The organism is Neolewinella agarilytica (assembly GCF_900110645.1).
Lineage (GTDB): Bacteria > Bacteroidota > Bacteroidia > Chitinophagales > Saprospiraceae > Neolewinella > Neolewinella agarilytica.
In genome coordinates this window covers 115,344-158,683 of sequence record NZ_FOFB01000016.1, presented here as the reverse complement: position 1 = coordinate 158,683, position 43,340 = coordinate 115,344, and the positions used below count along the sequence as shown (strand labels likewise).

The 43,340-nt window shown below is 53.4% G+C and carries 36 protein-coding genes (1 of these 36 only partly in view); 17 read left to right on the top strand and 19 right to left on the bottom strand.

Annotated elements, in window-relative coordinates:
- Nucleotides 1-477 precede the first annotated feature (477 nt).
- Nucleotides 478-2,343 (top strand): gliding motility-associated C-terminal domain-containing protein, encoded by a 1,866-nt coding sequence (locus BM123_RS15040; RefSeq protein ID WP_090169971.1) that lies wholly within the window; start codon nucleotides 478-480, stop codon nucleotides 2,341-2,343.
- 490 nt (nucleotides 2,344-2,833) lie between these two features.
- Here BM123_RS15040 and BM123_RS15035 read toward each other — a convergent pair whose 3' ends face one another.
- From BM123_RS15035 to BM123_RS15020, 4 genes are all read right to left on the bottom strand, one after another.
- On the bottom strand, nucleotides 2,834-4,714 hold the full coding sequence (locus BM123_RS15035) for a peptidoglycan-binding domain-containing protein (protein ID WP_090169970.1): 1,881 nt from the start codon (nucleotides 4,712-4,714) through the stop codon (nucleotides 2,834-2,836).
- A gap of 292 nt (nucleotides 4,715-5,006) precedes the next feature.
- Nucleotides 5,007-5,636: a DUF4294 domain-containing protein gene (locus tag BM123_RS15030; RefSeq protein WP_090169968.1), complete on the bottom strand. Its 630-nt coding sequence runs from the start codon at nucleotides 5,634-5,636 to the stop codon at nucleotides 5,007-5,009.
- A 114-nt stretch (nucleotides 5,637-5,750) separates the two neighbouring features.
- Nucleotides 5,751-6,875, bottom strand: a complete 1,125-nt coding sequence (locus BM123_RS15025; RefSeq protein WP_090169967.1) for a hypothetical protein — start codon at nucleotides 6,873-6,875, stop codon at nucleotides 5,751-5,753.
- An 86-nt stretch (nucleotides 6,876-6,961) separates the two neighbouring features.
- Complete coding sequence (locus BM123_RS15020) at nucleotides 6,962-7,873, bottom strand: glutaminase (RefSeq protein ID WP_090169965.1); 912 nt, start codon at nucleotides 7,871-7,873, stop codon at nucleotides 6,962-6,964.
- Nucleotides 7,874-7,982: 109 nt separating this feature from the next.
- Here BM123_RS15020 and BM123_RS15015 point away from each other — a divergent pair, with 109 nt between their 5' ends.
- The gene (locus BM123_RS15015) at nucleotides 7,983-8,945 is read left to right on the top strand and encodes a Fic family protein (protein ID WP_090169964.1); all 963 of its coding nucleotides are present in this window, start codon (nucleotides 7,983-7,985) and stop codon (nucleotides 8,943-8,945) included.
- A 119-nt stretch (nucleotides 8,946-9,064) separates the two neighbouring features.
- On the opposite strand, the gene aspS is transcribed toward BM123_RS15015, so the two are convergent.
- A complete protein-coding gene (aspS, locus tag BM123_RS15010; RefSeq protein WP_090169962.1) occupies nucleotides 9,065-10,834 on the bottom strand; it encodes an aspartate--tRNA ligase in 1,770 nt (589 codons plus the stop codon).
- A gap of 218 nt (nucleotides 10,835-11,052) precedes the next feature.
- Here aspS and BM123_RS15005 point away from each other — a divergent pair, with 218 nt between their 5' ends.
- A complete protein-coding gene (locus BM123_RS15005) occupies nucleotides 11,053-11,745 on the top strand; it encodes a transposase (RefSeq protein ID WP_090169961.1) in 693 nt (230 codons plus the stop codon).
- On the opposite strand, the gene BM123_RS15000 is transcribed toward BM123_RS15005, so the two are convergent.
- The 6 genes from BM123_RS15000 to BM123_RS14975 form a co-directional block, all read right to left on the bottom strand.
- Nucleotides 11,731-13,206 (bottom strand): ArnT family glycosyltransferase, encoded by a 1,476-nt coding sequence (locus BM123_RS15000; protein WP_090169959.1) that lies wholly within the window; start codon nucleotides 13,204-13,206, stop codon nucleotides 11,731-11,733. The genes BM123_RS15005 and BM123_RS15000 overlap by 15 nt on opposite strands.
- A 23-nt stretch (nucleotides 13,207-13,229) precedes the next feature.
- Nucleotides 13,230-13,613: a hypothetical protein gene (locus BM123_RS14995; protein WP_090169957.1), complete on the bottom strand. Its 384-nt coding sequence runs from the start codon at nucleotides 13,611-13,613 to the stop codon at nucleotides 13,230-13,232.
- A 10-nt stretch (nucleotides 13,614-13,623) separates the two neighbouring features.
- Nucleotides 13,624-13,848 (bottom strand): AtpZ/AtpI family protein, encoded by a 225-nt coding sequence (locus tag BM123_RS14990; protein ID WP_217642171.1) that lies wholly within the window; start codon nucleotides 13,846-13,848, stop codon nucleotides 13,624-13,626.
- Nucleotides 13,835-14,290 carry a bactofilin family protein gene (locus tag BM123_RS14985; protein ID WP_090169954.1) on the bottom strand — a complete coding sequence of 152 codons (456 nt, stop codon included), beginning with the start codon at nucleotides 14,288-14,290 and terminating at the stop codon, nucleotides 13,835-13,837. The genes BM123_RS14990 and BM123_RS14985 overlap by 14 nt, the downstream gene beginning before the upstream one ends.
- A gap of 113 nt (nucleotides 14,291-14,403) precedes the next feature.
- Entirely contained in the window at nucleotides 14,404-15,450 is a 1,047-nt protein-coding gene (locus BM123_RS14980; RefSeq protein ID WP_090169952.1) for a PorP/SprF family type IX secretion system membrane protein, read from the bottom strand.
- Between the two features lie 248 nt (nucleotides 15,451-15,698).
- Complete coding sequence (locus BM123_RS14975; RefSeq protein ID WP_090169950.1) at nucleotides 15,699-17,153, bottom strand: DASH family cryptochrome; 1,455 nt, start codon at nucleotides 17,151-17,153, stop codon at nucleotides 15,699-15,701.
- A 244-nt stretch (nucleotides 17,154-17,397) separates the two neighbouring features.
- On the opposite strand from BM123_RS14975, the gene BM123_RS14970 reads away from it, so the two are divergent.
- On the top strand, nucleotides 17,398-17,997 hold the full coding sequence (locus tag BM123_RS14970) for a hypothetical protein (protein ID WP_090169949.1): 600 nt from the start codon (nucleotides 17,398-17,400) through the stop codon (nucleotides 17,995-17,997).
- 11 nt (nucleotides 17,998-18,008) lie between these two features.
- On the opposite strand, the gene BM123_RS14965 is transcribed toward BM123_RS14970, so the two are convergent.
- The 3 genes from BM123_RS14965 to BM123_RS14955 form a co-directional block, all read right to left on the bottom strand.
- Nucleotides 18,009-20,114 carry a 3-hydroxyacyl-CoA dehydrogenase NAD-binding domain-containing protein gene (locus BM123_RS14965; RefSeq protein WP_090169946.1) on the bottom strand — a complete coding sequence of 702 codons (2,106 nt, stop codon included), beginning with the start codon at nucleotides 20,112-20,114 and terminating at the stop codon, nucleotides 18,009-18,011.
- An 80-nt stretch (nucleotides 20,115-20,194) separates the two neighbouring features.
- Entirely contained in the window at nucleotides 20,195-21,406 is a 1,212-nt protein-coding gene (locus BM123_RS14960) for an acetyl-CoA C-acyltransferase (RefSeq protein WP_090169943.1), read from the bottom strand.
- 132 nt (nucleotides 21,407-21,538) lie between these two features.
- Entirely contained in the window at nucleotides 21,539-22,342 is an 804-nt protein-coding gene (locus BM123_RS14955; RefSeq protein ID WP_090169942.1) for a 3'-5' exonuclease, read from the bottom strand.
- A gap of 249 nt (nucleotides 22,343-22,591) precedes the next feature.
- Between BM123_RS14955 and BM123_RS14950 the strand changes: the two genes are divergently transcribed.
- Entirely contained in the window at nucleotides 22,592-23,329 is a 738-nt protein-coding gene (locus BM123_RS14950; protein WP_090169940.1) for a SpoIIAA family protein, read from the top strand.
- 188 nt (nucleotides 23,330-23,517) lie between these two features.
- On the opposite strand, the gene BM123_RS14945 is transcribed toward BM123_RS14950, so the two are convergent.
- Nucleotides 23,518-24,813 carry an NAD(P)/FAD-dependent oxidoreductase gene (locus tag BM123_RS14945; protein WP_090169938.1) on the bottom strand — a complete coding sequence of 432 codons (1,296 nt, stop codon included), beginning with the start codon at nucleotides 24,811-24,813 and terminating at the stop codon, nucleotides 23,518-23,520.
- A gap of 213 nt (nucleotides 24,814-25,026) precedes the next feature.
- On the opposite strand from BM123_RS14945, the gene BM123_RS14940 reads away from it, so the two are divergent.
- Both BM123_RS14940 and BM123_RS24930 read left to right on the top strand, forming a co-directional pair.
- A complete protein-coding gene (locus BM123_RS14940; protein WP_090169936.1) occupies nucleotides 25,027-26,439 on the top strand; it encodes a Gfo/Idh/MocA family protein in 1,413 nt (470 codons plus the stop codon).
- Between the two features lie 37 nt (nucleotides 26,440-26,476).
- A complete protein-coding gene (locus tag BM123_RS24930) occupies nucleotides 26,477-26,746 on the top strand; it encodes a GxxExxY protein (RefSeq protein ID WP_090169935.1) in 270 nt (89 codons plus the stop codon).
- Nucleotides 26,747-26,869: 123 nt separating this feature from the next.
- Here BM123_RS24930 and BM123_RS14930 read toward each other — a convergent pair whose 3' ends face one another.
- Nucleotides 26,870-28,126: an arginine deiminase family protein gene (locus tag BM123_RS14930; RefSeq protein WP_090169933.1), complete on the bottom strand. Its 1,257-nt coding sequence runs from the start codon at nucleotides 28,124-28,126 to the stop codon at nucleotides 26,870-26,872.
- Between the two features lie 229 nt (nucleotides 28,127-28,355).
- Here BM123_RS14930 and BM123_RS14925 point away from each other — a divergent pair, with 229 nt between their 5' ends.
- The 3 genes from BM123_RS14925 to BM123_RS14915 all read left to right on the top strand — a co-directional run bounded on the left by BM123_RS14925 (nucleotide 28,356) and on the right by BM123_RS14915 (nucleotide 31,424).
- Nucleotides 28,356-29,729, top strand: coding sequence for a GEVED domain-containing protein (locus BM123_RS14925; RefSeq protein ID WP_090169931.1), 1,374 nt, complete (start codon nucleotides 28,356-28,358; stop codon nucleotides 29,727-29,729).
- Nucleotides 29,730-29,811: 82 nt separating this feature from the next.
- Nucleotides 29,812-30,624 (top strand): Cof-type HAD-IIB family hydrolase, encoded by an 813-nt coding sequence (locus BM123_RS14920; RefSeq protein ID WP_090169929.1) that lies wholly within the window; start codon nucleotides 29,812-29,814, stop codon nucleotides 30,622-30,624.
- Between the two features lie 113 nt (nucleotides 30,625-30,737).
- Nucleotides 30,738-31,424, top strand: a complete 687-nt coding sequence (locus tag BM123_RS14915) for a hypothetical protein (protein ID WP_090169927.1) — start codon at nucleotides 30,738-30,740, stop codon at nucleotides 31,422-31,424.
- Between the two features lie 164 nt (nucleotides 31,425-31,588).
- On the opposite strand, the gene BM123_RS14910 is transcribed toward BM123_RS14915, so the two are convergent.
- Together BM123_RS14910 and BM123_RS14905 are read right to left on the bottom strand one after the other, a co-directional pair.
- Nucleotides 31,589-32,398 carry an ABC transporter ATP-binding protein gene (locus BM123_RS14910; protein WP_090169925.1) on the bottom strand — a complete coding sequence of 270 codons (810 nt, stop codon included), beginning with the start codon at nucleotides 32,396-32,398 and terminating at the stop codon, nucleotides 31,589-31,591.
- 2 nt (nucleotides 32,399-32,400) lie between these two features.
- Nucleotides 32,401-33,537 (bottom strand): ABC transporter permease, encoded by a 1,137-nt coding sequence (locus tag BM123_RS14905; protein ID WP_090169923.1) that lies wholly within the window; start codon nucleotides 33,535-33,537, stop codon nucleotides 32,401-32,403.
- A gap of 200 nt (nucleotides 33,538-33,737) precedes the next feature.
- Between BM123_RS14905 and BM123_RS14900 the strand changes: the two genes are divergently transcribed.
- The 5 genes from BM123_RS14900 to BM123_RS14880 all read left to right on the top strand — a co-directional run bounded on the left by BM123_RS14900 (nucleotide 33,738) and on the right by BM123_RS14880 (nucleotide 40,875).
- Entirely contained in the window at nucleotides 33,738-34,595 is an 858-nt protein-coding gene (locus BM123_RS14900) for an O-methyltransferase (protein WP_090169920.1), read from the top strand.
- Nucleotides 34,596-35,136: 541 nt separating this feature from the next.
- A complete protein-coding gene (locus BM123_RS14895) occupies nucleotides 35,137-35,853 on the top strand; it encodes an NUDIX hydrolase (RefSeq protein ID WP_090169919.1) in 717 nt (238 codons plus the stop codon).
- 210 nt (nucleotides 35,854-36,063) lie between these two features.
- A complete protein-coding gene (locus BM123_RS14890; RefSeq protein ID WP_090169917.1) occupies nucleotides 36,064-36,810 on the top strand; it encodes a hypothetical protein in 747 nt (248 codons plus the stop codon).
- Between the two features lie 240 nt (nucleotides 36,811-37,050).
- Nucleotides 37,051-40,236, top strand: coding sequence for a WD40/YVTN/BNR-like repeat-containing protein (locus BM123_RS14885; protein WP_090169983.1), 3,186 nt, complete (start codon nucleotides 37,051-37,053; stop codon nucleotides 40,234-40,236).
- A gap of 141 nt (nucleotides 40,237-40,377) precedes the next feature.
- Nucleotides 40,378-40,875, top strand: coding sequence for a DUF4112 domain-containing protein (locus BM123_RS14880; protein ID WP_245748579.1), 498 nt, complete (start codon nucleotides 40,378-40,380; stop codon nucleotides 40,873-40,875).
- A 44-nt stretch (nucleotides 40,876-40,919) separates the two neighbouring features.
- On the opposite strand, the gene BM123_RS14875 is transcribed toward BM123_RS14880, so the two are convergent.
- Nucleotides 40,920-41,450, bottom strand: coding sequence for a helix-turn-helix domain-containing protein (locus tag BM123_RS14875; protein WP_090169913.1), 531 nt, complete (start codon nucleotides 41,448-41,450; stop codon nucleotides 40,920-40,922).
- A gap of 215 nt (nucleotides 41,451-41,665) precedes the next feature.
- On the opposite strand from BM123_RS14875, the gene BM123_RS14870 reads away from it, so the two are divergent.
- Both BM123_RS14870 and BM123_RS14865 read left to right on the top strand, forming a co-directional pair.
- A complete protein-coding gene (locus BM123_RS14870; RefSeq protein WP_090169911.1) occupies nucleotides 41,666-42,202 on the top strand; it encodes an RNA polymerase sigma factor in 537 nt (178 codons plus the stop codon).
- A gap of 160 nt (nucleotides 42,203-42,362) precedes the next feature.
- Nucleotides 42,363-43,340: the 5' portion of an OST-HTH/LOTUS domain-containing protein gene (locus BM123_RS14865; protein WP_139211901.1), read on the top strand. It continues 282 nt past the right edge of the window; the window shows 978 of its 1,260 coding nt (coding positions 1-978); the start codon lies at nucleotides 42,363-42,365; its stop codon lies off the right edge, out of view.

The window sequence follows — 43,340 nt, the reverse complement described above, 5'->3', positions numbered from 1 at the left end:
CTGACGCATCAAGGGTCTTGAGTCGTAAAGATAAAAAACATCGCTAAAGCCTAGGATTTAACCATAGCACCTTTTGCCCTTCAAAAGTAGGCCGCTGGCAGGCATGTAAGACGGGAAGCTTAACGGAGGGTAATGGATTAATCATGTTTATAATCCAAAATCGTAGCGGACCATTGAATAACAAATTGCACCGATTGATATTTTATCGCAAACCTTATGTTAGAGCAATGTTCTATTCATACTCTTCCTCCGCCAGGTAAAATGCAATCTTCTGGCGGGACACTCGGAGCGGTTACAGTTAATGATGGTAGCTGGCGTGTCCACGCATTGCTTTTTCAACATTTCCCTGCACCTGCGGGTCCCGCCCAAAAAGGCCACGCTCCATTCTGCTCCGGAAAACTGCCGCTAAAACTTGGTTTAGCACCACTAATCTCCCTACCATGTGTACCTTTAGCCTAACCCCTACGTTTTCAGATCATGCGCTTGAACCTATATCAAATCCTTGCGGGCGTTTGCCTGCTGTACTTCCCGTTATTCCTTACCGCCCAGGGCTGCACCGGGAATTTGGGAGAGAATATTTTTACCGAGGGAGATTTCGGTTCCGGCGCGGCCACTATTCTGACGGATGATCCACAAATCGCCCCGGGTTTCATTTACCAGCGCAACCCACCTCCTAACGATGGTTTTTATACTATCACCAACGATATGCGAAGTTGGGCCGGGACCTTTCCAACCTGGACCGCTTTTGCCGATAACAGCAGTGACCCAAACGGTTACATGATGGTGGTTAATGCGGCCTTTCAACCCGGGAAATTCTATGAACAGGAAGTGACGGGGCTTTGCGAGAACACGGAGTATCAGTTTACGGCTGATGTGCGAAACATCCTGCGGAGAGGGACGAACGGCCTGACGCCAAACGTGTCTTTTTCTATTGACGATGTGACCCAGTTTACGACCGGGCCGGTGCCGGAAAATGAAATTTGGAATACCTATGGCTTCTCCTTCGCTACGGCGCCGGGGCAAACGACGGTCACACTGGCGTTGAGTAACAATGCGCCGGGAGGCTTTGGTAATGATCTGGCCATCGATAACATCAGCTTCCGTGCCTGCGGCCCGGAGGCCCGCATTGCCGGTGCCGAAAACATCAGCATCTGCGAAGACGGGGCCCCGACGACCCTGACGGCCAGCGTTAACGGAGATGAATACGACAGCCCGGCCTTTCAGTGGCAACAAAGCTTTGATGAGGGGATGACCTGGGAGAACCTGCCCGGGGAAAACGGGATGACCTACGGGCTAAGCAGCCGGGCCAGCGGCTTTTATTATTACCGGTATCTGTTGGCTAACGGATCAGTAAATCTGGCCAACACTAAATGTCGTGTTGTGTCTAACGTGAAGGTGGTCTATGTGGTGCCGAAGCGGTATGAGATTGTTGATACCCTTTGCGCGGGGCTTTCTTTTTCCGTCGGGCCGAATGTCTACGATCGGACGGGAGTGTTTGTTGATACCCTGCTTTCTTCCCTTGGCTGTGACAGCATCGTGACGCTGCGCCTGGAGGTGGTGCCTGATCCTGGCCTGCTGGCGAACTTTCGAATCCAGCCGCCCAGCTGTAGTGATCGCTCCGATGGAGAGGCGGAGCTATTGGGCGTAGCCAATGGCGCTGGCCCCTTTACCCTGACGTTTTTGGATACTTTGCAGCCTGCTTCCCGGCTGTTCAGCGGTTTGCCTGAGGCTGATTACGCTTATCGGGTGGTGGATCGCTTTGGCTGCGCAGACGAGGGGAGCATTAGTCTGGTGAGCCCCTTCCCCTTTACGGTGGACCTGGGAGAGGACCAAACCGTTGAGTTAGGAGAGCCGGCCGAAATATTGGTGATGAGTCAGGATACGGTGGCCAGCTATCAATACCTCCCGGATCTGAGCTTTGATTGCAACCCGAACTGCGGGGATTTTTCCTTCATCCCCGAAAATACTTTCACGTTGCGGCTGGAGGCAGTGTCCGTTAACGGTTGCGAAGCGTCGGACTCGATCCGCATCCGGGTCATCAAAGAACGAAAGGTCTACCTGCCGACGGCCTTCTCGCCCGACGGAGACGGCGTAAATGATCAGTTTACCATTTTTGGGGCTGTGCCCAATGTGTCAGCGGTACTGCGGCTGGAAATTTTTGACCGCTGGGGAGGCAGTGTTTTTCTACAGGAAAATCAATTGCCAAATGACCCCGCTGGCGGCTGGGACGGTACGATAAACGGGGAGGATGCCCCCGCCGGCGCTTACTACTTCACCGCAGAACTGCTGTTCGTGGACGGAGAATCATTGCCTTATCAGGGAACTTTCGTCCTGGTCCGATAAATTTAGATCGGCAGCCCACCGTGTCCCTCTGTGGTTAGCCTTCCCCCTCCGCTGCGAAGCAGCCTCCCACTAATCCGTGCCCTAATCCGTGTAAATCTGTGCAAATCTGTGGTTCCCCTTCCGCTGCGCAGCAGCCTCCCACTAATCCGTGCCCTAATCTGTGTAAATCTGTGCAAATCTGTGGTTCCCCCTTCCGCTGCGCAGCAGCCCCTCGGTGCACCTCTGTGTATACCTCCGTGTCCCTCTGTGGTTAGTCTTCCCCCCTTCCGCTGCGCAGCAGCCTCCCACTAATCCGTGCCCTAATCTGTGTAAATCTGTGCAAATCTGTGGTTCCCCCTTCCGCTGCGCAGCAGCCCCTCTGTCTATACCTCCGTGTTTCTCTGTGGTTAGCCTTCCCCCCTCCGCTGCGCAGCAGCCCCTCCCTCCATAAAACACCAAGCCCCGACTTCCCATCAGGAAGCCGGGGCTCAACGTTAAAATTACCTGAGGCCTAGAAGCCAAGCTTACGGAGCGTAGGCTGGTTCAGTCCACCGATGGGCAGATCATTATCCGCCTGGTACTTAGCCAGCGCCGTCTTCGTACGGGCACCCATGATACCGTCAGCCGTGCCAACGTTGTATCCAAGGCTGTTGAGCTTACGCTGTACCTGACGAATGGTCGCACCAGCCGCCTTGTTGGGGCAAAGAACCTCTACCCATTCGCTGAAGTTACCCTGTCCGGTCAGTACCTGCTTAGTGTAGCTCGTGCTGCCGGCAGCGGTGTTCTCGGAAGTCTTACAGAGTCCGTCCAGTACGTCGTAGCGGAAACCATCCGGGCAGCCAGCGGTGTAGTAGTTAGCGGGCATTCCCTCAGGCGCATTCCCTGGGTTAGGGTTAACCGGCGCGTAGCCGGAAGCCGTGATGTTACCGGCACGGTCCGGGCCGTCACCCAGTGTGTAAGGCAGTACAGAACCAGGAAGCTTACCACCAGCGCCGGGGTTAATGGCGGTAGGGTAGTTGCCGGCTGCGGGTTGCGTTCCGGTAGTACCGCTGTAAGTCGTTGGCGTCATCAATACACCACCGGGAGCGAGGTATTCTGCACCTGCCAGACCACGGCGTACGCGGCGGGTAATCGTTTTGTACTCAGCAGGAACCAGCTCATAGCGAGTGTAAGCTTCGCGGGTTACGACCCGCTTGGTAACGGTTTCGTAACGAGCGGGAACTTCACGCTCAACTACCCGGGCGGGGCTGACGAGGCGCTGTACCGTAACGTCACGGTAGCGGGCTTCTTTCTGTTGCATGCTGATGTCAGGCGTTCCTACCAGAATCTGACGAGGGCCGTAGACAGCAGGCTCGTAAGAAAGGCGAACACAGTATTCGTCACCGCCTTGCTCCGTAGAGGCAACGGTGTAGCCGGTGGCACAGGCTTCCGCAATGCGCTTGGTAATCGTCTGGTACTGGGCGGGAACTTCCTGGATACAGAAAGAAACACAGTCACCCGTTTCACATTCTACCGGCAGCTGCTGGTAGGTGAGGTAAGCGGGGGAGACTTCCACTTTTTCGGTTTCGGTGCGGAAAGTCCGGGGGATGCGGTCCAGTTTTACCCGGGCTTCCTGGGTAATGTAAGGAGCAATCGTTCCTACCTGAACCTCCTGCAGGAGGCGGTTAGCTTCCCGCTGGGCGGCCTCTACTCCGTTGGCGCTGATGTAAGCGCTGCTGAAGGGGCTGTTGGGGTTAGCGGGGTCGAACAGCTTAGCCGTTGCGGAGTTGCTGTAAAGGCTGGGCGTAGCGTTCAGCGGGCTGTTGGGGCTGCCGATGAAACCATTAGGGTTGTTCGGGTTGAAGGGGTCCGTACCACCGTTGAAGCCACGGCGGGCGTTGGGGTCCAGTACGTTGCCGTAATCAGTGGATACAACACCTGGCTTAGTGCCATCTCCCGCACCGTAGTACAGATTGGCATTCGTTACGGTGGTGTAGGTAGGCTGACCAACTTTGTAAGAGGTCGCGCCCTCCTCCACGAGAACGCGCTCGGTAGCCGTTTCGAACTTAGCTGCCTCTACAACCATCTCTTTGTAGGCAGGAGCAACCATGACGCGTTCTTCGGCAGTGCCATATTCCGCAGGAACTTCTACCAGACGGTAGCCAGCGGCTTTAACCATCACTCGTTCCGTGTAGGTCTCATACTGAGGTTCCGTCACCACCAGGTGGCTGCCGGCTCCGTAAGTCTGTACATTTTCGGTGACATTCTCAAACTTAGCAGGAATGTAGCAAACGGCGTAGCACTTACCGGGCTCTTCAGGAGGATTGCCGGAAGGCAATGGAAGCGCATTTTGTGCAAAAATAAGGGAGGAAGCGAGCGCCAGTACTAGCGTCGCCAGGAAATGCTTGGTCATTTTAATGGATGTTTCTGAAAGGAAGTATAAAAACACTATGTGGCGCAATAGCCACGCAATCACGGAGGCGAAGATAAACCATTCGTTCTAGAATTGCCTCCGGAAGCTAACTTAAATTAAGGCAGGTTTTCCACAATGGATCAATAAACAAAGGTCTCCCGGGCTAAATCCCGGCAAAAAAATAGTCAAAAGACCATTTCACTCCCTAAGCCTGAAATTGCTGCAGAAGGTTGATATTCGTATATTTCAAAAGGACTTTTCACCCGGCACCCCGCACCCCGCACCCCGCGCCCTACCTCTTCACATCACTACTATCCTGGACTGCTTCGGGCAGTTCATAGCTTACGTTGAAATCATCCAGCACGGCATCGAGGATCCAATCGTCCCCGACGGTGTATTTGTGTTTTAGTTTATGGCCGTAAAAACCAGCCATAGTGGCCCAGTAACGGGCGGTCAGGCCGCCCCGCAGCTCCTTGATCAGGTCGTAGATCGGGACGTCCAGCTCGCGTTCGATCATGGCAATAAGCACCTTGCCCTGCGTCTTGGACATCTTTTTTAACGGAGCTTCAAACTTCTCCTCCAGCTCTTTTTGCAGGTTCTTATTGTAGCGTTTGCGCTCGCGGCGACTCATGTTCTGGGTCATGTATTCCGTCTCGCGGAAAATACGGATAGCATCAACGGCGTAGGGGTAAGCCCGCTGGGCGTAGATGCGGTAGCGGCGATACTGCTTAAAGTCATCCTCGTTCTCAAACACCTCCGGAGAACTGATGGAAACATTCTCCAGTTGGGCAACGATCAGCGTGTCACCGCAGTCGTCAACAACGTAGGGGTAATACTTTCCATTCACCTTCGTGTAGCCATTTTGGGCGCTGACGCAGGTGCAAAGCAAAGTTAGAAGAAGCAATGTGAGGAGGCTACGCATAGTATTGTAAGCTTACTATAAAGGTAAATGCTTTTGTTGGGTGCTTAGGTGTAAAAGAGGATGTTAAAGTTGCTATTGGTAGGGAGGCGGACGCTGTTAGCAGTAAATGGTAGCCTATTCATACAAGCCTCTCTTTTTTAATTCTGTCAGGTATTCCTGTACGGCCATCAGCAGCTCTTTCTCCTGAAAACTCTTCCCCGAGCGGATAGTGATGCTTTTGCCCCGGGTAAACCCCTTTTGCCGGGCTATGTCGTAAAGGCACATGCGGAGGTAACCCTTGTCTCCCGATACCTGGCGGATGTCGCAGAGCAGTAAATACTTTGCCCGGGAGGATTTTAGCCGGGCATCACCGCCAATGGCCCGGAGAACGATTTTCTCCCGCATGTCCGATACATGGAAAGCTTTCGTGAGTACCTCCATACTCGCCTCCCGCTGGATGCGGGCGCGAATGAAGGATCCCAGGGTCTTGGTCAGCTCTTCATTATAGGCCGTCGGCGCTTTTTCGTTGTAGTAAACGGCTATGGCCATCGGGATGTAACTGCCTTCCGTCATTAAGGGCGCATTGGCTTTAATGGCGTCCAGGATTCTTGGGTTCCTCAGAATGTTGGGGTCAACCTGTAGCTCCTTAACCCGGCTGAGGTCTTCAATTTTGAGGTCCGTCGCGGGCCGCAGGGTAGGGCGCTCCGTTGAAGAAGGTGGCGCATCATCCGATGCCGGAGGGGATTCCGGAGTGTCGGTTGAAGAAGGAGGAGCTTCCCGGTCGGCGGAACTTTCCGTTACCGGGGGCGTACTACCTGCCAGTTCCCCGGTAGCCGGGTCCGGGCCTTGCATAGACTTAACTAACCAGACTCCCCCGAAAAGGAGTAAGGCCAAACCGCCGGCATACAGAAGCCAGCGGGGAATTCCTCCACTGCTTTTATTAACTCCGCCTGCACCTGCGGTAGCGCCCGCCTCTCTTTCTGTATACGTCACTTTTACCTCCCGCTGCCGGACGGTTCCTTTCGAATCTTCCGCCCGGTTGAGCAGGGTGATCATGTCATCAACGATCTGATTCTCCTCGATGCGGAGCAGGCGCTCCTCCTCCAGGTTGCTCATGGCCCGGTTTTCATAAATCCGCCAGCGCCGGTGCAGCGTCAGTAATTTCCCCTTCAGCTCCGCTGAAAGGGGAAGCTTATCCATGGCATTCAGTGCTTCGGGTATTTCATTTTCCCGGATGTGTTCGCGTATTTGCTCGTACATGGCTGAAAGTTACGGAAATCATTTTATCACCTCTTTAATGCACCTTGGTCAGTCTTTGTAACGCAGGAGAGGATAAAGGTGTTAAACTAATAAATACTTTCTCCTACTTCAGACGTAAAAGCCTCCAGGTAAGCCATCCCGTAGAAAGAGTTTCCTTTTGGGTTTAAGGGCGGACTCCAGACGGCCACACAGTAATCACCGGGATGAAGCGCCACGATGCCCCCACCTACACCGCTTTTGCCCGGTAAACCGACACGAAAGGCAAACTCGCCGGCCTCGTCGTACAAACCACAGAGTTGCATGATGGCATTCAGGCGTTTGGTCATGGTGGAAGAGACGATACGCTTGCCCGTGCAGGGGCTGATGCCCTGATTAGCCAGAAAGAGGAAACTCTCCGCCAATTGCCGGCAATTCATCTCCAGGGAACAGAGCGTACAGTAAAAATCGAGTAGCCGTTCGGTGTCGTTATTGATATTCCCGAAGGAGCGGATGAACTCGATCAGGGCGCGATTGCGCGCGCTGGTTTCCCGCTCCGAAGCGGCGACGCGTTCGTTGAAATTAATGGTCTCATCGCCGGTCAGAGAATGAACAAAGGCCAGGAGATCTTTTTTTGGCTCCGCCAGATAATTCAGCAGAATGTCGCAGACCACCAGCGCGCCGGAGTTGTTCATCGGGTTTCGGGGAATTCCTTTGTCGGCCTCCAGTTGAACGAGGGAGTTAAAGGGGGTGCCCGATGGCTCTACGTCCACCCGTTCCCATAGTTGATTCCCTTCCCGCTGGTAGGCCATCGTCAATGTGAACATCTTAGCGATGGACTGAATACTGAAGCACTCTTCAGAGTCACCGTAAGCATAAGCACGTTGATCACAGGTTACGGCATGAACCCCGAATTTAGTGGGGTCTACTTTGGCCAGCTCCGGTATGTAGGTGGCCACCTCCCCCGTGTTTTCGGCGGGGAGTTGCTGGTAGAGTTTGGCGAGGAGGGCGGTTACGTCCATAGGGGGCTAGTTTCAACAGCGAAGGTATTGTTTTAGCCTTGTAGCCGGGTATTAGAGCGATTGTTTCTGATATAAATAGTATCTTGTGATACTATCAAATGATACTATCATGGCTTATAAGCCTCCATACACCATTTCATCTTCGATGCTTGAAGCTGTTGGTCAGATTAATCTCCTGATTGGCCAAATCCAAGGCTATCAGCTATTGACGGGTAACTTGAAGCTAAGGCGGCAGAATAAAATTAAGACTGTAATGTCTAGCCTGGCCATTGAGGGTAATACCTTGTCGGAAGATCAAATTTCCGATATTATTGATGGTAAGATCGTAATGGGACCGCCGAAAGAAATTTTGGAGGTGAAAAATGCATTAGCTGTTTATGATGTCATCACGGAACTAGACCCAGAAAGCGAAGATGATTTGCTTCGTAGTCATGGAATTTTGATGAAAGGGTTGATTGACGATGCAGGGAAGTACCGTAGAAGAGGTGTAGGGGTTATTGATGGGCAAAAAGTAATTCATATCGGTCCGCCCTTCAACAGAGTTCCCCACTTAATGGGGGATATTTTTGATTATCTAGCTAACTATCCGGAAGAGACGATCATTAAAAGTTGTGTCTTCCACTATGAGTTTGAGTTTATTCACCCCTTTGCCGACGGGAATGGTCGGATGGGAAGACTGTGGCAAACGGTCATTCTAATGGCTAAATATTCGATTCTACAATTTGTTCCTTTTGAAACCATTGTGTATCAACGCCAACAAGAATATTATCAAGCCTTAGCTGATAGTCAATCGCTTGGCAATTCTGATCCATTTATTCATTTTATGCTGGATGCACTTAGAACGGCCCTAGAATATGAAGCTAGTCGGATGAACGTTCGCCAAAATTTTGAAAGCAGGCTATTGGCTTTCCGGGAACAACTCCGGCAAAAAGAATTTGGTCGTAAAGACTATCAATTATTCCATAAAACACTGTCAACAGCTACGGCTAGCCGGGATTTGAAACGTGGGGTAACGGAGAATATACTTGTGAAAAACGGAGAGCAACGTAATACCGTTTATAGATTTATTTAATATCTTATGATCAGATATTTTCAACTTTGATTACGAAGTATTAAATCAAAATCAAAGCGGGTGATTAGATCATATGATCTAATCACCCGCTCTTAAGTGCATCTGGGAAGCTATTCTTCTTAGCTTTTCTCTTCCACCGTCACCCGTAAATTCAACTCCTTACACTGCTCATCATCAATGCTGGCAGGTGCGTCAATCATCACGTCGCGGCCCTGATTGTTTTTCGGGAAGGCGATGAAGTCGCGGATAGAAGACTGGCCGTTCATCACCGCACAGAGGCGGTCAAAACCAAAGGCAATACCGGCGTGGGGTGGGGCGCCGTACTCGAAGGCGCCCATCAGGAAGCCGAACTGTTCCTCGGCTTCTGCCTCGGTGAAACCGAGGAGCTTAAAGTTGCGCTCCTGCAGCGCCCGGTCATAGATCCGGACGGAACCGCCGCCGATCTCGGCGCCATTGATGACGAGGTCATAGGCGTCGGCTTTGAGGCTTTTCATCGTTTCGTGGTCGCCGTTGAGCATCCGCTCCACTTCTTCCTGCTTGGGGCTGGTGAAGGGGTGGTGCATAGCGTGGAAACGCTCTGATTCCTCGTCCCACTCCAGCAGCGGGAAGTCAACGACCCACAGAGGAGCGAAGGCGCCTTCGGGAATCATATCGTATTCAGCGGCTGCGTGGAGGCGGAGGTTGCCGATCTGTCCACGGCTTTTCTCATCGTCTCCGGAGATGACGAGCAGCAGGTCACCGGGCTTCGCGTCACACTTGGCGGCCCAGGCGGCGAGAGCTTCCTGATCGAAGAACTTGTCTACGCTCGACTTGAAGCTACCGTCTTCGTTGCACTTCACGTACACGAGGCCTTTGGCGCCGATCTGCGGGCGCTTGACCCAGTTGGTAAGGGCATCGAGGTTCTTGCGGGTGAGGTTGGCTTTGCCGGGTACACAGATGCCAACGACGAGTTCGGCGCTGTCAAAGACCCCGAAGCCTTTGTTCTGGGCCACATCGTTGAGCTCCACCAGCGGCATGCCGAAGCGGAGGTCGGGCTTGTCGGAGCCGTAGAGACGCATGGCGTCATCGTACTGCATGCGGGGGAATTCCGGCAGGGCGATGCCCTTCATTTTATCGAAAAGGTGGCGCGTGAGGCCTTCGAAAGTATTGAGAACGTCCTCCTGGGTAACGAAGGCCATTTCGCAGTCAATCTGCGTAAACTCGGGCTGGCGGTCAGCGCGGAGGTCTTCGTCGCGGAAACACTTCACAATCTGGAAGTAGCGGTCGTAGCCAGCCACCATCAGTAGTTGCTTAAAGGTCTGCGGGCTCTGCGGCAGGGCGTAGAACTGCCCTTCGTTGAGGCGGCTGGGCACGACGAAGTCGCGCGCACCTTCGGGGGTGGACTTGATGAGGAAGGGGGTTTCCACCTCCACAAAATTTTTGTCGCCAAGGTAGGCCCGCACGGCCAGCGCCAGCTTACTGCGGAAGATGATGTTCTCCTGCAGCGGGCCACGGCGCAAGTCGAGGTAACGGTACTGCATGCGCAGGTCGTCGCCGCCGTCGCTGTCGTCTTCAATCGTGAAGGGCGGCGTTTTGGCGCTGTTGAGCACGGTCAGTTCTGTGGCCAGAATTTCGACATCACCCGTTGCCCGGTTGGGGTTCTTGTTGGTGCGCTCGCGGACGGCGCCCTTGACCTGAATCACGAATTCACGGCCGAGTTTCTTGGCCCGTTCGGCCAGCTCTGCATTATCATCCTGATCAAAAACGACCTGGGTAATACCGTAGCGGTCACGAAGGTCAACGAAGGTCAGGCCACCGAAGCCACGGCCGATCTGTACCCAGCCACTGAGGGTTACTTCTTTACCTGCGTCGGAGAGGCGGAGTTCACCGCAGTTATGAGAGCGAAACATGGACTATATTTTTTAGCAGCGCAAAAGTAAACAGCTTTGGGGGGATAACGATAGGTTTAGAGAGAAAGGTTTCACTTAGGGCGCGGACGCAGGTGCAATGGGAGGCACCCTCCGGCTGAAGCCGGGGGGTACTGTACCCCCGGCTTCAGCCGGAGGGTGGTTGAATTGTTTGTATTAAATATAAAAACTTGTTTTTGTATCTGTAACGCCTTTAATCTATGGACACTTTATCAACCTTCCACCGAAGTATTCTTCCTCACGTATCACTAATTGGTGCGATTTTTTTTATCACCTGGCGTTGTAAAGATGCCCTCCCCATCAAAATAGTCCGTCAGCTAAAAGCTAAATACGAGTCAGAGGTCCGTAGAATTTGCGAGAGGGAGTTTAATCCTGCTAAACGGCAAATCCTCATCCATCATGCACGCTATCGATTTTTCAAGAACTACGAACACCAGTTGGATGATCAACCTTTCGGAGCTTGTCATTTACGCAAACCTGAGATTGCGAAAATTGTCATGGATAAACTACACCAGTTTGATGAAGAGTTATACGACTTAATTACCTATACGATAATGCCTAACCATTGCCACCTTGTAATTGATATGAGCAGACAATTGGTTGATGCAGATGATATTTACCTGGACGAAAAATCACTCTCACTCAGCTATCAGCCTTTACATGAGGTGATGAGAAGAATCAAAGGAGGAAGTAGTCGTGAAATCAACAAACAGCTTGGGTTAACCGGTACGCCGTTCTGGCAAAAAGATAGCTACGATCACTACATCCGGGATCAACGTGCATTCAGAAATGTGGTTGGCTACACTTTAGGGAATGCGGTTGCTGCGGGTTTTGTGGAAGAATGGCAAGACTGGCCGTTTACCTGGCATCGGGGAATGCTACCCTCCGGCTGAAGCCGGAGGTACACGTTTCCAAACCCGAATATCTTCCCCGATCTCACCAAAGGGTTCGAAGACCTCCAGGAGTCGCTCCGTAAGCGGTGTATCAGCGTTTGAGTCCTGGGCCCGGCCAACGAGGTAAATTACCGTCGGGTCGTTAATGATGCGCTCCGCCTCTGCCAGTTCATCGATCTGAAAGGCCCGGACGTGATGGTCCAGGTACAGCAAAGACGAATGAACGTAGGGGGTGGGGACCGGCCGGTCCAGCAAGTGATGCGTTATCTGCCAGCCATTAATCCCAAAGAAGGTTTCTCCGGGTGCCAGCTTGTCTTCGAAGTAAGCGGCAATGCGGGCGGGCTTATCGTCTTTTTTGGTGTAGTGTTGCAAGTGGACAACGCCGAGCAGGAGGGCAAGACTTGCCACGATGGTGGGCGTCCACTTTCGTAGCCGTTCCCGGCGGAGCCGGGGGAATATCGTCAGCCCCGGTGCCCACCAGCAGGCTGCCAGCAAAGACAGCACCGGGTGCAACTGCACCTGATAATGGCCAAATCGCTTGCCCGTAATGAGCACTACTACTGATACCAGCAGAAACTGAAGCAGGAGGTAGTAGCCCCACTGCAGCCCTTCTTTGCTTTTGAAACGCTTCCATTGCACCAGCGCCCCGGCGCCCAGAATGACGAAAGGAGAGTAGCGCAGCAAATAATCACCCATATACTTGAGGCGTAAGTACCACGGCAGGTCAACGGGGTAAGCGCCCGCCACCTCGAAAGTGTAGAACTGAAAGGCTTCCAGCAAGCCCGCCTGCCGGTAATAGAGGTAGACTACGGCCAGCGGAACGAGAAAGCCCGCCACCAGCGCTAAACCGGAAAATACTGCCCGCGACCAGGCTCCTTGCCGGCCATAATACCAGAGCATAAACAGCCCGATGGCCAGGGCCTCCGCCGCCGCAAAGGGTTTGATGGCTACGGCACAACCCAGTAATAAGCCCGCCAGGGGCCAATGCCGGAAAGCATCAGCATGCCCCGGTCTGATTCTTGGAGCTACCGCGATGGTTACCGCGAAAATGGTGAATACATTGAAAAATATCTCCGTATTCGGAGACAAACCGTAGTAGGTGTAGATACTGCAAACAAAGGCGTAAATAACGCCCGCTGCGACCCCAACCCGTTCGCTTCCCGTAGCTCTCCTGCCGCTAAGAAACAGTCCCCAGCTACCGAGGCCCACCACAACCGCCGCCGCGGCCCGTAAGGCCACCAGGCTACCACCGGTAAGCTTGATGAGCAGCATGTATATCCAGAAAATGCCAATGGGCTTAGTGTCTACTACGTCCCGGAAGTAGAGCTCTCCGCGTAACATCTCCTCAGCAATGACGATGTAAGTGCTTTCGTCGTGATTGATGACGGAAATAAAAAAGGAGCCCCACCGTAAGGCGATGGCCAGCAGAAGGAAGAGGGCCAGCCAGTAGTATTTGCGCATAGAGCCACGGTTTTCGCTTGTTCTTACTTTCCGGTCGCCGCCAGCTTGACCAAAACCATTACCTCCAGAGAGGTATAGATCAGGTAGCTCAGAAAAAAGGGAACGACAAAGAGCTTGTTTTCCGGCTCCGCCAGCACAACATAAGCGACCATCGTCCCTCCGCAGAGAAATAGTTTTACCATGGTGATGCCCATGAAGGCATTACCAAAAAGGTGTTTGTTCTCCGCCGCAGCCGTCCGCTTACTGATCACGAAGATCACTACGGTAAGCAGCAACAAGCCCACGATCGTACCGATCGTCAGGGGGAGCGCATAGTCGAGGGGTAGCCAGTAATGACAGGCCGCAGCGGCCAGGATAGCAACAAGGCTGAAAATACCGAGCAGGGAGTAGAATCGGGAATTGGTCATGAACGGAGAGCTAGATAAAGTCCCGCAAAGAAACATACAATCCGGCAGTAACGCCCAATAAGCTAAGCACGACAGTAGCCCAGGGGCTAGACCCCAGCCACTCGTCGAGGTAAATGCCACCAAACACGAATGCGAGCATAACGCCAATCATCTGAAAGGCCATCCCGCTGTATTTCATCCAGTTGCGCGTGCCTTTACGGAGCTTCTTCTTTTCCTCTTCGTTAAGCGTTGGCACCCTGTTGCTTTTTCAGTGGATTTCCCGCAGACATTTTGCCGCCGCCACCGCTGTAAGGAACGGTGCAGGTGCCATTAATCTGAGAACCACCGAGAACGGCCATTTTCTTTGCTTTAACGTCGCCGGTAACTTTAGCCGTAGCCTGTAGCGTCAGTTCTTCCCGTACGATGAGGTTGCCCTTAAAGGTGCCTTCGATGGTCGCCTGGGCACATTCTACATCACCTTCGATGTTGCCTTTGGGGCCAATGATGAGTTTCGCTTCGCAGATGAGGTTACCAATTAAAGTGCCATCAATGCGGATGTCTCCACCGGCCTTGAGGTTGCCTTCAATCGTTGTTTTAGCGTCGATTGTATTGACGCCGCCACCACCAGCAGGCGTGCTGCTGCGACCGGAGTCTGAACTCTTTCCTTTAGTGTCTTTCCCGTTGTTGTTGCCGAACATTATTATCGTTTGTAAAAGGTGTGCTGTAAGATACCTAAGCAATAGCGCTTAGGCAATAGTGTGTGTTTGGCAAATGTAGATAAACCGTCCGGTAAGTGAAAACTTACCGACTCTTAGAACTGCGGACAATAAACACCGCGGCGCTGACCACCACAGATTTTGTATTGCAGAGATAGCTCGAAGCCACCATTTCCGTCAGTTGCTGTATTCAGTGAGCTCGTATTGATGTCGTAGCTGAATCCAAGCGCAAAGTTTTCGTAGTCGAAGCGAGAGCTCAGGATGAGAGCATCCGTCAGCACGCTGGAGTCGTAGCGGTTAGAGACGCGCGTCCAAAGACCCAACTGGAAAGACTGGGTGCTGCGGTTGCGGCCACCATCGAGGAGGAACTTGACGTTCGTACCCGCATTGACCTGGAAGCTGGGGCCCTGCGTCATCACAATCACTCCGGGAACCAGGCCGAAGCGGGAGCCCAGCATGAATTCACCACCACCGTGCATGGTGTAGCGGCTGTAGAGCAATTCATCCGCACTGCTGTCAAAGCTTTGATCGGCGCGGTTCAGGTGGTGAAAGGCACCTCCTACGTAGAGGCTGTTGTGCTCATCAAAGACCATGAACCAGAGCAGGCCGGCAGCCAGGTCAGCGAACAGAAACTGATCGCGGTCAAATCCATTCTCACCGCTTACGGCATTGATGTCAAAGCCACCGTCACCGTCGTGCTGGGTACCCCAGCGAAGCGCGAGGAAGTTGAGGCTGCGCTGAGCGGCACCACCTTCGGCACCAGCCACGAGGTAATTGCCGTACTTACGGCTACCGCCCATTTTCTTGGAGTAGCTCAGGGAAATTTTTCCCGTCGTTGTGGCGAAGTCCGCCTGGCCGGCCTTGTCGCCCCAGAAGGTACCACCAATACCGAAGAAGTCGTTGCGGCCAACGGATACCCGCTGGTCATAACTGACACTGTAAGTCTGAAAAGCAGAACTTCCAAGAATAGAAGCCCACTGGCTGCGGTAGTTGACCGCAATTCGGCTGTTACAGTTCATTACTCCCGTCATCGCTGGATTTAAATTGAGCGGAGACATGTAAAACTGGGAGAAGTGAATGTCCTGTGCTTGTAAGCCGAGCGCACAGAAAAAGACTAAGCAAAAGGTCTGGAGTAACTTCATAATTTGGCTACACTAAAGTATTTGGGATCGGGAAGACAGATAGCTCACCTGCCGTAGCTATGGACAAATGTAAACAAAACGCACGGAGGCACGGTAAGCCGGGGGCGTTAAAGTTGTCCGCCATTGGCTCTTAATGCAGGAATTGTCGAAAGCGTAACGCTCGAAGGAAGTTTTTTAGTTTGTAAGGGGTAAAGCTTCGCAGGGATTGCCGCTACTACCACACTATCACTACCAGGATACAACCACTACTACCGCCGCCCCTTCTTTCGCTGCCAATGCTCGCTGGGAATCAGTGGCGTGGGGTAATCAACGCCAAGCTTTACGCCCCTGGCGGACTGCTCCCCGTCCGTAAGCTGATCAGGTTGGTGAATTTCTTCACAGGGCAACGCAGATAGCTCCGGGCACCAGAGCTTGACGTAGTCTCCGTTATCGTCATAGCGTTGGGCCTGACTCAGAATATTAAAGTAGCGGTCTTCGCGCGGGTCAGAGCCTACGCCGGCGACGTAATTCCAGTTGCACCAGTTGCTGGTGACGTCGTAATCCGTCAGCTGGTGCTCAAAATATTCGGCACCGAGCCGCCAGTCCAGCTTCAGATCTTTGACCAGGTAGCTGGCTACGTTCTGCCGGCCGCGGTTGCTCATGAAGCCGGTCAGAGCAATTTCGCGCATGTTGGCATCGATGAAGGGCGTACCGGTCTGTCCGTCCATCCACCGCTGGAAGGCAGCGGGGTCTTTGCGCCAGGTTGAAGCTTCTCCCTTGGGCCCTCCTTTATGGAAAATGGCGTTGCCATGTTTTTTGCCCATCAGTCGGAAAAAGTCTCTCCAGAGGAGTTCAAAAATGACCCAGTAAGTGCTGTCGTTGGCGCCGTTTTTTTCTTCGTAAGCCTTGACCTCGGCATAGATTTTCTTTGGCGAAAGACAACCATGCGCCAGCCAGGCACTGAATTTGGTGCTGTAGTCGCTGCCGATCAGGCCATTTCGGGTTTCTTTATAGGTAGAGATCGCCTGGGAGTCAAAGAGATAATAGGCCAGGCGGTCGAGGCCGGCCGTTTCACCGCCCTGCCAGTGAATGGCGGCCCGCTTGTCTTCCGGTGGGGGCACGATACCAAAGTCGGAAAGGGTAGGGACTTCACCAAAATCAAGGCCCTCTTCCTGGGCCAGCGGTATGCGCATGGGGGTGGGCAGGGGCTCACGTACGGGCGTAATCCGCTCAGTTTCTTTGCGGAACTGGGTGAAAACATCCGGCGTATGGGTAATGGGGAAGGGTAAATCAGCAGTGTAGTAGAGTAGCTTTCCGCGGCTATAATAGACCTCGCGACCGATGGCCCAGAGGTTAGCCTCTACGGCATTCTGCACCACGAGCTCTTCCTGGGTGCGTTCCCGGTTGCAAAAGACCCAGCTGGCGTGCGTCTGATGGGTAAGCTCCACGAGCTCCTCTTCGGGTTTGCCGATCCGGATGAGAAGATCCGCACCGCGTTTACGCAGGTTTTTCTTCAGGTCCAGTACACTCTCCAATACAAATTTCGCCCGGTGGCTGCCTATTTTGGGCAAACCAGTGTGCGGCAGTGTACCACGCCACTCACGTGGGTCGAATATGAATACGGGGAGCACCTCGTCGGCGTGTTTCAGGGCGTCCGTCAGGGCTTCATTATCGTGTAGGCGTAAGTCGCGGCGAAACCAAACAATGGCGAGGCGTTTACTCATGTTTTCGGTCCTGATTATTGATTAGTAGTTTAACGGAGGCACGGACGTATGGTTGCGAATTACGGGCTTATTTCCGGTCGGTATGACATTAGGATGATGAGCCACATTTTTTGGGCGCTCACCGCAGGTGCAGGGAAGTGTTTTTGGGGCAAAGAGCGAAAGAATTAACCTCCACGGCTGTCTGCTTCTGCCTTGCACCTGCGGCGAGCGCCGCTGAAGCTGTTTGCTGATTAACTTTGGGACTATGGCTGATACAGAAAACAGGGCAGATGAAGGACTCATCAAGGATCGTTTTGAACTCCTGCTTGGCGAGCTGCAAACCATCATCTACGTCTTTTATGGCCTCCTTGTCGGCCTGGGAATGCTCTACAATTATTTTCGCTACCGGGAGTTTGGGATCAACATCTTTGAATACGCAGGTGTGCTGGATTTTCTCATCGCCCCCTTCAGCGATCTTCGGATTTTGCTGATGGCCGCCAGTGTGTCCTTATTCTGCTACCTGATGTACCGGCTTGACGTCTGGATGTCCCATAAATTTCCCCGCTTTTATAACCTTCTGGCCTTTGGACAGGCTAAACGAAAGGGCTATAAGAGCTTTAGAAATATTTCGCTGATTATTACCCTGATATGGTGCATCGGCGTATTTGCATTAGCCTACGGCAAAACGTCTGAAAGAGGCATCCGGAACAGTTCTCCCATCACACTTATTTATAATGATGGCAGCCAGGACTCCGGCCGAATGATCGGCAAAACCAGCGAGGTATATTTCCTGCTGAAGGCGGATGACAGCGTAGAGGTTATCCCCCTTTCCGGAGATCTGCGAAAGGTAAAACTGGAAAATTAAGGCACCGGCAGCTAGCTCCTCAGATACTTCGGTACCGAAAACCGCTGTCCGTAGCGTTCCTGCAGTTCCTGGCATCGTTTTAGAAAAGCCTCCTTGCCGTAGCTCTCAAAATAGCGCAGCGTTCCACCCGTGTAGGAGGGAAATCCCCAACCATAGACACTGGCCAGGTTAGCTGCCGCCGGCTCCGTGATGACCTTCTCCTGCAGGCACCAGCCCGACTCAATGACCTGGCTGAACAGAAAACGGTCTTTCATCCGCGTTCGGAAGTATTCTGTTTTAGTGACCGGGAAGTGCTCCCCAATTCCTTCCCACAGCAGGGCGGGGCCGTTCTCTCCATATTCGTAGAAGCCCGCCCGCTTTTTTTGTCCGCCACGGTTCAGGTCATTCAGCATTTTCTGCAGTGCCGGCACGGCGGGGTGCTGCTGATATTTGCTGCCATAATGGTTGGCGGCCTGCTGCTCGTAGCGAAGAACGAGGTCCAGGCCCAGCTCATCCGCCAGCGCCAGCGGGCCGGTGGTCATCCCGGCCTGCCGTCCCATATTTTCGATGAGGGCGGCGGGGTAGCCTTCGTTGAGCATCGTTACCCCCTCGAGAATGTAAGTATTAAGGACTCTGGCGGCGAAGAAGCCCCAGGTGTCTTTCACAATCACGGGGATTTTCCGGATGGTAGTGGCAAAGTCAAAAGCACGGGCAATGGTCTCTTCGCTGGTCTTTTCGCCTTTGATGATCTCTACCACATAAGTTTTCTCCGCCGGAGAGAAGAAATGAATGCCGACGTAATTCTCCGGCCGTAAAGCAGCATTGCCCAACTCCGTAATCGGGATGGAGATGGTATTGGTGGCGAAAACGGCGAAGTCGTCGAGCTTTTCCTCTGCTTCCCGGGTTACTTTTTGCTTGACGGACTTGTTTTCAAAGACCGCTTCCACCACGATGTCACAGTCGGCAAAGTCAGCGCTCTTGTCAGTAGTGGTGATGCGACTCAACAGTTCTTCCCGTTCCTCGGGCTGGAAGGTGCCCCGCTCGATGTACTCATCGATGCGTTCGATGACGTAGTCGCGGCCCCGGTCAGCAATGGGCTGGCTAACGTCCTTCAGCGTTACTTCCAGCCCGTTGCGGAGGCAGAGGAAAGCAATGCCGGAACCCATCCGCCCCGCCCCGATGATGCCCACCCGGCGGGGGCGGAACTTACCGTAGCCCTTTGGCCGGCCAAGCCCTTTCCGTCGAACGGCCTGCTTGTCAAACCAGAAAGTTGAAATCATATTCTTACTCACCTCGCCGGTAACCACTTTAGCGTAATAGCGGCTGTCGATCCGGTAGGCGGTCTTGAAGTCAACTTTCGAGCCCTCCGCCAGCAGGTCGATGATGGCCCGCTTGGCGGGGTATAGGTCATTCGTGTTAGCACTCTGCCGGGCGGTCAGTAGCCGGATGCGATGCCCCAGGTTGGGGTCGGCGGCGGTGCCGCCGGGGATTTTCCCCTCGGGCTCATCCCACGGTCTGCGGGAAGGCGGATCAGACATTAACCACTTTTTTGCCCGTCGGATGAGGTCTTCCTGGTCAGCAGCAAGTTCATCAATAATTCCCACCTTCAATGCTTCCTGTGGGCTATAGCGCCGGCCCTCCAACAGCAGCGGGTAAGCGCGCTCAATGCCCAATAACCACATGAGCCGGATAACGGCACCTCCACTGGGGATAAGCCCGATCTTTACTTCCGGGTGGCCCAGCCGAATCCTGGGGCTCGCCAGCGCAATCCGGTGGTGACAGGCAAGAGCGAGCTCAAAGCCCGTTCCCAGTGCATCACCATTGATCGCTGCTACGACGGGAACACCAGGAACCTCCAGATCCCGCAGGAAAGCCTTCAGTTTTTGAGCAGCATCAAAGGCTATTTTGGGGTCTTCGAGCTTCATCAGGTACGCCAGATCTCCCCCCTGCAAAAAGTCTTTCTTTGCCGAAGTGATGATCACCCCCCGAAGCCGGCCAGCATTTTTTTCATTCTGCAAATGGCTGATGACGGGCTGAAAGGCAGCAACCAGCTCGTGGTTGAGCAAGTTGCTCGTCCGGCCCGTCATGTCGAGAATGAGGGTGACGATATTGTCGGTATCCTTACGATAGTTAATCATTTGAAGTTGAAGGTTTCAAGTTTCAAGTTGCAGGGTTAAAGTTGCAGGTTGCAAGTTTCAGGTTGCAGGTTGCAACCTGGTCAAACTCTCTCAATAATGGTAGAGACCGCCAAGCCCGCTCCGGCATCGATGGTCAGGCTCCCAAGATTCAGGTCACGGCGTTCGAGCTCGTCCAGGAGGTGGCAGAGCATCATGCCGCCAACGGCCCCCAGGGGCTCACCGAGGGAGATGGCGCCTCCGAGCACGTTATAGTTTTCGTGCGGAATGTCCTGGTCGCGGCGAAAGCGGATGGCGGAAGCGGCGAAAGATTCGTTGAACTCCCAGAGGTCGATGTCTTTGTTTGTCAGGCCGGCTTTTTGGACGGCCAGGTCGGAGGCATTAGCGCCACCGGTAAGCAGAGTAGCGTCTACGGCACTCATGGCAACGGCGCGGATGCGGGCACGGGGCTTCAGGCCGAGTTCTTCACCCGCCGTGCGGTTGCCGAGCAGGCAGAGCGCGCAGCCGTCAGCTGCTTTGCTGGTGTTGCCGAAGGTATGTCGGTGGTCTACGTGATCCACCAGCGGGAAGCGGTGGAGGGCCATTTCGTTGAAGCCCGCAAGCCCCATTTCGGCGAAGCGGGGTGGCAGTTCGGCGAGATCTTCAACCCTTAGCTCCGGCTGGGGGATGGCGTCTTTATCAAGAATAACGAGGCCGTTGTCGTCCGTTATGGTTTCGATACTGGCGGCGAAGTGACCATCTTTAATGGCCGTACAGGCTTTGTGGTGGCTATGCACAGCGTAGGCGTCCAGTTCTTCTTTCCGGATACCGTAGGTGCTGGCCACCAGATCCGCCGCAACCCCCTGCGGAATGTAGTGACTGTTGATGATGGTGGACGGGTCGTTCATCATCGGGCCGCCGTTGAGGTAAGTCGGTACCCGGCTCATGCACTCGATGCCCCCGGCAATAATTACTTCTCCGTGGCCGGCCACAATGCGGGCGGCCGCCAGATTGATGGCTTCCAGCCCGGAGGTGTTGAAGCGATTGATCTGCAAGCCTCCCCTGGCGTTGGACCAGCCGGCATTCAGTAAGGCTGCCCGCGCCAGGTTATAGCCCTGGTCTCCGGCCGGGGTGTTGCAGCCAATGAGGAGGTCATCAATGCTGGCGGGCAGATCCTCCTGGCCGCTGCGACGCTGGAAAGCCTTCAGGCACTGACTCAGCAGGTCAACGGGTTTGACTTCGTAGAGGTCCGTTGATCCGTTAGCACGGCCGCGGGGACTGCGGAGAACGTCGTAGATGAAAGCTTCAGTTGGCATTTTTGGTCTTTTGGTTCTTTGGTCTTTTCGTCTCAGATAGAATAAGGGCGCGGCCGCAGGTGCAGGGCGTGGTTTAAAGGAGCAAGGGGGAGGTGGCCAAATTTACTACTACCACAAGCATACCACCACATTCTATTTTCCCCTCCGCTGATCATCAATCGCCTTCACCAGTGCTTTCACCTCCGTGCTGAAGTCTTTGTTCAGGATCCACTTCAGGTAACCGGGGTCTTTGGCGAAGACGTCGCCTACGTTTTGCCCGGAGTATTTGCCGAAGTTAAACTGCGGTGTGCCGTCGGGGCCTTTCTTGAGGCGACGGGTAGCGTCGAGGAAGCGCTCGTCCTGACAGAATTCCGCGACGGAGTCGAGGTTTTCAAAGGGGTGGCTCACCTCACCGTCATCATTTTTGAATTCCGCGCCGGCGTAGTGTTTCAGCTGGCCGCGGAAGATGTCGACGGTGGCGCGAACGTCGGCCAGGGCGTCGTGGGCGTTTTCCATCTCTTTACCGGCGTAGAATTTCAGGGCTGCGCTTAGCGTACGCGGCTCCATGCGGTAGAAGATGTGCTGAGAGTCAATGAGCCGTCGCTTGCTGGTGTCCAGGTAAATGCCCGCCCGGTAAAACTCTTCCTGCAAGAGCGGCACATCGTAACGGTTGGAGTTGTAGCCACCGAGGTCGGAGTCGCCGATGAATTCGTAAATCTCTTTAGCGAGGTCGGCGAAGGTGGGCTCATCCTTCAGGTCCTCATTCGTCATGCCGTGAATGGCGGCGGCCTCAGCGCTGACGGGGACTCCGGGGTTGATCTTGCGCTCGTACTCGGCCGGTTCCCGGCCGTCAGCGAAGAGTTTGATCATCGCAATCTGCACGATGCGGTCCTGAACAATGTTCAGTCCGGTAGCTTCAAGATCGAAGAAAACCAGGTCGTTCGGCAGGGGGAGCATGATGTATTCTTTAAGATGGTGTAAGGACGGGTGGCAAGGTACGCTTATTTCGTTCCGGGCAAGTGCCCTGAGCCCTGCTTTTCAAGAAGCTTTTTTTGCACCTGCGTCCGCGGCTCCTACTGCGCTTGCCGAAGTGCGCCCACTTCCGTCTGCCTAAATGGGCATTTTGTCGAATTTTAGGACACAGAGTTAACCCGCTTGGCTATGTTGTGTTGTTACTACAGAATAACAAGTTAACTGACCAACGATATGATTTCGGTATTTCCCCTCTCCCAACCTAACATGCTCGGTTTCACCCTCGACGGTGAAGTAGACGAAGAAGGCATCCGTAAGCTGCTCATCGCCGTGGAGGCCAAGGTCATCACCCACGGTAAACTTCGCCTGCTCGGGAATATTAAAAACGTTGGTGGTTTTCAAAGCTTCCAGAGCTTTTGGAAAACATTGAAAACTAAAAAAGATCTGTGGGATAAAATCGAGAAGTATGCCATTCTGACGGACCACGGCTGGCTGGCCTCCCTGACGGGCTCGGTCGACTGGCTCACTCCCCGCATGGAAATCAAAACCTTTAGCCTGGCCGATGGCGAGCTGGCGCACGCCTGGCTCAAACTCGACCCGATGGAAGAAAGCTCGGAAGGGCTCAAAGAAATTGACCTCGGAGACGAACGACTGCTCGGCTTAGCGATTATCGGTAAAATGACGACGGTCGACTACGACCGGATTAACCTCCTGATTGAAGAGCAGGCCGGGAAGTACGGCCAGGCTCGCGTCATGCTCGAAGTGGTCAGTACCGAATTCTCAGGGCAGGCATTGCTCGAAGACATCAAATCCAGCATCAAGAACTATAAAAATGTAGACCGGCTCGCCATCATTGGCGATCAAAGCTGGCTCAAAACCACTGTCCGGCTTGGTGACCTCCTTACACCCGGATTAGAGTTGGCGGCCTTCTCTACCGTTGAGCGGAAGCGGGCGGTGGCTTGGTTGGGGTGAAAAACGCGGAGCGTTTTTTTAGCCGTTCGCTGCGCTCTCTTTTAGGGCTTCGGCTAAGAGGATAGTAATGAGACTGAGTCGAAGCCCTAAAAGACCGCAGGCCGTCTGCCAGAAAACCAGGCGAAGCGTGGTTTTCGTCTACAAGCGCAGCGTCCGCAAGCCAAAAATGAAGTAACGGGCGAAGCCCGCTATTTTATTTTCGGCTTGATGATAAGCCTGAGGCTCTGGTTGTAATTAATGTAATTCGCTACCCAGTTCAGGAAAACAAAAACCTTGTTTCGGGTACCCAGAATGGCGAATAGGTGAACCAGTAGCCACAGCAGCCAGGCGAAGAGGCCGCCGAAGCTGAAGTTGGGACTGGGAATGTCCACTACTGCGCGGGCACGGCCCACGGTGGCCATGCTTCCCTTGTCGTTATAAGTAAAGGGCGTAGGGTCTTTTTTTCTGAGCCGGCCGTGCAGGTTTTTGGCCAGGTTTTTGCCCATCTGCATAGCAACCTGTGCTACCTGTGGGTGCCCTTTCTGCCAATCGGGCTCCTCCATGTAGCAAACATCTCCGATGGCATAAATGTCTTTCGTGTCTTTTACCCGATGGAAGCGATCCACTTCCAGTCGGTTGCCGTAAGTACAGGCACTTTCGGGTAAACCCTTGATGGGCATTCCTTTGATGCCCGCCGCCCAGATCACTTTTTGGGTGGGGATAGACCGGCCGTCTTTCAGGAAGACCGTTTTGCCGTCAAAGTCTGTCACCCGGCTTCCGAGCAGAACGGTGACCCCCATGTCAGTTAAATATTTGAGGGCTTTGGCGCTGCTCTCCGCACTAAAGCCTTTGAGTAGCTCCCCTCCGGACTGGATGAGGTAAATGTCTACTTCTTCCTCGATGTTTAGCTCGGGGTAGTCTTTGGGGAGGACATGTTTTTTCATTTCCGCCAGGGAGCCCGCCAGTTCTACTCCCGTTGGGCCACCGCCGACGATGACGATGTCGACCAGCTCCTGCCGCGGATCGTAGCCGGGAGTGGTCAGGGCATCTTCGTAGTCGTCAAGGATATTATTGCGGAGATAAAGGGCCTCGGCGACGGACTTCATCGGGATGGCGTGCTTCTCGATGTTCTCGTTGCCGAAGAAATTGGTGTCGGCACCAGTCGCTACGATCAGGTGGTCGTAGTTGCAGTGGCCGAGGGGCGTCTGCAGGGTTTTGGTCGTTGTATCCACTTCTGTGACTTCCGTCACCCGGATGTAGACGTTCTTTTTACCCTGGAAAAGTTTTCGGAAGGGGAAGACGATACTACTGGGTTCCAGGCCAGCCATGGCCACCTGATAGAACAATGGTTGGAACTGGTGGTAGTTGTTCCGATCAATCAATACTACCTGGTAATCTGTTTTACTAAGCTTGCGGGCCAGTTGCAGTCCGCCAAAGCCGCCTCCTACGATGACGACACGCTCACGGGGAGATTCGGGAATGTTGATCTTGGTGGTGGGGTCCATGTAGAGGAGGCAAGTGAAGGGGAAAAGTTCCTGTTAAGAGAATGTTTTAGTTGGCCTATTGTTGGCTCAGCGACGGGTTTTTGGAAGGCGCGGACGCGGGGGCAATATAAGTTGCAGGAGCAGGGTGGGGCACATTGCCCGGACACTGTTTTTAAGTTCCATCACGGTAGTGCTATCTTAAGCCTGTTAACAAGCGAAATACAAAGACCGATCATGCCAAAATCTACCAACCGCCGTAAATTTCTAAAGACCGCCGCTACCGCCGCCGCTGGTTTCACCATCGTTCCCCGCCACGTGCTGGGTGGACGGGGATATACTGCCCCGAGCGATAAGGTCAATGTTGCGGCCATTGGGGCCGGTGGGAAAGGGCGCGGAGGTATCCGCGCCGTGGAGAGCCAGAACATCGTCGCCCTCTGCGACGTCGACGACAAACTGGCCGCCGATGCCCGTAAAGCCTACCCCAAAGCCAGCTACCACCGGGATTACCGCAGGATGCTCGATGAGCGCGCCAGCGATATCGACGCCGTCGTAATTTCCACCCCTGATCATACCCACGCCATCACGGGACTGGCCTGTATGGCATTGGGGAAACATGTATACATCGAAAAGCCATTGGCACACAGCATTGAAGAAGTGCGCGCGCTGAGCGAAGCGGCCAGGGCGAACCCCAGGCTCATCACACAGATGGGTAACCAGGGTGCCAGCGGAGAAGGCATCCGTAAAACCCAGGAGATCTACGAGGCTGGCCTGCTGGGAGACGTGCATACGGTTTATGCCTTTACCAATCGGCCGGTATGGCCGCAGGGTGGGGGAGCGCCGAAGGGGAAAACACCTGTTCCGGATCACTTCGACTGGAACCTCTGGCTGGGCCCCGCCGCTATGCGCGACCATCACGAAGCTTACCACCCCTTCGCCTGGCGCGGATTCTGGGACTTCGGTACCGGAGCGCTTGGTGACATGGGTTGCCATATCCTGGATACGCCCTTTTACATTCTGGAACTTGGCTACCCCGTCTCCGCAGAAGCAAGCGTGGGCCAGGTCTTTAGCCGGAACTGGACACCAGATTACCACCCCGAGAGTTGCCCGCCTTCCAGCAAGATTCACATCAACTTCCCGGCCCGGGGCAAAAAGCCGCCGGTGGAACTCATCTGGTCTGATGGCGGGATTCTCCCCCGCCGCCCCGAAGGCATGAAAGTGGACGATAAGCTCGGCGATGGAAATGGTAACGGATTTATCATGGAGGGTACGCGTGGTACGCTGGTGGCTGATGTTTACGGCGCTAACCCCCGACTGATCCCTACGAATTTGATGGACAACATCGTCGTGCCCGAAACGCTGCCCCGGGTAACTACCAGCCACGGAATGGACTGGATCAACGGGATCAGGGGAAATTACCAGCCCAGCAGTCATTTCGGTAAGGCGGGCCCCTTAACGGAGACCGTCCTGATGGGCAACCTGGCCGTACGCGGCTATACCGCCCGTTTCCCCAAGCCTACTTCCGATAAGCCGGACAATTACATTGTTCCCGGTCGCACCCGCCTGGAATGGGATGGGGAAAAGATGGAGGTTACGAATGTGCCGGAGATGAATTATTATGTGAAGAATCAGAAAAGCAGAGCTTTTTAGACGGCTTTCGGCCTTTTAGAGGAAAACCGCGCTTCGCTTGGTTTTTAATCGCTTCGCTCAACCCTTTTATCGCGGTATCCAGTTGAATTCTGTATCGATTGTTGATTTAATTATTGACAACTTAATTGTGGTTGAGCTCAAGTCCGTAAAAATGATCAATGAAGTTCACAAGGCACAAGCATTGAATTATATCAATCTGCTAGATCTGCCGAAGGCTTTGATCCTTAATTTTAACTGTGCGAACCTTGCCAGCCAAGGTAGAGTGACCAGAGTAAATGCGGTATACGCAAGCCTTCCGTCCGAATAACGGACATTATTGCTACTGACCATCTCTCCCGCCTTCTATGTGCCCTTTGTGCCTATGTTCTCTTTGTGTCGAATAGCCGCGAAGTGCGTCTAAGAGAAAAGCGCGCGCAGCGCCGCTTTTTGCCTACCCCCTCTCCACCGGGCAAGTCATACAATGCGATCCTCCCCGCCCCCGGCTCAACTCGCCGCTGGGCAGAGTGATGATGGTTTTTCGGACAGTAGCCGGATTAAGGCCATGATTGTCGATCCGATCCGTGAGTTCGCGGGCACCGATGATGTCATAGCCCGCTTTTTTGAGGGTCTCCGCCGTAACGGGGTTACGGTCGTAGGTGATGGCCAGGCCCGGGCGCAAGGCAACGAGATTACAGCCGTCCGTCCATTGTTCGCGTTCCTGAAAGGGGCTTTGCCCTCCGCCGGAGGGGATGAAACGGGCCACGGGGTCAATCTCCGCCAGGATGCACTCCTTAAGGCTGGAATAGGCTGCCGATTGGCCGTCCGCCCGCCAGACCTCGACGCCCGAAGGGCGGCCGCCTTCGCAGATGATCGGGGCGTAGCAGACGAAGTCATGCTCATCAATCTGAGTGAAGATCGTATCCAGGTGCATGAAACTCCGCTCAGCGGGTACGCTGACGCGAACCACGTTCTTAACCACACCCCGACGAAATAATTCATCCGCCAGCGCCCGAACGGAGTAGCTGCTGGAGCGTTCGCTTTCGCCAATGAGCAGATAGTCTTCGTTTAGCAACATAACGTCGCCTCCCTCAATGCTCACCTTTTCGGCAAGGCGACTGGGCGGAAAGTCGTCGACTTTATTCAGGTTAATGACCCGACCCGACTGCTGTAATTCCTGAAACATTGGGTGCGACCAGACAACGAGGCGAATGATGAAATTCTCCCGGCTCCGGGCGGTTTTCGCCGCTTTTGTAATGAGCAGGTGATCATTGATTGTAACGGCGATATCACGGGTGAAGATGAAGTTCGGGATGGGATCAAAAAGCCGGCGTTGATCCTGCTTGAAGTCGCCGGTGATGAGAACATCAGCCAGCTCGCTGGGGGAGAGTTCCAGGAGTTTGTCGACATAAAATTCGGGAAGTTCTTCCCAGCTGACGATCATTTCCAGGCTCTCCCGGGTCGCTTCTTCGTTGGCGGCGATGGCTTCGGCCAGCAGGTCAGTCATCTCGAGCACCCCGTCTTTCCCCAGAAAACGACGGAGTAAAGTTGTGAAAACATCGTGTTCTTTCTGCATCTGGGGCAGGTAGACGATATCGTCGAAGAGAAGTTCTTCGGCGCGTTGTGGCGTGATGGTGGCAGTGCCTGCATCCGGCCGGTGCACAAGTACGCGGCGGAGAGGAGCAATTTCGGAGTGGACTTTGATCGACATGGTGTGGTGGTTGATGGCTTATTGGGGCATCCTGTAGTACAGCAGGACAGGTGCAAAGAAAAGCATTAAGAAACAAGCTGGAAGGGTGGGGGGATTCGCCGACTTCAGTCGGCGGTGCAAACACTGCTTCATTTAACTTCCTCTGCACCTGCGTCCGCGCCCGGAAAATTTTGAAATGTGGCGTAACGGCAGGCTTTAAACCCGCATTAAAGGACATAAACGCTCCGTCATGAAATACGCATACCTCCTGCCATTCCTCCTTTTTTCGGTGGCCCTTAGCGCCAGCCCGATTGCCATTTGCTACGATAACATTACCGTGGCATTGCCGGCCGGAGACTGTGAGATCACCCTGGAACCAGAATGGTTTGACGGTGGATCCTACGATACCGGAGGCCAGTCCCTTGGCTTTTCTGTTTCTCCGGCAGTAGCTGGCCTGGGAGAACATACGGTTTATTTGACGGTAAGAACTCGTAGTGGTTCCAGTATTTGTTGGGCAACGGTAAGAGTTCAGGATCCATCGCCACCCAGCCTGACCTGCCATGAACAAAACATCTATCTGGTCCATCCTTCCCAGGGATACACAATTAATGTGGATGACCTCTACACCCTTAGCGATGATTGCGGTGTAAGCAATCAAACCATCAACCTTACCGATATGGAGGGCTATGGCACGAGCTATTTCACGGCTTACGCTGAGCATGTGTCCGGAAACGATTTGGCCTGCGTAAACACCATCACGGTACACGATGCCGAGCCCCAGAATTACTGCAATACTTCCCGCAACTCCGGCTACGAACACATTCGCCAGGTAGGAGTGGCTGGCCGCCAGTTTCCCACGGGCAACGACGGCGGCTATCGCTGGCACTATAATCACTCCACGATCAATCTGTATCACGGCAGTTCCTACACCATCAATTACACGCCGGGCTTTCGGGGAGGAAGTGCCTATCGCCTCTACTGGCGCGTTTACCTTGATAAAAACGGTGACGGCGATTTCACCGATTCCGGTGAGCTGCTGCACCAATGGAACGGTACCGGTACGAATGCCTTTACCTTCAACTCCCCCGGAACTTTTTGGGGCATGAGCCGGATTCGCGTGGTCATGAGCTACGGAGGTTATGCTACTTCATGTTCTGGCCGATGGGGCGAGGTGGAAGACATCAGCGTTATGCTCCGCCCATTCTTCTTTATCCCCTGGCCGTGGGGGCAGGCTGTTCCTGAAATGGCGGATGAGTTGGCGTCAGCGGAGGTTCCCGTTACGGAACGTGCCAATGACCCCTGGATGCCGGGCGAAACGCTGGCCCCCCGTAGTCCAATCAGCTTTGGCACCACACCGGCTGCGCCACTTGTCTCCAGCGAAGCTATCCGCTTGTTCCCTAATCCGGTTGCTACCGGACAACCCATCACCATCAGCGGTGCCGCTGGCACCGGGGAAGTGGTAATCATCAATACCGCCGGGCAGCATCTCGCCACCAGGCAGTTGACGGGGGAAGCTACCGCTCAGCGTATCGAATTACCCGAACTGCCTGCCGGCGCTTACTTCGTGCGGGGGCTGGCAACAGACGGTGGCTCCGGGTGGACGCGGCGGATTCTGGTACGGTAAGGCGTCTGACCGAATAGTGGCAGCCCTTCAGTAGTTTTGTGGCCTCCAAAATGGGGTAGGCTGCTACCCACTACACCGCTACATGACTATGAAAATTGCTTTCTCTGATATCGACGGAACCCTCCTCAATAAAGACCGCGAGGTTTCTCCTGCATTGAAGAAAGAAGTCCGGCGAATTACCGAAAACGGAGTGCCATTCATTCTGATCTCTTCCCGGATGCCGGCGGCGATGACACACCTCCAGGATGATCTCCGTATCTCTGGTTTGCCGTTGATCGCCTATAACGGTGGTTGGGTACTGGTGGACGGGCAGGCGATTCACTCCGAAGAAATACCGCTGCACATCGTGCGGGAAATTGATGGGTTACGGTCAGGAAGCTCCCTGTCCGTTCAACTTTTCCACGGCCACGAATGGTACGTTGAAAGCATGGATTTTTACGCTTTGCGGGAGGAAAACAATACGAAGGTGAGCCCTTCTGTCCGGAAGATGAAAGAAACAACTTCGGACTGGCAGGCCCGCAACATCAGTGCTCACAAGGTGATGGTGATGGGGGAGCCAGCGGAACTGGATGTCCTCGTGGAGCAATTGGAACGGGAGTTTGACCGAGAGCTTCACCTGTACCGCTCAAAGGATACCTATCTGGAAATTGCCAGTAAGCGAATCTCCAAACTGACGGGTATTGAAATGCTGCTCGCGAATAGCTACCCGGATTTCAGTTTGGCAGATTGTATCGCTTTTGGCGATAATTTTAATGACGTCGAAATGCTCCAGGCCGTAGGTATGGGAGTGGCTGTCGCTAATGCAAAAGCGGCGGTTTTGGCGGTAGCAGACCGGGTAGTAGCAACGAATAAGGAAGACGGGGTGGCGGAAGGCTTACGTAGCCTTGTTGTTTAATTGGCCATTGTAGGGTGTAGGGCGCAAACGCAGGATGCCATGTTTTTTTAAAAAAGCAGTGAATGGACATTTGTTCCCCTTTTTTCGTTAGAAAAACAAGACCGCTTGCCACCATGAGATTTATCCTTACCCTGCTTTTGCTCTTCGTCGTGTTACCTGGCCTGTGGGCACAGGATATTCCCATTGAGCAGGAATCAGGAACGGAAACGGTATTTCAGGGCTTCGGTATTCACCTCATGCCCTTTAGTATCGCCACTCGTTACCCGCGCCTCCGGCTCGGTATGCAATACAAGTTGGAGCGCTTTAGCCTCGTCCTGGACGCCGAGTACGGTAACGATGGGATTAGGAATGTTATCCTGCAACCGGACAAAAATGACGATTACCGATTTGTGGGCATCCGACCGGAAATCCGCTATTCTTTACCCAAACTGGTTCGGGAGTTATACGTTGGCATGGAACTGCCCTATACCCGGACGAGCCAACAGTTTTCCGGTGGCTACTACTCTGAAGAGCTCGGTCCGGTAAGTGTTTCCTCGGCTCGCCGGCAACGTAACCGATTCTCGATTATTCCTAAAATCGGGGCGCAATTCCTGGAGGGCCGCTTTACGGTGGATGCCTATATGGGAGCTGGGCTGGCCCTCGTGGAATGGACCTATCTGGACCGGGAAGACCTGCGAAGTGTTCCCGTTGGTTTTTTCAACGAAAACTTCGCTTTTTTCAATGAGGACAGAGATGAAGGACGTCGCTCCGCTCTTGAATTGTCAGGCGGGTTTCGATTCGGTTTTTGGCTCTCCCGATAGTAGTACAACTGATGTAAGGATGGCAGCCCTGTTCGCCTGTTGAGTTGTTTCCTCCCGTTTCAGTCGGTGGCAAGCTCGTCAGACAAAGCGTTGCTTGTCTGACGACTAAGGTGCACCCTTCTATCTGGTACACCGCCCTCCCGATAGGTATGCCAGATCAGCTCTTAGTGTCCTTCACCGCCCGTTATGGCGATCATTTTATCCTCTACCAGGCGTACCAGCTCGATGTAGCGGTCGGTCCGTTTAGTCTCCCGGCTTCGCTGCAGGGGCAGGTCTACTTTGACGTGCTCCGTAAACCGGCTTGGGGCTGGCTTCATCATATAAATATCGTCGGCCAGGTAAACGGCCTCCGGAATGTCGTGAGTAACGAATATGATGGTCGGGTGGATGCGGTGCCAGATCTCGGTCAGCAGGTCCTGCATCTGCAGGCGGGTGTTGATGTCCAGCGCACCGAAGGGCTCATCCATCAGCAGAATATCGGGGTTAGCGATCAGGCTTCTGGCGATGGCGATACGTTGTAGCTGCCCACCTGAAAGGGTGGGGTACTGGGCAAATTTGTCTTCGTGGCCCGCCAGACCTACGAGTTCGACCATCTCGCGGGCGCGCTCCAAACGTTCTTTTTTATCAACGCCTTGATACTCCAGCGGGAGGGCGACGTTTTCCAGCACCGTTCGCCAGGGCAGCGAGCTGTATTGCTGAAAGACCATACCCACGCGGTTGGCTTTCCCGATAGGCTGGCCTTTAACCAATACGGAACCTTCCGTTGGTCGCTGCAGACCAGCAATATAGCGCAAAACGGTACTCTTGCCGGCGCCGGAGGCGCCGAGGATAACAACAAACTGCCCCTGGGCAGGCTTGTCTTCCACCAGAAAGTCCAGTCCCTGAATAATCCAGCTCTTACCGCCGTCGTAGCTCTGGCTGATGCCACGCAGCTCAATGATGTTTTCGTACTCGGTCTCCGTGAAATTGGGCATGATTAACTGGCAGTTTTAGCGGTGCGGAGTTTGAATTCTCCGAAAATGATCAACAAAGCCGCCGCCGCGACAACGATGGCAACAATGAACCCAACGATCGGGACAGTGCCGATGACGACCTTAAGTAGCAGGTAAAACATGACGACTGACAGAATGATAAGAAAGCCATTGCGGGTCTCTTTCAAACCGGGACTGACTGATTTTACGTCCCGGTGCGGGAAGAGTCGCCGGTTCATATAGGCGAAGAGTTGATCCTGAAAATATCCGATGATGACGATGGAGATCAGCACGGCAAAGACGCCGGCAACGTTACCCTGGCGGCCGAGTATGTAACTCAGTGACCCCAGGCCGTCGGTTCGATAGTAGACTTCGGCGATGATGATATAGGTCCAGCTAATGGCCGTCAGTACCCGGATGTCATCAATGAGCTTGCTGAGCACGGCGGGTATGTAGACCGACTTTACCAATTGCCAGTCGCTGGCTCCCAGCGTGTAAGCAGTCTTTAGATAAACATCCTCCGTTTCCCAAAGACGCTGCATAACAACGGGTAAAAGGTAAACCAGAATACCAAAGGCAAGGAAACTGACCTTCATGGCCTCGGAAGCTTCCGGCCGGAAAATGATCAGGAAAATAGGCGTCAGGGCGGTCAGAGGGACAAAGCGAAGCGTATCAATCTGCCGGCTGAACATCGCTTTGGCAATCGGGCTAATGGCAATCGGTATGCCAATGAGCAGGCTGAAAAATACTGCCCAGAAATAGCCCTGAAGGTTTCGCCAGACGGACACCGCAGCATGATTGATCAGACTTTTATTCACGGACTCTTCCCCCGGGGAAATGAGTTCCGGGAAGGCCGAAAAAACTTTGTGCGGAGGTGGAAGTAGTGGATAGACCTTCTTGAAGTCCGTCGCATTGGCGTACGCAATGGAGTCTGCCCGCAGGATGGAGTCCCGAAAGGCAATCTCCGCCGGATCGGTACTCAAACTCGATGGCGGGCGCGTATTAAAGGAGCCAATGGGCTGTTGAACGGCGAGCTGTTCGGCCAGAAACCACCAGAGGAGTAAAAAAAGCACCAGGCCTGCAATCCCCATCAGGGTCTTCTGCAGAGTAGTGTAGCGGTAGGGAGCGTCCAGAAGGGACATATTGCTTGTTTAGTAAATCGGTCCGCTGGTATTTTGCTAAGATGAGGGGACCAATAATTTATGGGTGGGGCCGAAAGGTAAGGTTTGTACCCCAAAACTTTAAAGTATGTGGATATCCAGCTCACTATTTAATCGTCAGGGAATTGATTTAGGCCTGGCTTTCTTCTCAAAAGATCAAAATAGCATTCTACCTTCGCGCCATGTCCGCCACTCCTCAATACTGGCTTTTTAGAGTCTGGTCCGCTATCCGCTGGTACGCGGGTGCCAGCACCCGCTACGATGTTCACTCTCCTCGCCTCGTAGCCTTTGTTAATGAGGTGTATCGGGATGACCGACACTACCACGCCTTCGACTTGATTCGTTCCGTCAGAAATTACTGGAAAGGTCGGGAAGGAAACGTGAAGCTGCAGTCACTCGGGGCGGAGAGTAAAACGACTTCAAAGGCCGAACGCAGCGTCCGCTCGCTCGTGGCAACGAATGCCATTGACGACGATTGCGGCCGTTTTCTTTTTCGAATGGCCCTCTGGCTGGGAGCAAAGAACCTCATTGAGTTTGGCACCAACGCCGGCATTTCAACGCTTTACCTTCATGCCGCGGATACCCGGGCCAACTTACACACCGTGGAAGGAAACGCAGATGTGGCAGCCCTGGCCCGCGAAACATTTGCCAAAGCCGGAACCGGCCCGGGCCTCCAGGCTTACGTCGGCCTGTTCCAGGAATGGCTCGACGCCAATGAGACCTTCCTCGGGAAATCAATGACCCCGGACGAGCCTCTCGACCTGTTTTTCTGCGATGGAGACCATCGCTACCAACCTACCCTGGACTACGTCCGTAGGCTCCTCCCACTGGCCGGAGAACAGTCTGTTTTCATCATTGCGGACATACACTGGTCCGAAGGCATGGAACAAGCCTGGGAAGAACTCAAAAATTTCCCGGAAGTAACCGCTTCCGTAGATGTTTACCACTTCGGGTTGCTCTTCTTTGATCCCGGAATGGATGGCCCGCACCTGTCCTTAATCTCTACCCGCTGGAAACCCTGGCGATTGGGCTTTTTTTAGGATATTGGTTTACCGTACTTCGATAGTCTTGTGCGAATTACGGGCTACCACTACGCGGCAGCCTCCAACACGCGGTAGCCTCCAACGCCTCCACCACGCGGCAGCCTCTAACACGCGGTAGCCCCAACGCCTCCACCACGCGGCAGCCTCCAACACGCGGTAGCCTCCAACGCCTCCACCACGCGGCAGCCTCCAACACGCGGTAGCCTCCAACGCCTCCACCACGCGGCAGCCTCTAACACGCGGTAGCCTCCAACGCCTCCACCACGCGGCAGCCTCTAACACGCGGTAGCCTCCAACGCCTCCACCACGCGGCAGCCTCTAACACGCGGTAGCCTCCAACGCCTCCACCACGCGGCAGCCTCTAACACGCGGTAGCCTCCAACGCCTCCACCACGCGGCAGCCTCTAACACGCGGTAGCCTCCAACGCCTCCACCACGCGGCAGCCTACAAGACTACCAAACTACAAGACTACCACTCTATTCCCCCGCTTATTGTAACTTGTACACTATCTTTGGCGTCCGACTCTAACCATCCAGTGTGCAAGCAAGAAAGAACTTCAATGATTTTTTCAAATCAGCCTTTACCGTCGATAATGTCATTTTTGGCTTCGACGAAGGCAAGTTGAAAATTCTGCTTATCCGCAGAAATGAGCCGCCTTTTGAGGATTTTTGGGCACTGCCGGGCTACTTCGTTCAGCCAAAGGAAGATCTTGAAGCCGCTGCGGCTCGTGTTCTCCGGGAAATGACGGGGATGGAGAACGTTTACCTGGAACAGCTGCATACCTTTGGAAGTCCGGGCCGACATAATCTTGGAAGGGTGATTACGGTAGCCTACTATAGCCTGGTGAAAATCGCTGATTTTCGGCCCCGCGCCGCAGGTCTGGCCCAGGACATTACCTGGCACACTGTTGATGATCTGGAACAACTCGCCTTCGATCACGAGGAAATTGTTGCCGTCGCTCTCGATAAACTAAAGAAGAGTATCCGGACTCGTCCGGTTGGATTTGAACTGCTGCCTCCGGCTTTTACCCTCACGGAACTACAGCATCTCTACGAAGCAATTTGGGAAACAGAGTTGGAGAAGCGCAATTTCCGCAAGAAGATTCTCTCCATGGGCTTGCTGGAAGACCTGAACCGAACCCAGGAGGGCGTTGCTCACCGCCCGGCCAAACTCTATCGCTTTGACGAGGCTATTTACAGGAAACTGGAAGAAAGCGGGTTCAACTTCGAGATGAAAGAAAGTAAAAGCAAGTAAGCCATTGCTACCCAACAGGCTATTGTGCACTGGTTAGTCAGGCTTTAATCGTCTGCGGCACTACCGTTTACCCAATACTCAGGCTCTCGTCCATCGAGGAAAACGGACCGTTCATCCAAGAAAGTCATCCAATAGATCAGGGAGGTGCTACGTTTGTGATCAACAAATCAACCGTGGGCAATTGAGTATCCACAGAAAATAATTGAGACTATGAAAAAAGTTACTTCCCTATTTGCGCTGATGATGATCTTCGGCGCCAGCCTTTTTGCGCAGGACGCGCCTTCTGCTCAGGAAATTGCGGATACCTACATCGAGAACATTGGCGGTGAAGAAGCCTGGTTGGCCGTTAAAGCCATGAAGATGAAGGGGAAAGCAGCCATGCAGGGCATGGAATTCCCCATGACGATCATCAGCGCCGAAGGCGACAAAAGCCACCTGGAAGTGGATGTTCAGGGACAGAAGATCGTACAGGCTTATGACGGCGAAACGGCCTGGCAGGTAATGCCATTTATGGGCATCACTGAGCCTACGGAAATGTCTCCGGAAGAGTCTGAGCAGAGCAAAGACCAAAAGTTCCTGAGTGAATTCATCAACTCTAAAGAGCGTGGCTTTACGCTGGAAAGTGTTGAAGGAAAAGAAATTGAAGGCACGCAGACCTACGGTGTCCGGGTTACAAACGAGGAAGGCTACGATCACACCTACTACTTCGACACGGAGTACATGATCCCCGTAATGATGACGAGCCCCATTAAGTCCGGCCCGCAAAAAGGCGCCGTGATGGAAACATTCATGAGCGATTACCAGGAAGTAGAAGACCTGATGATGCCGATGTTCATGGAGGTGAAATTTAACGGTCAGACCGTACAGAAGATCACCGTCACGGAAGCGACGCTTAATCCGGAAATCGAAGACTCCATGTTCTCCATGCCAGAGAAAGAAGAGGAGAAGAAAAACTAATTCGCCGAACGGGTTCCGGATAACGGAGAGGGCCGGATTTCCATGACTACCGTCGGGAATCCGGCCTTCGTTTTTTTGGCGCGGGACCGCGGGTGCAGAGTATTGCTGTAGAAGCAAAGTGTTCCTGACCAGCAAACCTTGCTGGTCCGGTAAACAGAACCCCGCACCTGCGCTCCGGCGCCCCTCAACTTTATGAACCCATTCGAACGGGGCTATAACAGAACTACCACATTTTATATCATGAAGCACACATTTACTTTGCTCTTGCTGGCCTTTGCGTCAGCCCTTTCCGCTCAGTCGGATTTTAAAACCACCACCGCTTTATTCGGCGATTTAAGAGCCCGGCAAATTGGCCCGGCCGTCATGAGTGGACGGGTGAGCTGCCTGGCCGTAAACCCCGATGACGCCGCTACCATCTTTATTGGCGCAGCCGGCGGTGGAGTCTGGAAAACAAGCTCAGCGGGTGGGCAGGTGCAGCCCGTTTTTGATGACTACACCCAAAGTATCGGGGCCATCGCCATCGCTCCCTCTAATACCGACGTGGTGTACGTAGGCACCGGCGAACCCTGGCCACGCAACAGCGTAAGTGTGGGCACGGGCATTTACCGAAGTAGCAATAACGGGGTCGACTGGAAACCCATCGGATTGGATGACTCAGAACGAATCGCCGATATTTCCGTCCACCCGGAAAACGCTGACGTACTCTACGTTGCCGCCATGGGCCACCTCTGGGATGCCAACGAAGAAAGGGGCGTTTTCAAGTCTTCCGACGGAGGCAAAAGTTGGGAGAAAGTACTTTACATCGATGAGCATACCGGAGCCGCTAACCTGGCCATGGACCCCAGCAACCCGGACGTGCTTTATGCTGCCATGTGGAGCCACCGTCGGTTACCCTGGACTTTTGACTCCGGCTTCAACGGTAACTCCGCCCTCCACAAAACCACCGACGGGGGTAAAAACTGGACTAAACTCTCCAACGGCCTCCCGCAGGAAAAACTCGGCCGCATCGGCATCGCCGTAGCGCCTTCCGACGGTAATGTCCTCTACGCCAGTGTAGAAACCGGAACGGACGAGACCCAGGGGATGTACCGAAGCGAAGATGCCGGCGCCAGCTGGAAGATGATCGGCCGGAACCAAAACACGGGGATCCGCCCCTTCTATTTCAGCCGGATCGAGGTCGACCCTAACAATGCTGAAATCGTGGCGAAATGTGGCCTCAATGGCATCATCAGCGATAACAGCGGAGATACCTGGCGGATATTCGACCAGGCCGTTCACTCGGATTTTCACGACATCTGGATCGACCCTGCCAACAGCAAACATGTTCTGGTCGCTACCGACGGCGGTGTTTATGAGAGTTACGACCGGGGCTATACTTTCAAGATGTGGATGAATCTTCCCCTAAGCCAGTTTTACCATGTGAGTGCGGACAATGCCAAACCCTACCGCGTATATGGTGGCCTGCAAGATAATGGCTCCTGGTTCGCCGCGGCCAACAGCGCCGGAGGAATCACTAATTCTGACTGGAAGAAAACTTTCGGCGGAGACGGCTTCTACTCCTTCCGCCACCCGACGAAAGAACACATCGTTTTCAGCGAATACCAGGGAGGCAAGCTCGTCCGCTACGACGAGCGGACGGGGCAGGCCAAGTCCATTCCGCCCTACGCACAAAAGGGAGAGGATCCCCTTCGCTTCAACTGGAATGCACCGCTACACATAAGTCAGGACGGAAAGCGCCTTTACTTCGGCGCTCAGTACCTCTACCGTTCTACGGATGATGGAGACAGCTGGTCGCGCATCAGCCCGGACCTGAGCACCAACGATCCTGAAAAGCAGAAGCAGGACCTGAGCGGTGGGCTAAGCATTGACAACTCAACGGCAGAAAACCACACCACCATCTATGTAGTGGCGGAAAGCCCATTGGACGCCAACACGGTCTGGGCAGGAACCGATGATGGTAACCTGCAACTTACCCGTGATGGTGGAAAGAGCTGGACCAAGCTTAATGCTCAGCTCCCCGATCTGCCCGCTAACACCTGGGTAACTTTCGTTGAGCCCAGCCCACACGACGTCAACACGGCCTTTGTCACCTTCGACGGTCACCGGACCGGAGACCTTACCACCTACCTCTACAAAACGACCGACGGCGGTAAGAGCTGGACCGAAATAACGGACGATAACGTGAGCGGCTACGCGCTCAGTGTTCGCCAGGACCTCGTCAACCCACAATTGGTATTCCTGGGAACGGAGTTCGGGCTCTACATCAGCCTCGACGGTGGTACTACCTGGGCTCCCTTCCGCAACAATATGCCTAAGGTCGGTGTGCGGGATATGGTCATTCAAGCCCGGGAGGCGGATCTGGTAATGGGAACCCACGGACGAGGCATCATCATTCTGGATGACCTGGAAGCCCTGCGCCAGCTGACGGCGGAGACAACCAGTAAGAAGTTTACTTTCCTTGAGGTGAAACCTGCCTTCCTGGGCGGTGGAACCGGCCTGGGGATGGGGGACTTTAGCGGTAGCGGCACCTTCGTAGGCGGCAACCAACCCCGGGCTGCCCGCATCATGTACTATAACCAACGCCGGCATATGTTCGGTAAGATGTACGTTGAGGTCTGGAAAGATGGTAAGCTGTTGCGTACCCTGCCTGCGGGCAAAGGAGCGGGGCTCAACGTCGTTGAGTTACCCACCAGCATCCGGAAGCCCAAAGCAGCGCCAACTAACAACCGGATGGCGCTGTTCGGGGCGCTCTCAGGGCCCAATCTGCCTGCCGGAACCTATGACGTAAAACTCGTAAAGGGGAAGGAAACCTTTGAAACGAAGATCGAATTGACCGTAGAGGAAGGGGATGTCTACTCCGTCGCTGACCGGGAAGCTCAGCGCGAACTATTGATGCAGGTCTATGACGATACGGAAGAGCTGGCCTGGATCTACCACGTGCTGAAACAGATAGAGGAGAAGTCTGGTGCCCTTACCCCACAGAAGAAAAAAACGGGGATGATGGCTAAGGAGCTTAGCCAGTCGGCCGGGTCAATGAAAGACGGTCTGGTCTTCCTTGGTGGAGATGGCTATATCAATGAAGGCTCCCGCTTGCGGGAGGAGATGGGTAACCTGTACTTCGATATCAGCACCTTCCCGGGGAAACCGTCTGACAGCCAGGTGAAAGAAGCTGCGCGTATCCATGCCGAAATGGCGAAGGTGAAATCATCCTTTGAGACGATGCTGACCGGTCCCGTTGCATCCCTGAACGCTAAACTGGACGAAGCCCAACGGATAAGCTGGACGGAGAAGGCTGACTTCCTGGCTGCCGAAGCCGGTGGCTCGGATGCCGGCTCCCAACGGCAGCGTTGGAGCGGTAATGCGCTTTGGAAAGCCGCGCTGCATAATCCACTCGGCGCTTTATGGGTGCAACTCCTTCAGCAGTAGGCTGGATATTCAGACGGAAGAAGGAAGAAGAGAGCATTGTCCGCTCACGCACTTCAACTTCTTTCCACTACATTAGCCGGAGCACGGAGGATAGACTTCCTCTGTGCTCCTGTTTTTTAACGTTCAACGAAATTAATGACTATGCAGCAGCCGGTAACCAACGCGCCCATCTTTACGGATGAGCAGCGAAACGTACCTCAGTTAAAAATGGTGGACGGCTTCAGCCGATTGCTGGACACGAAGTTCCGGATTCCCGGAACGGACATCCGATTTGGCCTGGACTTTCTGCTCGGCCTCATTCCCGGGGCAGGAGACCTGGTGTCTTTAGGTATGTCCGGTGTACTGATTACGACCATGGCAAAGCACGGAGCCAGCCCCCGGCTGGCGGCAAAAATGTTGTTCAATGTAGCATTGGACGCCCTGGTGGGCACGATCCCCGTTCTGGGAAACATCTTTGACCTGGTCTATAAGGCCAACTACCGGAATGCCGTGTTAATGCGGGAATACTACGAAGAAGGAAGACACTCAGGAAGTGTCTGGCCGGTAGTCTTGGGAGTTGTGGTAATGCTCCTGGTTATTTTTGTCTTCGTAATTTGGGCCATCACCAGCTTGTTTGGCTGGTTATTTGGCATGCTCTAGGAGCTCTTTCTGCCACGGGTGTAGCTCAAACCTGACAGAATGGCTTATTCGCACTGACAGCCTACTTCCCCTAATAAGGAGCGATGTTCATCCATCAACTGGCGCGTGATCTCATAAAGTTGCTGATACTGAGCAGCGAACATCTCAGCCTCTTTACAGGTTTTTTCAATACCAGAACGCTTGTATTCAAAGAGTCTTTTCGAAGAACTGATCAATTCATCCATCTCCATTGCCCGATTGCGAAGGTGGTTGATGCGCTCTCTCTCCTGCAAACGTTTATCGTTGTAGGCATGCTGCGCTAAGGCCAATTCTCCTGCTTCAAGAAAATTCCGACGGGTGATGTCTCGGGGGTTTACTTCGAATAAGTTGCTGATTCTTAGGAGTTTGCAAATACTGGGCTCCGCTGACCCGCTCTCATAGCTGGCAATGTTACCACGATTGAGAGAAACCCTTCGGGCTAACTCCGTTTGAGACCACCCCTTACTTTTACGTAAGTGCCTCAAATTAGTAGCAATGAAGTTGGGCAAGTCTTTACCGACACTGCCAGTGGACTCTTTTGCTTCCCTTAATTCCATGGTGGCATGTTGATTTCTGTGACTTTCTTATCTACACATACACCGCGCAAATAGTTGAAGTATGTCAAAAAAAATTACGTAATAGGCTTTTGTCAAGACATTTTGGTACAGATCTTGCACATTAGTGACTGAAATAAGGCGTTCTTACTTGCAAAGAGTCTAAATAGCGCCTATTTTTGTAAAAGAATTTTACATCCCCAATAAAAATTTAACCAATGAAAGCGACAAAGAAACAACAGAAAGAAATCCAGGATCTATTGTCTACCATTACCAATAGCCTGCGTGCCTTCAGCCTGAAGCTGACCGGCAATATGAATGATGCAGAAGACCTGTATCAGGATACTGCCCTGCGGATTATGACCAACGCTGAAAAATATAACCCGGGAACTAACTTTAAGGCCTGGGCTGTGACCATCATGCGTAACATCTTTATCAATAACTATCGTAAGAAAGTTCGTCGTAACCTGATTATCGACCAGACGCCGAATAACTACTACATTAACAGTGGTAATAAAACCGTTCTTAACGATGGTGAGAACGAAGTAACCTTCAACGAACTTCAGGAGTTAGTGGATCGTTTGCCCGACGATTTCCGCGTGCCGTTTCTGATGGCTTACCAAGGGTATAAGTACGATGAGATTGCTGAACAACTCGGCAGTCCGCTCGGTACCATTAAGTCCCGCATTTTCTTCGCACGTAAGAAATTACAAAAAATGTACGAAGAAGCGATGCGTGAGCGTATTGTTGCATAACTTAAACTTTGTCGTTCTTATCAAGAAATGGCCCCGGCACTTTTTGCCGGGGCCATTTCTTTGCTTATAATTGGGTTCTTTTTGCGTTTCATCACCTAACAAAGGTCATTTGTTGTAACTTGCAACTTTTGATATTAGCTGAAAATCTAGCCAAAAATTTATGGGGCATCTTACTGCTGTGTTCTGGAACTTTGAACCCCTGCATGACGCCGTCATGGAGGTGGAATATGGCCCTCAATGGTACAGGACAATGGGGGAAGGAGAACAACCTGAAGCCATAGATATAAAGTCATTAATTGACTTTTGCCAGGAACGTGGAGATACCGTAAATCATTCAGCCTACGCCAATTGGCGATGGATGAATAATTACGGAACAACGCTGCAAAATCAGGAAATCAAGCTCCTGCAAATTTACACCGAGCCCCGGGGGAGAGCTCAGAAAGTAAGTGAATACATTGCCGGAGACATTCGGGCAACCATCAAAGCCAATAAAGACATTGAGGAAGTAATCCTTTTTGGCGATGGGTCTTACCTGATGGAGGTGGGCAGAGAGATCAAAGCCGCAGGAATAAAACTGACGGGTCTCAGCGTTGCGTCCACCAGAAAAAGTGAATGGCTCGACCTCTGTGATGAGGTGCTGGAATACGGTTCAATTGCACGACTGCTCAATAACGGGCAGTCTGGATACGGAGATGCCAGTGCATCCCACAATGAACTGATTGAAGCCCTGCAGGAATTGAGCCGGCAATACGGTACCGACTGGATTCCTCAGGTGAAAATTAAGCCCGTCATGCTGCGCCTGCTTCCTGAATTTAAGGAATCAGATTATGGCTATCCGTCTTTTGGGGCTTATTTGAACGACCAGCAGCAGGTTATCGAGCGTCGGCAGTTTAGAGGAATGCCGGAACCTGAATTCCGCTTGCTCTCAGTTGTATCTGATGAAGTAGAGCAGGAGAGCGATGACAGCTCCACGGCTTCCATGAAGCTCGTTCCTTTTTATCTCCGCGTGGCCGCCCAGCAAGGCGTGAGAATGCCGGCACCAGATGTCATGTGGGTTGGGGTAGATATCTATGCTTCTTTTCTGGAGTCTAACCAAAGCTTTGACAGTTTCTCCGAATTAGACGATGAGTGCTTGCAC

Excerpts from the sequence above, each read along its gene's own strand:
- BM123_RS14980 (WP_090169952.1), bottom strand. The coding sequence starts at position 15,450 with ATGAAGTTACTCCAGACCTTTTGCTTAGTCTTTTTCTGTGCGCTCGGC.
- BM123_RS14905 (WP_090169923.1), bottom strand. The coding sequence starts at position 33,537 with ATGTCCCTTCTGGACGCTCCCTACCGCTACACTACTCTGCAGAAGACC.
- BM123_RS14900 (WP_090169920.1), top strand. The coding sequence starts at position 33,738 with ATGTCCGCCACTCCTCAATACTGGCTTTTTAGAGTCTGGTCCGCTATC.
- BM123_RS14940 (WP_090169936.1), top strand. The coding sequence starts at position 25,027 with ATGCCAAAATCTACCAACCGCCGTAAATTTCTAAAGACCGCCGCTACC.
- BM123_RS14930 (WP_090169933.1), bottom strand. The coding sequence starts at position 28,126 with ATGTCGATCAAAGTCCACTCCGAAATTGCTCCTCTCCGCCGCGTACTT.
- BM123_RS15015 (WP_090169964.1), top strand. The coding sequence starts at position 7,983 with ATGGCTTATAAGCCTCCATACACCATTTCATCTTCGATGCTTGAAGCT.
- BM123_RS14965 (WP_090169946.1), bottom strand. The coding sequence starts at position 20,114 with ATGATTAACTATCGTAAGGATACCGACAATATCGTCACCCTCATTCTC.
- BM123_RS15005 (WP_090169961.1), top strand. The coding sequence starts at position 11,053 with ATGGACACTTTATCAACCTTCCACCGAAGTATTCTTCCTCACGTATCA.
- BM123_RS15040 (WP_090169971.1), top strand. The coding sequence starts at position 478 with ATGCGCTTGAACCTATATCAAATCCTTGCGGGCGTTTGCCTGCTGTAC.
- BM123_RS14925 (WP_090169931.1), top strand. The coding sequence starts at position 28,356 with ATGAAATACGCATACCTCCTGCCATTCCTCCTTTTTTCGGTGGCCCTT.
- BM123_RS14955 (WP_090169942.1), bottom strand. The coding sequence starts at position 22,342 with ATGCTCCCCCTGCCGAACGACCTGGTTTTCTTCGATCTTGAAGCTACC.
- aspS (WP_090169962.1), bottom strand. The coding sequence starts at position 10,834 with ATGTTTCGCTCTCATAACTGCGGTGAACTCCGCCTCTCCGACGCAGGT.
- BM123_RS14870 (WP_090169911.1), top strand. The coding sequence starts at position 41,666 with ATGAAAGCGACAAAGAAACAACAGAAAGAAATCCAGGATCTATTGTCT.
- BM123_RS14915 (WP_090169927.1), top strand. The coding sequence starts at position 30,738 with ATGAGATTTATCCTTACCCTGCTTTTGCTCTTCGTCGTGTTACCTGGC.
- BM123_RS15025 (WP_090169967.1), bottom strand. The coding sequence starts at position 6,875 with ATGTACGAGCAAATACGCGAACACATCCGGGAAAATGAAATACCCGAA.
- BM123_RS14920 (WP_090169929.1), top strand. The coding sequence starts at position 29,812 with ATGACTATGAAAATTGCTTTCTCTGATATCGACGGAACCCTCCTCAAT.
- BM123_RS15020 (WP_090169965.1), bottom strand. The coding sequence starts at position 7,873 with ATGGACGTAACCGCCCTCCTCGCCAAACTCTACCAGCAACTCCCCGCC.
- BM123_RS14975 (WP_090169950.1), bottom strand. The coding sequence starts at position 17,153 with ATGAGTAAACGCCTCGCCATTGTTTGGTTTCGCCGCGACTTACGCCTA.
- BM123_RS14875 (WP_090169913.1), bottom strand. The coding sequence starts at position 41,450 with ATGGAATTAAGGGAAGCAAAAGAGTCCACTGGCAGTGTCGGTAAAGAC.
- BM123_RS14970 (WP_090169949.1), top strand. The coding sequence starts at position 17,398 with ATGGCTGATACAGAAAACAGGGCAGATGAAGGACTCATCAAGGATCGT.
- BM123_RS14950 (WP_090169940.1), top strand. The coding sequence starts at position 22,592 with ATGATTTCGGTATTTCCCCTCTCCCAACCTAACATGCTCGGTTTCACC.
- BM123_RS15000 (WP_090169959.1), bottom strand. The coding sequence starts at position 13,206 with ATGCGCAAATACTACTGGCTGGCCCTCTTCCTTCTGCTGGCCATCGCC.
- BM123_RS14945 (WP_090169938.1), bottom strand. The coding sequence starts at position 24,813 with ATGGACCCCACCACCAAGATCAACATTCCCGAATCTCCCCGTGAGCGT.
- BM123_RS15035 (WP_090169970.1), bottom strand. The coding sequence starts at position 4,714 with ATGACCAAGCATTTCCTGGCGACGCTAGTACTGGCGCTCGCTTCCTCC.
- BM123_RS14880 (WP_245748579.1), top strand. The coding sequence starts at position 40,378 with ATGCAGCAGCCGGTAACCAACGCGCCCATCTTTACGGATGAGCAGCGA.
- BM123_RS14960 (WP_090169943.1), bottom strand. The coding sequence starts at position 21,406 with ATGCCAACTGAAGCTTTCATCTACGACGTTCTCCGCAGTCCCCGCGGC.
- BM123_RS14985 (WP_090169954.1), bottom strand. The coding sequence starts at position 14,290 with ATGTTCGGCAACAACAACGGGAAAGACACTAAAGGAAAGAGTTCAGAC.
- BM123_RS14995 (WP_090169957.1), bottom strand. The coding sequence starts at position 13,613 with ATGACCAATTCCCGATTCTACTCCCTGCTCGGTATTTTCAGCCTTGTT.
- BM123_RS14885 (WP_090169983.1), top strand. The coding sequence starts at position 37,051 with ATGAAGCACACATTTACTTTGCTCTTGCTGGCCTTTGCGTCAGCCCTT.
- BM123_RS15030 (WP_090169968.1), bottom strand. The coding sequence starts at position 5,636 with ATGCGTAGCCTCCTCACATTGCTTCTTCTAACTTTGCTTTGCACCTGC.
- BM123_RS14890 (WP_090169917.1), top strand. The coding sequence starts at position 36,064 with ATGAAAAAAGTTACTTCCCTATTTGCGCTGATGATGATCTTCGGCGCC.
- BM123_RS14910 (WP_090169925.1), bottom strand. The coding sequence starts at position 32,398 with ATGCCCAATTTCACGGAGACCGAGTACGAAAACATCATTGAGCTGCGT.